This window comes from Streptomyces sp. NPDC029216, from assembly GCF_040648015.1.
In the GTDB taxonomy this organism is placed as follows: domain Bacteria; phylum Actinomycetota; class Actinomycetes; order Streptomycetales; family Streptomycetaceae; genus Streptomyces.
In genome coordinates this window covers 57,066-113,733 of sequence record NZ_JBEZWL010000005.1, presented here as the reverse complement: position 1 = coordinate 113,733, position 56,668 = coordinate 57,066, and the positions used below count along the sequence as shown (strand labels likewise).

General features: G+C 73.5%; 53 protein-coding genes and 1 pseudogene (2 of these 54 only partly in view). 42 read left to right on the top strand and 12 right to left on the bottom strand.

Translation table 11 applies throughout. From position 1 onward, the window contains the following. From AB0F18_RS03750 to AB0F18_RS03740, 3 genes are all read left to right on the top strand, one after another. A protein-coding gene (locus AB0F18_RS03750) for an AfsR/SARP family transcriptional regulator (RefSeq protein ID WP_042811903.1) crosses the window boundary here: on the top strand, positions 1-599 show its 3' portion. The gene continues 223 nt to the left of window position 1, outside the view; 599 of the gene's 822 nt are visible here — the last part of the coding sequence; the start codon falls outside the window, past its left edge; it ends in the stop codon at positions 597-599. 153 nt (positions 600-752) lie between these two features. Then, positions 753-1,016 carry a phosphopantetheine-binding protein gene (locus tag AB0F18_RS03745; protein WP_362054674.1) on the top strand — a complete coding sequence of 88 codons (264 nt, stop codon included), beginning with the start codon at positions 753-755 and terminating at the stop codon, positions 1,014-1,016. A gap of 75 nt (positions 1,017-1,091) precedes the next feature. Then, positions 1,092-2,051, top strand: coding sequence for an SRPBCC family protein (locus AB0F18_RS03740; RefSeq protein WP_362054671.1), 960 nt, complete (start codon positions 1,092-1,094; stop codon positions 2,049-2,051). 83 nt (positions 2,052-2,134) lie between these two features. Here the strand turns inward: AB0F18_RS03740 and AB0F18_RS03735 are convergent, their stop codons facing one another. Continuing rightward, positions 2,135-2,749: a ScbR family autoregulator-binding transcription factor gene (locus tag AB0F18_RS03735; protein ID WP_362054668.1), complete on the bottom strand. Its 615-nt coding sequence runs from the start codon at positions 2,747-2,749 to the stop codon at positions 2,135-2,137. 231 nt (positions 2,750-2,980) lie between these two features. Here AB0F18_RS03735 and AB0F18_RS03730 point away from each other — a divergent pair, with 231 nt between their 5' ends. The 27 genes from AB0F18_RS03730 (at position 2,981) to metK (ending at position 31,238) form a co-directional block, all read left to right on the top strand. Beyond that, positions 2,981-3,751: a response regulator transcription factor gene (locus tag AB0F18_RS03730; RefSeq protein WP_362054666.1), complete on the top strand. Its 771-nt coding sequence runs from the start codon at positions 2,981-2,983 to the stop codon at positions 3,749-3,751. A 37-nt stretch (positions 3,752-3,788) separates the two neighbouring features. Next, the gene (locus tag AB0F18_RS03725) at positions 3,789-4,634 is read left to right on the top strand and encodes a hypothetical protein (protein ID WP_362054663.1); all 846 of its coding nucleotides are present in this window, start codon (positions 3,789-3,791) and stop codon (positions 4,632-4,634) included. A 237-nt stretch (positions 4,635-4,871) separates the two neighbouring features. After that, positions 4,872-6,338, top strand: coding sequence for an FAD-dependent monooxygenase (locus tag AB0F18_RS03720; protein WP_362054660.1), 1,467 nt, complete (start codon positions 4,872-4,874; stop codon positions 6,336-6,338). 82 nt (positions 6,339-6,420) lie between these two features. After that, complete coding sequence (locus AB0F18_RS03715; protein WP_362054657.1) at positions 6,421-7,107, top strand: TetR/AcrR family transcriptional regulator C-terminal domain-containing protein; 687 nt, start codon at positions 6,421-6,423, stop codon at positions 7,105-7,107. 38 nt (positions 7,108-7,145) lie between these two features. Beyond that, complete coding sequence (locus AB0F18_RS03710) at positions 7,146-7,475, top strand: TcmI family type II polyketide cyclase (protein ID WP_362054654.1); 330 nt, start codon at positions 7,146-7,148, stop codon at positions 7,473-7,475. Between the two features lie 34 nt (positions 7,476-7,509). Next, positions 7,510-8,781, top strand: a complete 1,272-nt coding sequence (locus AB0F18_RS03705) for a beta-ketoacyl-[acyl-carrier-protein] synthase family protein (RefSeq protein WP_362054748.1) — start codon at positions 7,510-7,512, stop codon at positions 8,779-8,781. Beyond that, the gene (locus tag AB0F18_RS03700) at positions 8,778-9,995 is read left to right on the top strand and encodes a ketosynthase chain-length factor (protein WP_362054651.1); all 1,218 of its coding nucleotides are present in this window, start codon (positions 8,778-8,780) and stop codon (positions 9,993-9,995) included. Before AB0F18_RS03705 ends, AB0F18_RS03700 begins: the two co-directional genes overlap by 4 nt. A 176-nt stretch (positions 9,996-10,171) precedes the next feature. Then, positions 10,172-10,441, top strand: coding sequence for an acyl carrier protein (locus AB0F18_RS03695; RefSeq protein ID WP_362054648.1), 270 nt, complete (start codon positions 10,172-10,174; stop codon positions 10,439-10,441). Positions 10,442-10,534: 93 nt separating this feature from the next. Then, the gene (locus AB0F18_RS03690) at positions 10,535-12,898 is read left to right on the top strand and encodes an SDR family oxidoreductase (RefSeq protein ID WP_362054645.1); all 2,364 of its coding nucleotides are present in this window, start codon (positions 10,535-10,537) and stop codon (positions 12,896-12,898) included. A 223-nt stretch (positions 12,899-13,121) separates the two neighbouring features. Beyond that, a complete protein-coding gene (locus AB0F18_RS03685) occupies positions 13,122-14,471 on the top strand; it encodes an MFS transporter (RefSeq protein ID WP_362054642.1) in 1,350 nt (449 codons plus the stop codon). Between the two features lie 67 nt (positions 14,472-14,538). Further along, positions 14,539-14,901, top strand: coding sequence for an acyl carrier protein (locus AB0F18_RS03680; RefSeq protein ID WP_362054639.1), 363 nt, complete (start codon positions 14,539-14,541; stop codon positions 14,899-14,901). Continuing rightward, positions 14,898-15,725, top strand: coding sequence for a 4'-phosphopantetheinyl transferase superfamily protein (locus AB0F18_RS03675; RefSeq protein ID WP_362054636.1), 828 nt, complete (start codon positions 14,898-14,900; stop codon positions 15,723-15,725). The genes AB0F18_RS03680 and AB0F18_RS03675 overlap by 4 nt, the downstream gene beginning before the upstream one ends. 23 nt (positions 15,726-15,748) lie before the next feature. Further along, entirely contained in the window at positions 15,749-16,699 is a 951-nt protein-coding gene (locus AB0F18_RS03670) for an ACP S-malonyltransferase (RefSeq protein WP_362054633.1), read from the top strand. A gap of 99 nt (positions 16,700-16,798) precedes the next feature. Further along, the gene (locus AB0F18_RS03665) at positions 16,799-17,026 is read left to right on the top strand and encodes an acyl-CoA carboxylase subunit epsilon (RefSeq protein WP_362054630.1); all 228 of its coding nucleotides are present in this window, start codon (positions 16,799-16,801) and stop codon (positions 17,024-17,026) included. Between the two features lie 245 nt (positions 17,027-17,271). Further along, positions 17,272-17,769: a nuclear transport factor 2 family protein gene (locus AB0F18_RS03660; protein ID WP_362054627.1), complete on the top strand. Its 498-nt coding sequence runs from the start codon at positions 17,272-17,274 to the stop codon at positions 17,767-17,769. Positions 17,770-17,776: 7 nt separating this feature from the next. Next, positions 17,777-17,998 carry a hypothetical protein gene (locus AB0F18_RS03655; RefSeq protein WP_362054624.1) on the top strand — a complete coding sequence of 74 codons (222 nt, stop codon included), beginning with the start codon at positions 17,777-17,779 and terminating at the stop codon, positions 17,996-17,998. A gap of 51 nt (positions 17,999-18,049) precedes the next feature. Beyond that, the gene (locus tag AB0F18_RS03650; RefSeq protein WP_362054621.1) at positions 18,050-18,988 is read left to right on the top strand and encodes an alpha/beta hydrolase; all 939 of its coding nucleotides are present in this window, start codon (positions 18,050-18,052) and stop codon (positions 18,986-18,988) included. Between the two features lie 164 nt (positions 18,989-19,152). Next, positions 19,153-19,842, top strand: a complete 690-nt coding sequence (locus AB0F18_RS03645) for a phosphoribosylanthranilate isomerase (protein ID WP_362054618.1) — start codon at positions 19,153-19,155, stop codon at positions 19,840-19,842. A gap of 98 nt (positions 19,843-19,940) precedes the next feature. Then, positions 19,941-20,606 carry a uracil phosphoribosyltransferase gene (upp, locus tag AB0F18_RS03640; RefSeq protein WP_362054615.1) on the top strand — a complete coding sequence of 222 codons (666 nt, stop codon included), beginning with the start codon at positions 19,941-19,943 and terminating at the stop codon, positions 20,604-20,606. Next, the gene (locus tag AB0F18_RS03635; protein ID WP_362054612.1) at positions 20,606-21,523 is read left to right on the top strand and encodes an EamA family transporter; all 918 of its coding nucleotides are present in this window, start codon (positions 20,606-20,608) and stop codon (positions 21,521-21,523) included. Before upp ends, AB0F18_RS03635 begins: the two co-directional genes overlap by 1 nt. 141 nt (positions 21,524-21,664) lie before the next feature. Further along, entirely contained in the window at positions 21,665-21,898 is a 234-nt protein-coding gene (locus tag AB0F18_RS03630) for a tautomerase family protein (RefSeq protein ID WP_362054609.1), read from the top strand. A gap of 10 nt (positions 21,899-21,908) precedes the next feature. Next, positions 21,909-22,853: a pseudouridine-5'-phosphate glycosidase gene (locus AB0F18_RS03625; protein ID WP_362054606.1), complete on the top strand. Its 945-nt coding sequence runs from the start codon at positions 21,909-21,911 to the stop codon at positions 22,851-22,853. 61 nt (positions 22,854-22,914) lie between these two features. After that, the gene (locus AB0F18_RS03620; protein ID WP_362054603.1) at positions 22,915-23,997 is read left to right on the top strand and encodes an alkene reductase; all 1,083 of its coding nucleotides are present in this window, start codon (positions 22,915-22,917) and stop codon (positions 23,995-23,997) included. Between the two features lie 11 nt (positions 23,998-24,008). Continuing rightward, on the top strand, positions 24,009-24,950 hold the full coding sequence (locus tag AB0F18_RS03615; protein ID WP_362054745.1) for a ribose-phosphate diphosphokinase: 942 nt from the start codon (positions 24,009-24,011) through the stop codon (positions 24,948-24,950). A 102-nt stretch (positions 24,951-25,052) separates the two neighbouring features. Beyond that, entirely contained in the window at positions 25,053-28,901 is a 3,849-nt protein-coding gene (locus tag AB0F18_RS03610; protein ID WP_362054600.1) for an amino acid adenylation domain-containing protein, read from the top strand. A 228-nt stretch (positions 28,902-29,129) separates the two neighbouring features. Continuing rightward, positions 29,130-29,918, top strand: coding sequence for an AfsR/SARP family transcriptional regulator (locus AB0F18_RS03605; protein ID WP_362054597.1), 789 nt, complete (start codon positions 29,130-29,132; stop codon positions 29,916-29,918). Positions 29,919-30,029: 111 nt separating this feature from the next. Beyond that, entirely contained in the window at positions 30,030-31,238 is a 1,209-nt protein-coding gene (gene metK, locus AB0F18_RS03600) for a methionine adenosyltransferase (protein ID WP_362054594.1), read from the top strand. Positions 31,239-31,250: 12 nt separating this feature from the next. Here the strand turns inward: metK and AB0F18_RS03595 are convergent. The 5 genes and pseudogenes from AB0F18_RS03595 to AB0F18_RS03575 form a co-directional block, all read right to left on the bottom strand. After that, positions 31,251-31,379, bottom strand: a pseudogene (locus AB0F18_RS03595) (IS5/IS1182 family transposase); the annotation flags it as partial. A 26-nt stretch (positions 31,380-31,405) separates the two neighbouring features. After that, complete coding sequence (locus AB0F18_RS03590) at positions 31,406-32,005, bottom strand: dihydrofolate reductase family protein (protein WP_362054591.1); 600 nt, start codon at positions 32,003-32,005, stop codon at positions 31,406-31,408. A 63-nt stretch (positions 32,006-32,068) separates the two neighbouring features. Further along, a complete protein-coding gene (locus AB0F18_RS03585; protein WP_362054588.1) occupies positions 32,069-32,917 on the bottom strand; it encodes an oxidoreductase in 849 nt (282 codons plus the stop codon). Further along, entirely contained in the window at positions 32,914-33,867 is a 954-nt protein-coding gene (locus AB0F18_RS03580; protein ID WP_362054585.1) for an aromatase/cyclase, read from the bottom strand. The genes AB0F18_RS03585 and AB0F18_RS03580 overlap by 4 nt, the downstream gene beginning before the upstream one ends. 63 nt (positions 33,868-33,930) lie before the next feature. Beyond that, positions 33,931-34,734 (bottom strand): SDR family NAD(P)-dependent oxidoreductase, encoded by an 804-nt coding sequence (locus AB0F18_RS03575; RefSeq protein WP_362054582.1) that lies wholly within the window; start codon positions 34,732-34,734, stop codon positions 33,931-33,933. A gap of 174 nt (positions 34,735-34,908) precedes the next feature. Here AB0F18_RS03575 and AB0F18_RS03570 point away from each other — a divergent pair, with 174 nt between their 5' ends. The 4 genes from AB0F18_RS03570 to AB0F18_RS03555 are packed head-to-tail and all read left to right on the top strand — an operon-like array spanning position 34,909 to position 39,522. Further along, a complete protein-coding gene (locus AB0F18_RS03570) occupies positions 34,909-36,087 on the top strand; it encodes a DegT/DnrJ/EryC1/StrS family aminotransferase (RefSeq protein ID WP_362054579.1) in 1,179 nt (392 codons plus the stop codon). Further along, positions 36,084-37,355, top strand: coding sequence for a beta-ketoacyl-[acyl-carrier-protein] synthase family protein (locus AB0F18_RS03565; RefSeq protein ID WP_362054576.1), 1,272 nt, complete (start codon positions 36,084-36,086; stop codon positions 37,353-37,355). Before AB0F18_RS03570 ends, AB0F18_RS03565 begins: the two co-directional genes overlap by 4 nt. Next, positions 37,352-38,611, top strand: coding sequence for a ketosynthase chain-length factor (locus AB0F18_RS03560; RefSeq protein ID WP_362054573.1), 1,260 nt, complete (start codon positions 37,352-37,354; stop codon positions 38,609-38,611). Before AB0F18_RS03565 ends, AB0F18_RS03560 begins: the two co-directional genes overlap by 4 nt. Beyond that, complete coding sequence (locus AB0F18_RS03555) at positions 38,608-39,522, top strand: MBL fold metallo-hydrolase (RefSeq protein ID WP_362054570.1); 915 nt, start codon at positions 38,608-38,610, stop codon at positions 39,520-39,522. The genes AB0F18_RS03560 and AB0F18_RS03555 overlap by 4 nt, the downstream gene beginning before the upstream one ends. 6 nt (positions 39,523-39,528) lie before the next feature. On the opposite strand, the gene AB0F18_RS03550 is transcribed toward AB0F18_RS03555, so the two are convergent. After that, the gene (locus AB0F18_RS03550; RefSeq protein WP_362054567.1) at positions 39,529-40,434 is read right to left on the bottom strand and encodes a DUF2867 domain-containing protein; all 906 of its coding nucleotides are present in this window, start codon (positions 40,432-40,434) and stop codon (positions 39,529-39,531) included. 57 nt (positions 40,435-40,491) lie between these two features. On the opposite strand from AB0F18_RS03550, the gene AB0F18_RS03545 reads away from it, so the two are divergent. Then, on the top strand, positions 40,492-41,106 hold the full coding sequence (locus AB0F18_RS03545; protein WP_362054564.1) for a TetR/AcrR family transcriptional regulator: 615 nt from the start codon (positions 40,492-40,494) through the stop codon (positions 41,104-41,106). A 23-nt stretch (positions 41,107-41,129) separates the two neighbouring features. On the opposite strand, the gene argG is transcribed toward AB0F18_RS03545, so the two are convergent. Further along, positions 41,130-42,584 (bottom strand): argininosuccinate synthase, encoded by a 1,455-nt coding sequence (argG, locus tag AB0F18_RS03540; RefSeq protein ID WP_362054561.1) that lies wholly within the window; start codon positions 42,582-42,584, stop codon positions 41,130-41,132. 74 nt (positions 42,585-42,658) lie between these two features. After that, entirely contained in the window at positions 42,659-44,011 is a 1,353-nt protein-coding gene (gene ccrA / locus AB0F18_RS03535) for a crotonyl-CoA carboxylase/reductase (protein WP_362054558.1), read from the bottom strand. A 183-nt stretch (positions 44,012-44,194) separates the two neighbouring features. On the opposite strand from ccrA, the gene AB0F18_RS03530 reads away from it, so the two are divergent. The 7 genes from AB0F18_RS03530 (at position 44,195) to AB0F18_RS03500 (ending at position 52,406) form a co-directional block, all read left to right on the top strand. Further along, positions 44,195-45,838 carry a class I adenylate-forming enzyme family protein gene (locus AB0F18_RS03530; RefSeq protein WP_362054555.1) on the top strand — a complete coding sequence of 548 codons (1,644 nt, stop codon included), beginning with the start codon at positions 44,195-44,197 and terminating at the stop codon, positions 45,836-45,838. Between the two features lie 132 nt (positions 45,839-45,970). Beyond that, positions 45,971-46,939: an aromatase/cyclase gene (locus tag AB0F18_RS03525; RefSeq protein WP_362054552.1), complete on the top strand. Its 969-nt coding sequence runs from the start codon at positions 45,971-45,973 to the stop codon at positions 46,937-46,939. After that, positions 46,936-48,693 carry a condensation domain-containing protein gene (locus tag AB0F18_RS03520; protein ID WP_362054549.1) on the top strand — a complete coding sequence of 586 codons (1,758 nt, stop codon included), beginning with the start codon at positions 46,936-46,938 and terminating at the stop codon, positions 48,691-48,693. Before AB0F18_RS03525 ends, AB0F18_RS03520 begins: the two co-directional genes overlap by 4 nt. 98 nt (positions 48,694-48,791) lie before the next feature. After that, on the top strand, positions 48,792-50,414 hold the full coding sequence (locus tag AB0F18_RS03515) for a class I adenylate-forming enzyme family protein (RefSeq protein WP_362054546.1): 1,623 nt from the start codon (positions 48,792-48,794) through the stop codon (positions 50,412-50,414). A 40-nt stretch (positions 50,415-50,454) separates the two neighbouring features. Continuing rightward, positions 50,455-50,757 carry an antibiotic biosynthesis monooxygenase family protein gene (locus AB0F18_RS03510; protein WP_362054543.1) on the top strand — a complete coding sequence of 101 codons (303 nt, stop codon included), beginning with the start codon at positions 50,455-50,457 and terminating at the stop codon, positions 50,755-50,757. Between the two features lie 157 nt (positions 50,758-50,914). Then, entirely contained in the window at positions 50,915-52,132 is a 1,218-nt protein-coding gene (locus AB0F18_RS03505) for a hypothetical protein (protein WP_362054540.1), read from the top strand. A 91-nt stretch (positions 52,133-52,223) separates the two neighbouring features. After that, positions 52,224-52,406 (top strand): DUF5302 domain-containing protein, encoded by a 183-nt coding sequence (locus tag AB0F18_RS03500; RefSeq protein WP_362054537.1) that lies wholly within the window; start codon positions 52,224-52,226, stop codon positions 52,404-52,406. Positions 52,407-52,466: 60 nt separating this feature from the next. Here AB0F18_RS03500 and AB0F18_RS03495 read toward each other — a convergent pair whose 3' ends face one another. The 3 genes from AB0F18_RS03495 to AB0F18_RS03485 form a co-directional block, all read right to left on the bottom strand. Next, positions 52,467-53,261 (bottom strand): alpha/beta fold hydrolase, encoded by a 795-nt coding sequence (locus AB0F18_RS03495; RefSeq protein WP_362054534.1) that lies wholly within the window; start codon positions 53,259-53,261, stop codon positions 52,467-52,469. A gap of 97 nt (positions 53,262-53,358) precedes the next feature. Beyond that, positions 53,359-54,210, bottom strand: coding sequence for a metallophosphoesterase (locus AB0F18_RS03490; protein ID WP_362054531.1), 852 nt, complete (start codon positions 54,208-54,210; stop codon positions 53,359-53,361). Further along, positions 54,207-56,668, bottom strand: partial view of an acyltransferase domain-containing protein gene (locus AB0F18_RS03485; RefSeq protein ID WP_362054528.1) — the 3' portion only. The gene runs 1,669 nt beyond the window's last position; only the last 2,462 of its 4,131 coding nucleotides appear in the window; its start codon lies off the right edge, out of view; the stop codon is at positions 54,207-54,209. The genes AB0F18_RS03490 and AB0F18_RS03485 overlap by 4 nt, the downstream gene beginning before the upstream one ends.

Sequence of the window (56,668 nt, the reverse complement as noted above, 5' to 3'; positions counted from 1 at the left end):
CGGCGATGGGGCCGGGCGCGCCGGGCACGGCCAAGGACGTGCTCGCGACGCGGCACGGGGGCTACCTGCTCCAGATCCCGCAGGAGTCCGTGGACGTCCACACCTACGAGGCCCTCGCGGCCGCCGGCCAGAACGCCTTCGACGAGGGCGACGACGAGCGCGCCGCGGACCTGCTGCGCAAGGCGCTCGACCTGTGGCAGGGCCCCGCCCTGGTCGACGTACGGGTCGGGCCGATCCTGGAGATCGAGGTGCTGCGGCTCGCGGAGAGCCGGCTCGTCACCACCGAGCGGCGCATCGACGTCGACCTCCGGCTGGGCCGGCACACCGAACTCCTCGCGGAGCTCACCGAGCTGATGGCCCGCAACCCGCAGCACGAGGGCCTGCACTCGCAGGCCATGGTGGCCCTCTACCGCTCGGGCCGGCAGGCGACCGCCCTGGACGTCTACCGCCGGCTCCGTGCCCGGCTGATCGGCGAACTGGGGGTGGAGCCCTCGCAGCAGCTCCAGCGCCTGCACCAGGCGATGCTGCGGGTGGACCCCGCACTGGACGTGGTCGCGGGACCGCGCCGCAGCTCCACCTTCGATCTGTACGCCGCCTAGGTATATCAGGGGGCGGCCGCCCGGCCGCGCGGTGTGGTGGCGGGGCTCCAGCACGGCTGGGCCCCGGCATGAGCGGCCCTCCAGAACCGTCGGCGAGGCTCCTGGCGACCCGGTATGCGTCGCCACGCCGGCGGACGAGGAGAGAGGCAGACAATGGACCGGCTGGAACTCATCGACCTGGCCCGCATCCTGCGGATCTGGGGCGGCGAGGAGGAGTACGTCGAGCTGACCGAGGACGTCCAGGACCTGTACTGGGACGAGCTCGGCTACGACTCGCTCTCCGTCCTGCAGACCACCGGCTCCATCGAGCGGAAGTTCGACATCCTCCTGGACGGTGAGCTCCTCGAACTGGCCGACACCCCCCGGCGCTTCCTCGAACTGGTCAACGGCGTACTGGGCAGCCGGGCCGCGGTCTGAGACTCCAGCGGCGGTCCACTCGGACTATGGCGGATCGCGACAGCATCTGTGCCAAGCGCTGAGAGAGGTGTCCCGATGTCAGTCGAGCGAGTGCACCGGCTGTCGTACGCGGTCGACGCGGCCGCGCCTGCCGGAGCCCTGTACACCCTGGTGGCCGATACCACCCCGTGGCCGCTGTTCCTGCCGGACACCGTCCACACGGAGCGGCTGGAGTTCGACGGCGCCGTGGAGCGCTACTCCCACTGGGCGGGCGTCGACGGGGAGCTGGGGCGGTCGCTGTGGCGGCGGGCCCTGGACGCGGGGCGGCGGCGCGTCGACTTCCGCGAGGAGCGTCCCGCCGGCCCCCTGAGGGGGGCGTGCGGCAGCTGGCGCGTGGAGGAGCTGGCTCCGGGCTGGTCGCGGCTGGTCCTGGAGCAGGAGCTGACCGTCGAGGAGGTGCCCGGGGCGGAGCGGATCCTCGCCGGGGCCGGGGCGCGGGGGCGGGCGGTGGCCGACGGGCTGCGGGCCGTCGCCGAACGCTGGCGGGGGCTCGACGCACTGCTGGTGTCCTGCGAGGAGTCCGTGCGGATCCAGGGGCCGCCCGAGGCCGTCCACGCGTTCCTGTACGAGGTGGGCTCCTGGGCCGGCCGGGTGGCGCACGTCGCCGGCGCGGAGGTCGTGGAGGACCGGCCCGGGGTGCAGCGCGCCCGGCTGGTCAACCTGGCCGAGGACGGCTCCCGGTACCCGACGGACGAGGTGCGGGTGTGCTTCCCGGCGGCCGGGCGCATCGTCTTCAAGCGGACCCGGCCGCACCCCCTGCTGGCCGCGCACGCCGGGGAGTGGTCCGTGGAGCCGGACCCGGCCGGGGTGACCGTGGTGGGCCGGCACGACGTGCTGCTCGACGAGGGCGCGGTGGAGCGGGTCCTGGGGCCCGGCGCGGACCTCGCGCGGGCGCGCCGGTACGTGCGCGAGGTGCTCGGGCGGGAGAGCCGGGCCGTGCTGGGGCCGGCGCAGGAGTACGCGGGGGAGCCCGTGCGCACCCTGCGGTCGGTGTGAGGCCGCGCCCGGGGCTCCCGCGGGGGATTCCGGGCGGGTCCGTGGCCCGCCGCTGCCGTGGGCGGCGGCGGGCCACGGGCGTGTCAGCTGCCGCGCCCGGCCGTGTCGAGGCCGCGCAGGATGGCGGGCGCGGCCAGACAGGGCATGACCACCCGCCAGAACCCGGCCAGCGTCCGGGGGGCGAGCCACTGGGGGTCGTCGCGGCCGAGGGCCTCGAAGCCGAGGGTGGCCGCCACCACCGTCGTCGCCACGTTGCGGTGGTTGAGGCCGGGCAGCAGGGCGCCCTCCTCCGCCGCCTCCACGAGCAGCCGGTACACGTACTCGTGCCACTCCGCGGGCAGGGCGAAGGACGACGGGTAGCCGGGCTCCCGGTTGAGCTGGAAGCCGGCCCGGGCCACCACGTCGGACAGGAGCACCCGGGCGAGTTCCTGGGAGCTGTCGGCCAGAGCCTGGAGGGCCGACGTCCGGTTCGTGTACACCTCCCGGGCCGCCGCCCGCAGGGCCCGGGCTCCGGCGGCCTCCACGGCCTCCGCCACGGCCGCCTTGTTCTCGAAGTGGAAGTGGAGCGCGCCCGGGCTCACTCCGGCGCCGACGCTGATCATGCTCAGCGTCGCCTCTGCGTACCCGCGCTGTCCGAACACCGTGGCCGCTGACTTGAGCAGTGCTTGACGGGTTCGGACGGCGCGTTCTTGTTTCATCACGCATAGCTCCTGTATCAGTTTCCTTCTATTATTAAACCGCCCCGTTGGTATGGGAAGAGCGCGCCGACGGCCCTCTATGGCCTGTTCAACGGCGATTCGTGCCCCGCTGTGGCCTGATTCGATCCATTTATCGCTAACCTTGCAGCGTTTTACAGGCTTTGACAAACCGACGGAGCGGTTTGTATCTTCGTTGACGTTGGCTCAACTGAGCTTGAGGGAGGGGGGCAGATGAACCAGCGGACCTTCGCTGTACTGGAACCTCACACCACCGCCGCGGGGGTGAGCGGTGGGTTCCTGCCGACCGAGGGCCTGAGGTCGCCGCAGCACGCGCCGGCCCAGTCGGCCCTGTGGCGGATCCTCATCGTGGAGAGCAGCACGATGGAGGCCGAGACCCTGGCGCGCGGCCTGCGCCGGCACGGACACGAGGTGGACATCGTCGGCACCGGGAGCGAGGCGCTGCGCGGCTACGCCGACGCCGACCTCGTCCTCCTCGACCTGGAACTCCCCGACCTGGACGGGCTGGAGGTCTGCCGGGGCATCCGCGCGGCCCACGAGATCCCCGTCATCGCGGTCACCGCCCGCGGCAGCGAACTGGACCGGGTCCTGGGCCTGCAGGCCGGCGCGGACGACTACCTGGTCAAGCCGTACGGATTCCGCGAGCTGATGGCCCGGATGGAAGCCGTGATGCGCCGCGCGCGGCCGTCCCGCCCCGCCGCGGCCACCATCACCTGCGGACCGCTGCGCATCGACGCGGGCACGCGGGAGGTGACCCTGCACGGGGAGCAAGTCGAGACCACCCGCAAGGAGTTCGACATGCTCTACCTCCTCGCCTCGCACCCCGACACGGTCATCCCGCGCAAGATGCTGATGCAGCAGGTCTGGGGCGACTCCTGGTCCCGCCGGACCGTCGACACGCACGTGAGCACGCTCCGCAACAAGATCGGCGCCAACTGGATCATCACGATCCGCGGCGTCGGCTTCCGGTTCGGCCAGGGCTGAACCCGTCCACACCGATCCGAGCCGAGGGGGGAAGACCATGGCAGTGACGGCGCTGTGCCAGGGGGAGGGCTGCCGCCGCCAGGCCGCCGACGGACGCTCCCGCCGGCGCACGGCCGACGGCGGACGGCTGTGCCGGACCTGCCGGGAGCGCCTCGACGCCGCCCTGGCGGAGCTCGCGCACCTCTACGAGGAGTGCGGCAGGATGCTCGCCGGCGCGACCCCCGGCAGCCTGCGCGAGCGGACCACCGGCGGCGACCTGCCCGGCCTGCCCTTCAACGGGGCCGCGGCGGACGTACGGGCCAGGATGGTCTCCGTACTGGGCTCCTGGAGCGGACTGGTCGCGCAGGAGCGGGGCTTCGCCTCCCCGCCGCGCACCGTCGCCGCCCTCACCGCCTTCCTGCGCCGCAACGGCGACTGGCTCGCCGCCCACCCCGCGGCCGCCGAGGCCACCGAGGAGATGGCCCGCCTCGTGCGGGCCGGACGCCGGGCGGCCTTCCCGGACCCGGCCCGCAGCATCCGTCTCGGCGCCTGCCCCGAGTCCGGCTGCGCCGGCTCCCTCACCGTCGCCGTCCGCGGCGAGGCCCGGGACGCCGGACGGGACGCCGGCCGGGCGATCGTGTGCGACGCCGACGCGGCCCACCGCTGGACCAGCGACCAGTGGAGCGAGCTCAGCCGCTCCATGGACGCCGAGGACCGGACCGCGGCCACCGAACGCTGGCTCACCGCCGCCGACATCGCCCGCCTGTGGCACACGCCGACCGGCACCGTCTACCGGCTGGCCAGCGAGCAGCGGTGGCGCCGGCGCAACCGCGCGGGCCGCACCTACTACAACGAGACCGACGTCCGGGCCTGCTTCGAACGGCGGGCCGCCGCGCGCACCTGAAACGATCTTCTCCCGCACGACCTTCCACAGCGGTCCGCACTCGATCCGGTAGGAGCCGGATCGAGGCGTCTGACCGCTGCTTGACATTCCCTTGGCCGGTCCGCGAGGCAGCGGACCGGCCCTTGTGGAACCTGACCGAGTCCTGAATCCAGCGCCATTGAACGGCCGCTCGCGTCCGAAGAACCTTGTAGTCAAGATCCGGTGCACTGTCTCCGGAGGCGAATTCAAGGAGACGTGATGGACGCCCCTGTGATCGTCGTCGGCGCGGGTCCCGCGGGCTTGATGCTCGCCGGCGAACTGCGGCTGGCGGGAGTCGCCGTCGTCGTCCTGGAACGCCTGGAGAGGCGTACGGGAGAATCGCGCGGCCTCGGTTTCACCACGCGCACGCTGGAGACCTTCGACCAGCGCGGCATCCTCGCGCGCTTCGGCGAGATCGAGCGCAGCACGTTGGGCCACTTCGGCGGGCTGCCCCTCGACTTCGGCGTGCTCGACGGCGCCTGCCAGGCGGCGAAGACCGTGCCCCAGTCGGTCACCGAAACCCATCTGGAGGAGTGGGCCACGGGCCTGGGCGCCGACATCCGGCGTGGCCACGAGGTCCTCTCCGTCCACGACGACGGCGAGGGCGTCGACGTCGGGGTCCGCGGCCCGGACGGCACCCACACCCTGCGCGCCTCCTGGCTGGTGGGCTGCGACGGCGGGCGCAGCACCGTCCGCAAGGCCGCCGGCTTCGACTTCCCCGGCACCGCCGCCACCATGGAGATGTTCCTCGCCGACATCAAGGGCATCGAACTCAAACCCCGCATGATCGGCGAGACCCTCCCCGGCGGCATGGTCATGGTGGGCCCGCTGCCCGGCGGCACCACCCGCATCGTGGTCTGCGAGCGCGGCACGCCGCCGCAGCGGCGCGAGGCCCCGCCCTCCTTCGACGAGGTCGCCGCCGCCTGGCAGCGGCTGACCGGCGAGGACATCTCGGCCGCCGAACCGGTGTGGGTGAGCGCCTTCGGCGACGCCGCCCGGCAGGTCACCGAGTACCGGCGCGGCCGCGTCCTGCTCGCGGGCGACGCCGCGCACATCCACCTGCCCGCCGGCGGCCAGGGCATGAACACCGGCATCCAGGACGCGTTCAACCTCGGCTGGAAACTCGCCTCCGTGGTGCAGGAGCGGGCCCCGCTGAGCCTGCTCGACACCTACCACACCGAACGGCACGCGGTCGGCCGGCGGCTCCTGATGAACACCCGCGCCCAGGGCCTGCTGTTCCTCAGCGGCGCCGAGGTGCAGCCGCTGCGGGACTCGCTCAAGGAACTCATGGTGTACGAGGACGTGGCCCGCCACCTCGCCGCCATGGTCACCGGCCTGGAGATCTCCTACGAGGTCGGCAAGGGCTCCCACCCGCTGCTCGGCCGGCGCATGCCGCACCTGGAACTGACCGGCGCCGACGGCCCCGTCTCCAGCACCGAACTGCTGCGCCCCGCCCGCGGGGTGCTCCTCGACCTGGCGGACAACCCGCGGCTGCGCCAGCGCGCCGCCGCCTGGGCGGAACGGGTCGACACCGTCACCGCCCGGCCGCGCGGGGCCTCCGCCGCCGACGTACCGCACGACACCACCGCCCTGCTGATCCGGCCCGACGGATACGTGGCATGGGCCGCGCCCGGCAGCCACCACGACCTGCCGATGGCGCTCGACCGCTGGTTCGGGACCCCCTGACGACCGGGACCCGCGCGACCGGCACCCCCTGAGGCCGACGCACCCGACGGCCGGACGAGCACGTCAACCGGAGGAACCACACATGGCAACGCCGCAAGCAACGATCGAGCGCGCCCCCGCGGGGCCCGGAGCCGGCCAGGCCGCCCCGGCCGGCCCCGACGGGGAGCGCCGCGACATCGTCCGGGCGGCCCGGACCGTCCTCGCCCGCGAGGGCTGGAGACACTGCACCGCCGAGGCCACCGCCGCCGAGGCCGGGGTCGAACCGGCCGCCGTCGGCCGGCACTTCCCCGACCACGAGCAGCTACTGCTGGGCGTCCTCCTGGACAGCTCCGCCTCCGTCGCCGCCTCCCTGGCCTCCGTCGCCGAGGGCTACCTCGCGGAGATCCACGACCTCCGCGAGGACCTGATCGCGCTGGGCCGGGCCTGGCTGGCGCCGCTGGAGGCCTTCCGCGAGCACTTCGCGATCGTCCGGCACATCAGCGCCGAGGTCACCCACCTGCCCGCCGACGCCATCGACAAGTGGCAGGCCACCGGCCCCCGCCAGGCCCGCCGCGAACTGGCCCGCCGCCTCCAGCAGGTCGCCGCCAGGGGCCTGCTCGACATCGCCGACGCCGACCAGGCGGCGGAGCGCTTCATCCTGCTGGTCCCCTCGTCCGTCGTCCAGCGCTCCTTCCACGGCGCGCTGCCGCTCGGACGCCTGGAGGAGGACGCGCTCATCGCCGACGGAGTCGACGACTTCATCCGCCTGTACGGGCCGACCTCCCGCTGACCCGCTGACCCCGCCGATCCCCGGAGAGAGTAGAAACAATGCACAGCAACCTGATCGTGGCGCGGATGGACGTCCGTTCGAGCGCCGAGGTGGCCAAGATCTTCGCCGAGTTCGACCGCACGGACATGCCGCAGCGCATGGGCACGCTGCGGCGGCGGCTGTTCTCGTACAACGGGCTCTACTTCCACCTCCAGGACTTCGCCGAGGACGACGGCGGCGAGCGCATCGAGCAGTCCCGCAACGACCCGCGGTTCATGCGCATCAGCTACGACCTCCAGCCCTTCATACAGCCGTACGACCCGGAGACCTGGCGCTCCCCGGCCGACGCGATGGCCACCCGCTTCTACGACTGGGCGGCGACGGAGTGATGTCCGCGACCGAAGACGTGACGGGAGGACACCGATCGTGGCCCGCCGGGTAGTCATCACAGGCATCGGGGTGCTGGCGCCGGGAGGCATCGGCGTCGGCGAGTTCTGGGACCTGCTGAGCTCGGGGCGCACGGCCACGCGGGAGATCACCCACTTCGACGCCTCCCCCTTCCGCTCCCGGGTGGCGGCCGAGGCCGACTTCCTGCCGGAGCTCCACGGCCTGACCGACGGCGAGATCCGCCGCATGGACCGCGCCGCCCAGTTCGGCGTGGTCGCGGCGCGCGAGGCGGTGGCCGACAGCGGCCTCGACCTCGCCGGACTCGACCCGTACCGCACCGGCGTCAGCATGGGTACCGGGGTGGGGGCCGTCTCCAGCCTCGACAAGGCCTACCGCGCGGCCAGCGACCACGGCCGCCTCGCGGCGGTCGACCACACGCGCGCCCCGGACGACCTGTACGACCACTTCGTCCCCGGCTCCTTCGCCACCGAAGTGGCCTGGGCCGTCGGCGCCGAAGGTCCGGCCACGGTGGTCTCCACCGGCTGCACCTCCGGGATCGACTCGGTCGCGCACGCCGTCGACCTGATCCGCGAGGGCAGCGCCGACGTCATGGTCACCGGCGCCACCGACGCCCCGATCACGCCCCTCACCCTGGCGTGCTTCGACGCGATCAAGGCCACGACCTCCCTCAACGACGACCCGCAGCGGGCCTCCCGGCCCTTCGACGCCACCCGCCGCGGCTTCGTCCTCGGCGAGGGCGCCGCCGTGTTCGTCCTGGAGGAGCTGGAGAGCGCCCGCCGCCGGGGCGCCACCGTCTACGCGGAGGTCGCCGGCTACGCCTCCCGCTCCAGCGCCTTCCACATGACGGGGCTGCGCCCCGACGGCCGCGAACTGGCCGAGGCCATCACCGTGGCCCTCGACGAGGCCCACCTGAACCCCTCCGACCTCGACTACGTCAACGCGCACGGCTCCGGCACCCGGCAGAACGACGCCCACGAGACGGCCGCCTACAAGCTGGCCCTCGGCCCGCACGCCCACCGCACGCCGGTGAGCTCGGTCAAGTCGATGATCGGACACTCGCTGGGCTCCGTCGGGTCCATCGAGATCGCCGCGTCCGTCCTCGCGATGCGCCACCACGTCGTGCCGCCGACCGCGAACCTGCGCATGCGCGACCCCCAGTGCGACCTCGACTACGTTCCGATCGTCGCGCGGGAGCACCGCACCGATGCCGTCCTCACCGTCGGCAGCGGGTTCGGCGGCTTCCAGAGCGCGATGGTGCTGGCCCGGCCCGACAGGAGGACCGTATGAGCGCCAGGACCCTGGTCACCGGCATCGGCGTGGCCGCCCCCAGCGGCCTCGGGGTGGACGACTTCTGGGCGGCGACCCGCGTCGGCAAGAACGCCATCGGGCCCGTCACCCGCTTCGACACCTCCTCCTACCCCTCGCGCCTGGCCGGGGAGATCCACGGCTTCGACCCCGGGGAACACCTGCCGGGCCGGCTCGTACCGCAGACCGACCGGGTCACGCAGCTCGCCCTCGTCGCCACCGACTGCGCCTTCGAGGACGCGGGACTGGCCCCCGGGGACCTCCACCCCTGCGACATGGGCGTGGTCACCGCGGCCGGCTCAGGAGGCTTCGAGTTCGGCGAGAACGAGCTGCGCAAGCTCTGGGGCCAGGGCCCCAAGCACGTCAGCGCGTACCAGTCGTTCGCCTGGTTCTACGCCGTCAACACCGGCCAGATCGCCGTGCGCAACGACCTGCGCGGGCCCACCGGCGTCCTCGTCGGTGACCAGGCCGGCGGCCTGGACGCCCTCGCCCAGGCCCGGCGCCGGCTCCGCAAGGGCAGCCGGCTGATCGCCACCGGCGGCTTCGACGCCTCGATCTGCTCGCTCGGGTGGGCCGCGCACCTCGCCGGCGGCGACATGTCGACCAGCGACGAGCCCGACCGCGCCTACCTGCCCTTCGACGAGGCCGCCTCCGGCTACGTACCGGGAGAGGGCGGTGCGCTGATCATCCTGGAGGACGAGGAGAGCGCGGCCGACCGCGGGGCGCGCAACGTCTACGCCGAGTTCGCCGGGTACGGGGCCACCCTCGACCCCCGGCCCGGCAGCGGCCGGGAGCCCGGCCTGCGCCGGGCCGTCGAGACGGCGCTCGCCGACGCCGGATGCCACCCGGCCGAGGTCGACGTGGTCTTCGCCGACGGCGCGGGCGTCCCGCGGCTCGACCGGGAGGAGGCCGAGGCCATCACCGCGGTCTTCGGACCGCTCGGCGTACCGGTCACCGCGCCCAAGACCATGACCGGGCGGATCGCCGCGGGCGCGGCGCCCATCGACGTGGTCTCGGCGGTGCTCGCCATGCGCGAGGGACTGATCCCCCCGACCATCAACGTGGAGCTCTCGCCCGCGCACGACATCGACCTGGTGTCCCTGCGGCCGCGGACGGCGTCGGTGCGCACCGCGCTCGTCCTCGCACGCGGCCGCGGCGGATTCAACTCCGCGGTGGTGCTGCGCGCACTCGACTGAGCGGTCCCGCCGACGCTCCGCCCGGCGGTCCGCCGAGCGGACCCGTCCAGTGGCTCCGCCCCACCCGCGTCCGCCTCCGCCTCCTTCCCCCGGCGGAGGCGGACGCCGCCCATGCCCCCGCACCGAACTCCCGCAACCGGAAAGACCGGTGCGGAACACCGATGAAGGGACCCGACGTGTCCAAGCAGGAATTCACCATCGACGACCTCAAGCGCATCCTCCTGGAGGGCGCCGGCGCCGACGAGGAGGTCGACCTCGACGGCGACATCCTCGACACCGACTTCGAGTCGCTCGGCTACGAGTCGCTGGCGCTCCTGGAGACCGGCAGCCGTATCGAGCGCGAGTTCGACATCACGCTCGACGACGACATCTTCGCCGACCACAGCACGCCGCGCTCCCTGGTCGAGGCCATCAACGCGAGCCTCAAGGTCACCGTCAACGCCTGACCGGTCGGAGCCCGGCCCCTCGCCGGGGCCGTGGCTCCGACCCCGCCACCACCTTTCCGCCCCCACCCCGCCCCACAGAAAGGGAGTACGCCCATGGCCATCGATCAGGACCTCACCGAGACCCAGGTGATCGTGGTCGGCGCGGGCCCCGTCGGACTGCTGCTCGCCGGAGAACTCCGGCTGGCGGGCACGGACGTGGTGGTGCTCGACACGCTCACCGCCCCGACCTCCGAATCGCGGGCGTCCACCCTGCACGCCCGCACCATGGAGATCCTCGACAGCCGCGGCCTGCTCGACGCGATCGGCGACGTACCGCGCGAGAGCGCCGGACACTTCGGGGGCATCCCCCTCGACCTCGGCCTGCCCGGCCCCTACCCGGGGCAGTGGAAGGTCGCCCAGACCCGGCTGGAGGAAGTCCTCGGGGAGTGGGCGGCCGACCTCGGAGCGGACATCCGGCGCGGCCACGAGCTGACCGGACTGACCGTGACGCAGGACGGGGTGCTCGCCGACGTACGCACCGAGGACGGCGGGCAGCGGTCCTTCCGGGCCGCGTACGCCGTCGGCTGCGACGGCGAGAACAGCGCCGTGCGCCGGCTCGGCGGCTTCGGCTTCCCCGGCACCGACGCCGAACGCGAACTGCTGCGCGCGGACGTGGCGGGCATCGACATCCCCAACCGCCGCTTCGAGCGCAAGGCCGGCGGGCTCGTCGTCGCCGCCCGCCGGCCCGACGGCGTCACCCGGGTGATGGTGCACGAGTTCGGGGCGCGGCCCCGGCCCGGACAGCCCTCCTTCGAGGAGGTCGCCGACACCTGGAAGCGCATCACCGGCGAGGACATCGGCGGCGGCACCCCGCTGTGGGTGAACTCGTTCGGCGATGCCTCCCGGCAGGCCGACACGTACCGGCGCGGCAGGCTGCTGCTCGCCGGGGACGCCGCGCACCAGCAGATGCCCATCGGCGGCCAGGCCCTCAACCTCGGCCTCCAGGACGCCTTCAACCTCGGCTGGAAGCTGGGCGCCCGGATCGCCGGGCACGGCGACGACGCACTGCTCGACACCTACCACGAGGAGCGGCACGCGGTCGGGCAGGGCGTGCAGAGCAACATCCGGACCCAGGCGCTGCTGCTGCTCGGGGGCCCCGAGGTGGACGCGGTACGGGAGGTGTTCGCCGAGCTGAGCGCCGGCGAGAACGTACGCACGCACCTGGCCGGGCTGATCTCGGGGCTCTCCGTACGCCACGAGGTGGGCGAGGACGCCGCCGTCTCCGAGCTGCTGGGCCTGCGGGCGCCGGCCTGGGAGGTCACGACCGCCGACGGGAGCACCACGGTGCTCGGCCTGCTGAGGCCGGGGCGGGGGCTGCTGCTCCTGCCGCCGGGCGAGGAGGCGCGGCGGGCCGAGCTCGCCGAGGCGGCCGGGGCCTGGGGCGACCGGGTCCGCGTCGTGGCCGCCATGTCCGTGGGCGGCGGGGCCGGCGGGGCCGACGAGCCGAGGGGCGCGGTGCTCGTGCGGCCCGACGGGTACGTGGTCTGGGCCGACGGGCCGGGGGCGGGGGCGCTCACCGAGGCGCTCACGCGGTGGTTCGGGGCCGAGCGGCCGGACGCCGCCCCCGTGGTGCCGGAGCCCGCCGTCGCCGCTGCGGCACCGGCCCGCGTCTCCGTGGCACCGGCCGCGCTCGCCGGGGTCCGGCGGGGCGTCGGCGCGGAACGGCTCACCGGCCGGACCGCGCTGGTCACCGGGTCGAGCCGGGGCATGGGCCGGGCCGCCGCGATGCGGCTCGCGCAGGAGGGCGCGCTCGTCGCCGTCCACTACCACCAGGACGAGACGGCCGCGCGCGAGGTCGTGACCTCCGTCGAGAAGGACGGCGGGCGGGCGTTCGCGGTGCGGACCGAGCTCGGCGTCGAGGGTGACGTGGAGCACCTGTTCTCGGCGCTGGAGGAGGACCTGCTGGAGCGGACCGGCTCCTCGGACCTGCACATCCTGGTGAACAACGCCGGGGTGATGGGCGGGGTCGCGGCGGACCAGGTCACGCCTGAGCAGTTCGACCGGATCTTCGCGGTCAACGCGAAGGCGCCGTTCTTCCTGATCCAGCGGGCGCTGCGGAACATGCCGGACGGCGGGCGGATCATCAACATCTCGTCGGGACTGACGCGGTTCGCGAATCCGGACGAGATCGCGTACGCGATGAGCAAGGGCGCGCTGGAACAGCTCGCGCTGCACTTCGCGAAGGCGCTCGGGCCGCGCGGGATCACCATCAACTCGGTCGCGCCGGGGATCACGCGGAACGGGAACCCGGTGTTCGACATTCCCGAGGCCGTTGAGCAGATGGCGGGGCTGTCGGCGTTCAACCGGGTGGGTGAGCCGGAGGACGTCGCCGATGTGGTGGCGTTCCTCGCCACCGACGAGGCGCGGTGGATCACCGGGTCGTTCGTGGACGCCACGGGCGGCACCTTGCTCGGCTGAGCCGTTCCGGTTCCTCCCCCAGCTACCGCTGGGAGGTACCCCCAGGGGCTCCGCCCCAGACCCCGCGCCTCAAACGCCGGCGAGGCCGGATTTCGCGGCGTTGGGGCTTTGAGTTCCGTCGGCGTGTGTATCCCACGCGCCACGCCGGCGGTGGGCGGGCCGGCCGGGGATCCCTCCCCGGGCGGTCCGCCCCCTTCTTCGAAACGCGAGCGTGTAGTCCTCGATGAGCATTTCCTCCGGCGCCCGGGTCGGGGCCCGTTGGGCTCTGGTGTCCGTGCTCGCCGCGAACATGTTGGTGGACGCCCTGGAGGTGTCCGCGACCCTGGTGGCGCTGCCGGCCGTCGGCAGCGGGCTGGGGGCTTCCGTCACCCGCGTGCAGTGGATCGTCACCGGCTTCGCCGCCGGGTTCGGCGGGGCGCTGCTGCTCGGCGGGCGGCTGGTGGAGTGGTTCGGGCGGCGGCGGGTCTTCCTCGCCGCGCTGCTCGTCTTCGCCGCCGCGTCGCTGGCCGGGGCGCTCGCCGACAGTGCGGGCCCGCTGATCGCCACCCGTGTGGTGAAAGGTTTCTGTGTCGCGCTGACCGCGCCCACCGGGCTCGCCATCATCGTCTCCGCCGTCCCCGAGGGGGACGCGCGGCGGCGGGCCGTGTCCGTGTACTCGCTGTTCGGGGCCGCCGGGTTCTGTACGGGGTTGCTGACGTCCGGGCTGCTCACCGAGGCCGGGTGGCGGTGGACCCTGGCCTTTCCGGCGCCCGTCGCGCTGCTGCTGTTCGCCGCGGGGCTGCGGCTGGTCCCCCGGGAGCCGGCCGGGCCCGGGGGCGGGCCGCGGTGGCACGCGGTGGCGGCCGGGGGAGCGCTGACCGGGGCGGTGCTGCTGCTCGTCCAGGCGCTGGCCGGCGGGCAGTGGGGCGCGGCGGCCGCGGCGGCCGTGCTGGGTCTCGTATGCGTACGGGCCGAACGGGCCTCCCCGCGGCCGCTCGTGGACACCGCGCTGCTGCGGCACGCCCCGCTCGTGCGCTCGGCGCTGGGGGCGGCCGCCCTCAACGGCTCCTACGTGAGTTTCCTGCTGGTGGCCGCGCTCGATCTGCGGCGCGGCGGGTGGACCTCCTGGGAGACGGCCCTCGGGTTCCTGCCCGCCAGTGCGCCGCTGGCCCTGACCGCCCTGCACTCGGGGCGGATCGCCGCCCGGCTGGGGCCGGCGCGGGCCGTCGCCGCCGGGGCGCTCGCCGCACCGCTCGGATACGCGCTCTACCCGCGCTCCGGCGGGGGCGGGGTGCGGTATGCCGAACTGGTTCCGTCCATGTCCCTCGTCGGACTCGCCTTCGTCTTCGCCTTCACCGCCCTGCACCTCCAGGCGACCGGATCCCTCGCCCCCGCCCTCCAGCCGGCGGCCGGCGGGCTCTACCAGACCTGCGTGCAGCTCGGCGCCGCGCTGACCCCCGCGCTGACGTCCGCGCTGTACGCGACCGCCGGCCGGGGCGCAGCGCTCTGGCTGGTCACCGCCGTCGGTCTGGCCGGCGCAGGCGCCGGCCTCGCCGGCCTCCTCGCACCTCGTTCGACCGACCCTTCCCGATAGCCGCCGGATCCCTCTCCCACCCGGCGGTGCCGTCCACGACCCGGAAAGCATCATGACCACACTTCACATGTCACAGACATACGAAACAGCCACAGGCCTGGTGCACATGACCAGGCCCGACATGGCAGTCCTGGCCACCGCCGGGCTGCGCGAGCGCACGCGGATCCTGGAGCAGTACGTGCGCGAGGAGCTCGGCCGGATCCTCGGCATCGAACCGCACCTCGTCGACACGACGGGCCGCCCCATGGGCTGCCTCGGCATCGGCTCGATCTCCGGTATCGAACTCCAGTACCGGATGGAGGCCACGCTCGGCGTCGACGTGAACCTCCAGCGGCTGCTGCTCGCCAACAGCGCCCAGGAGCTCATCGACTGCCTCGCCGGCCAGCTCGGCCCCGAGGCCCACCTGCACGGGACAGCGGTGCCGGCATGACGACTACCACCCTGCTGCCGGCCGCCCGTCCGGTGGTGAACCACCAGGGCCTCGACCGGCCGGACTTCACCCTCTCCGCCGACCGGGTCGACCTCTGGCTGATCCGCCGCCCCACCGGGGCGGACGCCGACGCCCTCGCGGTCGGCGAACTCGACGAGGGCGAGCGCAAGCGCGCCGACGCCTTCATCCGCAAGTCGGACGGCATGCTCTACGCCGCCGCACACGTCGCGGTGCGCCGGCTGCTCGGACGTTACACGGCGACCCTGCCCCAGGACGTCCGCTTCATGCGCGAGCCCTGCCCCGGCTGCGGCGAGGCGCACGGCCGCCCGGCGCTGGCGCCCCCGCCGCCGCCCCTGCACTACTCCCTCTCGCACAGCGGGGGCGTGGCCATGGTCGGCGTCGGAACGGTCCCGCTCGGCGTTGACGTGGAGAAACTCCCCGGAGCCGAGACGGTGGACATCTGCTCCAAGGCGCTGCACCCCGACGAGCAGGCCGAGATCGCCGAGGCCGGGTCCGGCGACGCGCGCAGGCACCTGTTCGGCCAGATCTGGACGCGAAAGGAAGCGTTTCTCAAGGGGCTTGGGACAGGGTTGAGCCGCTCACCCGCCGAGGACTACCTGGGCACAGATCTGGACCGGCACCCCGACGGCTGGACCATGGTCGGCGTTCCGGCCGACACCACCCACGCCGCCGCCGTGGCGGTCAAGGGCCAGGCCCCCAAGGTCGTCAACGTCAGGTGGGTGCCCGACACCTGGCTGGCCGCAGGCAACACCGTGTGCGGCTCCGCCGCCCCCGGACCGAGCGACACGGTCCTCGCCAGTTGAACCGCAAGTAAGGACGTGACCGGATGACCCGCACCGCCTTCGTCTTCCCGGGCCAGGGCTCCGAATGCGCCGGTATGGGCAAGGAGTTGCTCGCCCTGCGGCCCGACCTCGCCGACACCTTCTACCGCACCGCCGACGACCTCCTCGGGTTCCCGCTGTCCCGGCTGTGCGTCGAAGGGTCCCCGCGCGACCTGGAGGACCCGACGGTGGCGCAGCCGGCCGCCTTCCTGACCAGCATGGCCGTACTGGAGGTCCTGCGCGGCCGGGGCCTGGAGCCGGACGCGGTGGCCGGCCACAGCCTGGGCGAGTACGCGGCGCTGGTGGCCGCGGGCTCCCTGGAGTGGACCGAGGCGCTGTGGCTCGTCCGGCTGCGCAGCGAGCTGGTGGCCACCGTCGGGGACCGGGTCGGCAGCGCGACGGCCGCGGTCATCGGCCTGAGCCGCCCGGACCTGACGCGCCTGTGCGCCGAGAGCCGGGCGGCCACGGGCCAGGTCGTGGAGGTGGCGGGGGACAACGAGCCCCGGCAGACGGTGGTGTCCGGGCAGGCCGAGGCCGTGGCCCGGGTGGCCGACGAGGCCCGGGCGGCCGGGGCGCGGGTGGAATGGCTGCGCACCGGTGGCCCGTTCCACTCCAGCCTGCTCGGCGAGGCCGAGGCGGAGTTCACCGAGACGCTGATCGCGACCGAGTTCCGCGACCCGTCCGTGCCGCTGGTCTCCGGTGTGACCGGCGGGTGGGTGACGACGGCCGCCGAGGCCGTCGTCGCCCTGCGCGGCCAGCTCACCAGCCCGGTGCGCTGGACCGCGGCGGTGGAGACGCTCGCCGCCTCCGGAGCGGACCGGTTCGTGGAGGTGGGCCCCGGCCGGGTGCTCGGCGGGCTGGTCCGCCGCATCCTGCCGGGGGCCCGCGTCCACAGCACGCACACGCGTGAACGGCTCGCGGAAGCCGTGGAAGAGCTGAGCGCCAGCGCGGTCTGACCGGCGGCCCACGGACACGAGGACGCCCGCGGCCCCGCCCGCACGCACGGAACCCGCAGCGTGAACGCCGGCGGGAGGTCACGAGACGAGGAGCAGTCCATGGACAGGCAGCAGGAGACCGGCCGGCTCATCCACGTGGTCAAGGGGCGTCCCGACGCCGAGGAACTGGCGGCGCTGACCGCCGTGGTCCTGGCCCGGGCGGCCGCGTACGAGGGCCAGCACGGCGGCACGGCCGGCGGCGGACCCACCCTGGCGGGCTGGCGCTGCCCGCGACAGCCCCGTGCCTTCCACGGCGCCCGCACCTGGCGGGAGCCCCGCTCCGCCTAACGCTCCGCGGGAAGCGTGCGGGGGAGCCGCGGGCCGGCCGGTCGGGCCGCGCGGCTCCCCGGCATGCCTGGACTTCCGTCCGGGCGGCCCCCGGGCCGGGCCGGCCGGACGCGCTCGACGGGTTCGGCGGCCTCGCCGACAGCGCCGGCCGACGGGACGCCCGACCACGTCATCGCCTCGGTCAAGGAGTTCACGGGCGGACGCTCCTGACCGCCGATTCCGTGAGTCCGCCCACAGGAGAGGCCATGCCATCGACCTTTGACGACATCGCGGACCTGCGCGACCAGATACGGGTGCTGCGCGACCGCACCGAGCTGCGTGAGCTGTTCGACCAGTACGTCACCGCCCTGGACACCTTCGACGGAACGGGTCCGGACGAGGCCCGGTTCGCCGTGCTCTTCACGGAGGACGCCACCTTCGCCTTCCCGATCGGCGTGTGCACGGGGGTCGAGGCCTTCGCCGCCTTCCAGCGCGAGGCCCGGGACCGGTGGGCGCGCACGCACCACGTCAGCGCCAACCACACCATCACCCTCGACGGGGACCGGGCCGTCATCCGCGCCCAGCAGCTGACCACCCACGTCCACCACGCCGGGGCGGGCCCCGCGGCCCACTTCGACGTCGGCGGGCACACCGAGGCCCACGCCGTGCGCACCGAAGCCGGCTGGCGGCTGAGCCACGTCTCCTTCCGCGTCGTGTGGGACTCCGGGGTCCGGCTGCCCGAGCTCGCGGGAGTCCGGCTGTGAGCACCGGATGAACGCCGTGCAGATCGCCGGCTACTGGGTGCCCGCGCGGGAACCCGTACGCGAGCCCGTACGCGAGCCCGCCCGCGGGGCGCGGCCGTACCCGGCGCCTCCCCTGACCGCGCTGCTGCGCCGCAGGGCCGCCTGGGGGCTGGCCGTCACCCGGGGCCGGGCCGCGCGCTCCGCCCCGGCCCGGCCGGACCGGCGCACCCGGCCCGCCCGACCGACCTGACCCCGCCGGGGAATCCCGGCCGGGGTACCGACCCAGCCCTGGAGACCCCTCATGGACCTCGCCCCGTCCCCCGCCGCGCCCCCGGTGCGGTCCGTCGTCCTCGACGCGGACGGGGTCCCGCTGTCCGGGCTGCTCGCCCTGCCCGCCGCGCCCGTACCCCGGGCCGTGGTGGTGGCGCTGCACGGGGCGGGGATGAGCGCGGGCTACTTCGACAGCCGGGTGCGGCCCGGGTTCTCCCTGCTGGAGCTCGGCGCCTCGCTGGGCTTCGCCGTACTGGCCCTGGACCGCCCCGGGTACGGGGCCTCCGCGGCCGTCCTGCCCCGGGGGCTGGACCTCGCCGGGCAGACGGCCGCCCTGCTCGCCGCTCTGGAGGGGTACGCCGCCGGCCACGAGCTCGGCGCGGGCGTCTTCCTCGTGGCCCACTCCAACGGCGGCCGTCTCGCGCTGTCCGCGGCGGCCGCGGCCCGGGGCCGGTGCGCGCCGCTCGGCGTGGACCTGTGCGGCACCGGCCGCCACTTCGCGGTGGAGCCCGGGCAGCTGCCCGGGGCGGACTTCCCCGGGCAGTGGCGCCGGCACTGGGGGGCGCTGCGCTTCTACCCGCCGGAGGCCTTCCGGGCCTGCGCGGACGTGGTGCGCCCGGTCCCGGCCGAGGAGGCCCGGGAGACCCCGCTGTGGCCGGGGATGTACCCCGCCGTGGCGGCCGGAGTACGGGCTCCCGTGCGCTTCACCTTCGCCGAACAGGAGCTGTGGTGGAGGCGCGACCGCGAGGCGATGGAGGAACTTCGGACTCCGCTGAAGGGGGCCTCCACAGAGGTGGTGATTCAGCCGCATGCTGGACACAACGTCAGTCTGGGCTGGGCCTCCCGCGGCTATCACCTGCGGGTCATGGCCTTCCTGGAGGAATGTCTACTCGCCCGCGAGACCGGGATCCATCGGGTCCCGGCCACAACTGACCGGGAAATGAAGAAGGTTGACCGGGATCTGACATAGATCCCGTTGACCAACAGATCGGTACCTACGAGGCTTTTCGTGAGCATCCCGTGACGTGTAACGAAATCCGTCATACCGGGACACGTCCACTCGGCCTCTCGCACGTCTGACTTGATTCATCAGCATTTTTTTGATTCATCAGATCATCCCGATAAGGAACACACATGAGTGACGTGAAGGACCTGGTGCAGGTCGCCGGCATCATCGACGCCGAAGAGGCCAAGCTTCTGGCCGAGGAGGGCGTCGACTGGTTCGGCTTCCCGCTCCGCCTCCCGTCGGGCAAGGACGACATCTCCGAGGCAGCCGCCACGGAGATCATCGCCGGCCTGAAGGCTCCGCAGGAGGGCGTCCTCATCAGCTACATGACGGACGCCGACGAGATCAGCGCGTTCACCACGCAGCTCGGTGTCAAGGCCGTCCAGCTCCACGGCGACGTCGAGCCGGAGCAGCTGCGCAAGCTCAAGGCCAACCGCCCCGACCTCTACGTGCTCAAGAGCCTGGTCGTGAAGGAGGACAACGCCGAGGAGCTCCTCCAGCTCGTCGACGAGGTCGCCGACGTGGTGGACATGTTCATCACCGACACCTTCAACCCGGCCACCGGTGCCAAGGGCGCCACCGGTCTCACCCACGACTGGAACGTCAGCGCCGAGCTCGTGCGCCGTTCCCCCAAGCCGCTCATGATGGCCGGCGGCCTGAGCCCGGAGAACGTCGCCGACGCGATCCGCTTCGTCAAGCCCGCCGCCGTCGACGCGCACAGCCTCCTCGAGGGCGACGACCGCCGCAAGGACCGCGCCAAGGTCGCGAAGTTCGTGGCCGAGTCGCGGAAGGCCTTCGCCGAGATCGCCAGCGCCTGATCTCGGCACCTGACCCACACGGTTGCGGTTCCCGGGGCCGACACGGCCCCGGGCCCGGCCGCAGCACGTCTCCACGACCGACGAGAAGCAGGTTTCTCATGGCGACCGGCCACCACAATGTCCACCCGCTGCCGCAGACCAACCAGCTCCGCGCCATGCACACGATCATCCGCGACCGCAGAGCCTCCCGCGCGGACTTCGTGTTCTACTCCCGGCGCATCATCCGTCTCCTGCTCGAATCGGCGCTCGACCAGCTGCCGTTCGACCAGCACGAGGCCATCACGCCGGTCGGAGAGACGTACGAGGGACTGAGACTCGGTCCCCAGCTGTGTGCCGTGCCCGTGGTCCGGGCCGGCGACTCGATGCTCGACGAGCTGCGCCAGGTCATCCCCGACATCACCGTCGGCAAGCTGCTCATCCAGCGGGACAAGACCACCAAGCTCCCGCACCTCTACTACAAGAACTTCCCCGAGGACATCGCCGACCGGCACGTCCTCCTCCTGGAGCCGATGCTCGCCACCGGCGGCAGCGCCAACGCGGCCATCGAGGTGCTCCTCGACTCCGGCGTGCGCGAGGAGAACATCGTCTTCGTGAACTTCCTCGCCTCCCCCGAGGGCATCGAGGCCGTCCACGCCAAGCACCCGACCGTCAAGATCGTCACCTCGTCGATCGAACAGCGCCTCAACGAGAACGCGTTCATGATCCCGGGCATCGGCGACTTCGGCGACCGCTACTTCGGCACGACCGACTCGGCCGTGGCCTGATGAAGAGCAGCCGTACCCTTGTCGACTCCGCGCTGACGGCACTCGCGCCGGCGATCTGGGGGTCCACGTACCTGGTCACCACGGAGCTGCTTCCTGCGGGCAGGCCCCTGCTCGCCTCGCTGCTCCGTGCCCTGCCCGCCGGCCTGATCCTGGTGCTCATCGGGCGGACGCTGCCGAAGGGCATCTGGTGGTGGCGCGCCCTGGTGCTCGGCGTGCTGAACATCGGCGCCTTCTTCTACCTGCTCTTCGTGGCCGCCTACCACCTGCCGGGCGGGGTCGCGGCGCTGGTGATGTCCATCCAGCCGATGATCGTGCTCCTGCTGGGCGCGGTCCTGCTGAAGGACAAGATCAAGCCGATCCACCTGATCTCCTGCGCCCTCGGCGCGGGCGGTGTGGCCCTGCTGGTCCTCCAGCCGAACGCCGGGCTCAACGCCACCGGTGTCATCGCCGGCCTGCTGGGCGCGCTCAGCATGGCCTCCGGCATCGTGCTGACCAAGCGCTGGGGACGTCCCGAAGGCGTGGGCCTGCTGCCCTTCACGGGCTGGCAGCTCACCGTCGGCGGCCTGGTGCTGCTCCCGATCGCGCTGATCGGTGAGGGCCTGCCGAGCGAGATCACCGGCAAGAACCTGCTGGGCTTCGCCTACCTCGGCATCATCGGGGCCCTGTTCGCCTACGCGATCTGGTTCCGCGGTGTGGCCCGGCTGCCCGCGCTGGCCGTCTCGTTCCTGAGCTTCGCCTCGCCCCTGGCGGCCACCGTGCTCGGCTACCTCGTCCTCGACCAGTCGCTCTCGCCGATCCAGATCGTCGGAGCCCTGACCGTGGTCGCGTCCGTGATCCTGGCCCAGCCGCGCAAGGGCAAGCCCAAGCCCGAGCCCGAGCCGGTCCGACCGAGCTCGCGGGCGTCCGTCCAGGCGTAACGACGGACACCCGCCCGAGACTCCCCGCCCGCTCCCGCCCCCGAGGCGGGCGGGGAGCGGTGGTGGCACACCGCGGCCTCCCCCGTCCGCGGTGTGCCACCAACCCCCCCTGCACGAACGAATCGTGAGAGGACCTCAGCCGTGCCCCACATCCACATCAGGCACTACCCCAGGGACTTCACGGCCGAGCAGCTCCGGGCGGTCGACGAGGCGGTCACCGCCGCCGTGACGAAGACCTTCGCCACCGGCGAGGACACCGTCTCGATCTCCCTGGAGCCGATCCGTCCGGAGGACTGGGAGGAGCAGGTCCTCTCCGAGATAGCGGCCCGCCGGGAGCTGCTGGTCAAGCGGCCCGGCTACTGGAACGAGAGTTGAGAGAGACCCGATGAGCGCAAGCAGCGGCATCCCCGTCGTCTACACCGAGGAGGTCCGTGAGGCCCTCCACGAAGGCAAGGCCGTCGTCGCCCTGGAGAGCAACGTCATCACGCACGGCCTGCCCTACCCGGACAACGCGGCCACCGCCCGCAAGGTGGAGGACGCGGTACGGGCCGGCGGAGCCGTTCCGGCGACGATCTGCATCGAGGCCGGGGAGATCCGCGTCGGCATGTCGGACGCCGACATCGAGCGCTTCGCCTCCCTGCCGGGCATCCCCAAGGTCTCCAGCCGGGACCTGCCCGTCATCCTGGCGCAGGGCGGCCTCGGCGCCACCACCGTGGCCTCCTCCGTGGTCGCGGCCGAGCTCGCGGGGATCCCCTTCTTCTCCTCCGCCGGCATCGGCGGCGTGCACCGCGGCGCCCAGGAGACCTGGGACGTGTCCTCGGACCTGATCCAGTTCACCCGGTCCAAGGTCGCCGTGGTCTGCGCCGGCGCCAAGATGATCCTCGACCTCGGGCTGACCCTGGAGTACCTGGAGACGCAGTGCGTCCCCGTCGTCGCCTACCGCTCGGACGACTTCCCCGCGTTCTACTGCCGTACGAGCGGCCACAAGGCGCCCCACCGCCTGGACGACGAGCAGCAGATCGCCCGCGCCATCGAGGCCCACTGGGCGCTCGGCAACAACAGCTCCTTCCTGATCACCACCCCGGTCCGGGAGGAGGACGCCATCGACTCCGCCGAGGTGGACACGGCCATCCGTGCCGCCGTCGCCGAGGCCACCCGCGACGGGGTCTCCGGCCAGGCCATCACCAAGTACCTGATGCGCGCCGTCGACGCGGCCACCGACGGCCGCTCGGCCAAGGCCAACATGGCCGTCCTCGCCTCCTGCGCCGAGGCGGCGGGACGGCTGGCCGTCGCGCACTCCGCCCACCTCGCGGAGCGCGCCGGGCGCTGACCCGCGCCCCTTCGAACCACCACCGCACCACGCGTTGACCTGAGTCTGGAGAGAGACACACATGTCCGAGAAGCTGCTCGCGCCGGTCACCCTGGGGAAGCTGGCCCTGCGCAACCGGGTCGTCATGGCACCCATGTCCCGCAACCGGGCCACCGCCGAGGGCCTCGCCACCGACCTGATGGCCACCTACTACGGTCAGCGCGCGTCCGCCGGCCTGATCATCACCGAGGGCGTCCAGCCGTCCGTCACCGGTCAGGGCTTCGGCAACAGCCCCGGTCTGCACACCGAGGAGCAGGCCGCCTGCTGGAAGCCGGTCACCGACGCCGTGCACGCCAACGGCGGTCTGATCGTCGCGCAGCTCATGCACTGCGGCCGCATCGGCCACCCCTCGCTCTACCCGAGCGGCCACCAGTCCGTGGCCCCGTCCGCCGTCGCCGCGGCCGGCCAGGCCTACGGCCCCGAGGGCCCGCTGGACTACCCGGAGCCGCGCGCCCTGACGGTCGAGGAGATCGCCGAGGTCGTCAAGGAGCACGCGGACGCCGCCGAGCTCGCCGTCGAGGCCGGCTTCGACGGCGTGGAGATCCACGCGGGCAACGGCTTCCTGCTCCACCAGTTCCTGGCGGAGAACACCAACCAGCGCACCGACCAGTACGGCGGCTCGGTCGAGAACCGCATCCGCTTCGCGATCGAGGTGATCGAGGCGGTCTGCGAGCGCATCGGCGCCGACCGCGTCGGCGTGCGCATCTCGCCGTCGAACCCGTACAACGACATCGTCGAGGGCGACACCCGCGCCCTGTACGAGGCCCTCGTCGCGGCCCTGCCGCCCGTCGCCTTCCTGCACATCCTGGAGGGCGGCAACCGCGACCACATCGCGGCCCTGCGCGCGCAGTGGACCGGCACCATCGTCCTGTGCCCGCACCCGGAGAACGGCGTCGTGGTCAACGCCGAGGTCGCCGAGGCGGCCCTGGAGGCCGGCGTGGCCTGCGCCGTCGCCTTCGGTGCCTCCTTCATCGCCAACCCGGACCTGCCGGAGCGCATCCGCACCGGCGCCGCGCTGGCCGAGGCCGACCAGAGCAAGTTCTACGGCGGCGACCACACCGGCTACACCGACTACCCGACGCTCGACGGGGCCACCGCCGCGTGAGCAACGGAGAGATGCTGCTCTTCTCGGGGCGTGCTCACCCCGAGCTGGCCGAGGCGATCGCGGCGGAACTGGGCACCGAGCTGGTCCCGACGAAGGCGATCGACTTCGCCAACGGCGAGATCTACATCCGCTACCACGCCTCCGTGCGCGGCGCGGACTGCTTCGTCGTCCAGAGCCACACGGCCCCCATCAACAAGTCGATCATGGAGCAGCTCATCATGATCGACGCGCTGAAGCGGGCCTCCGCGCGCAGCGTCACCGTGATCCTGCCCTTCTACGGATACGCGCGACAGGACCGCAAGCACAGCGGCCGGGAACCCATCTCGGCCCGTCTGGTGGCGGACCTGCTCAAGACCGCGGGTGCGGACCGGATCCTGACGGTCGACCTGCACGCCGACCAGATCCAGGGGTTCTTCGACGGTCCGGTGGACCACCTGTTCGCCATGCCGGTCCTCGCGGACTACATCGGATCCAAGGTGGACCGCGAGGCCCTGACCGTGGTTTCGCCCGACGCCGGCCGCGTGCGCGTGGCCGACGGCTGGTGCGACCGCCTCGGCGCGCCGCTGGCCATCGTCCACAAGCGGCGCGACAAGGACGTGGCCCACCAGGTCACCGCCCACGAGGTGGTCGGCGAGGTGCGCGACCGCGTCTGCGTCCTGGTCGACGACATGATCGACACCGGCGGCACGATATGCGCCGCCGCCGACGCCCTCTTCGCGCAGGGGGCGCGGGACGTCATCGTGGCGGCCACGCACGGGGTCCTCTCCGGCCCCGCAGCGGACCGCCTGAAGAACTCGCAGGTGAGCGAGTTCGTCTTCACGGACACCCTGCCGGTGCCCGGGGGCCTCGGACTGGACAAGGTCACCGTCCTGTCCATCGCCCCGCTCATCGCGGGCGCTTCGCGCGCGGTGTTCGAGAACGGATCAGTAACCCGGCTCCTGCAGAGCCGGTGATCGCCCGGACGGACGGGCCCGACGGGGGCCCGTCCGTCCGTAGGGGGAGGCGGCCGCACGCATCGAGCCGCTCCACATCGGAACGTCATAAGGAAGCGGGAAATGACTCTTCAGGAGACCAGCGTGCTCGAGCCCACCCTGCAGGGGACCACGACGCTGCCCGGCCTGCTCGCAGAGCGCGTGGCCGAGCACCCCGATGCAATCGCCGTCGCCTACCGGGACGAAAAGCTCACCTTCCGTGAGCTGGCGTCCAGAAGCTCGGCCCTGGCGGACTACCTGAGGCACCTCGGTGTCTCCGCGGACGACTGCGTCGGCCTGTTCGTCGAGCCGTCCATCGACCTCATGGTCGGCGCCTGGGGCATCCTGGGCGCCGGTGCCGCCTACCTGCCGCTGTCCCCGGAGTACCCCGAGGACCGGCTCCGCTACATGATCGAGAACAGCGAGACGAAGATCATCCTGGCGCAGCAGCGCCTGGTGTCCCGGCTGCGCGAACTCGCCCCGCAGGACGTCACCATCGTGACCCTGCGCGAGTCCGAGGCCTTCGTCCGCCCCGAGGGCCAGGAGGCCGCGGCCGGCGGCGACGCCCGCCCGGACACCCTCGCCTACGTCATCTACACCTCCGGCAGCACGGGCAAGCCGAAGGGTGTGATGATCGAGCACCGCAGCATCGTCAACCAGCTGCGGTGGCTGCGCGAGACCTACGCGATCGACCGCAGCAAGGTCATCCTGCAGAAGACCCCGATGAGCTTCGACGCCGCCCAGTGGGAGATCCTCTCCCCGGCCAACGGCGCGACCGTGGTCATGGGCGCCCCCGGCGTCTACGCCGACCCCGAGGGCCTCATCGAGACCATCGTCAAGCACAACGTGACCACCCTCCAGTGCGTCCCGACGCTGCTCCAGGGTCTGATCGACACCGAGAAGTTCCCCGAGTGCGTCTCGCTCCAGCAGATCTTCAGCGGTGGTGAGGCCCTCTCCCGCCTGCTGGCGATCCAGACCACGCAGGAGATGCCGGGCCGGGCGCTCATCAACGTCTACGGGCCGACCGAGACGACCATCAACTCGTCCTCCTTCCCGGTCGACCCGGCCGGCCTGGACGAGGGACCGCAGTCCATCTCCATCGGCTCCCCGGTGCACGGCACCACGTACCACATCCTCGACAAGGAGACCCTTAAGCCGGTCGGCGTCGGCGAGATCGGCGAGCTGTACATCGGCGGCATCCAGCTGGCGCGCGGCTACCTGCACCGCGACGACCTGACCGCCGAGCGCTTCCTGGAGATCGAGCTGGAGGAGGGTGCCGAGCCCGTCCGCCTGTACAAGACGGGCGACCTCGGCCAGTGGAACGCGGACGGCACCGTGCAGTTCGCCGGCCGCGCCGACAACCAGGTCAAGCTGCGCGGCTACCGCGTCGAGCTCGACGAGATATCCCTGGCGATCGAGAACCACGACTGGGTCCGCAACGCCGCCGTCATCGTCAAGAACGACGGCCGCACCGGCTTCCAGAACCTGATCGCCTGCATCGAGCTGAGCGAGAAGGAAGCCGCCCTGATGGACCAGGGCAACCACGGCTCCCACCACGCGTCGAAGAAGAGCAAGCTCCAGGTCAAGGCGCAGCTGTCCAACCCGGGCCTGCGCGACGACGCCGAGCTGGCCGCCCGCCCGGCCTTCGACCTGGAGGGCTCCGAGCCCACCCCCGAGCAGCGCGCCCGGGTCTTCGCCCGCAAGACGTACCGCTTCTACGAGGGCGGCGCCGTCACCCAGGCCGACCTGCTCGGCCTGCTCGGCGCCAAGGTCACCGCGGGCTACTCCCGCAAGGCCGCCGACCTGGCCCCGTCCGAACTGGGCCAGATCCTGCGCTGGTTCGGCCAGTACATCAGCGAGGAGCGGCTCCTGCCGAAGTACGGCTACGCCTCCCCGGGCGCGCTGTACGCGACGCAGATGTACTTCGAGCTGGAGGGCGTCGGCGGTCTGCAGCCGGGCTACTACTACTACCAGCCGGTCCGCCACCAGCTCGTGCTGATCAGCGAGCGCGAGGCCACCGGCAAGCCCACCGCGCAGATCCACTTCATCGGCAAGAAGAGCGGCATCGAGCCGGTCTACAAGAACAACATCGTCGAGGTCCTGGAGATCGAGACCGGCCACATGGTCGGCCTCTTCGAGCAGATCCTGCCGGCCTACGGCCTCGACATCCACGACCGCGCCTACGAGCCGGCCGTCAAGGACCTGCTCGACGTCGCCGACGAGGACTACTACCTGGGCACCTTCGAGCTGGTCCCGCACGCGGGCCCGCGCGACGACCAGGCCGAGGTCTACGTCCAGACGCACGGCGGCAAGATCGCCGGTCTGCCCGAGGGCCAGTACCGCTACGAGAACGGCGAGCTGACCCGCTTCTCGGACGACATCGTCCTCAAGAAGCACGTCATCGCGATCAACCAGTCGGTGTACCAGGCCGCCAGCTTCGGCATCAGCGTCTACAGCCGCGCCGAGCAGGAGTGGCTGAAGTACATCACCCTCGGCAAGAAGCTCCAGCACCTGATGATGAACGGGCTGAACCTGGGCTTCATGTCCTCCGGCTACAGCTCCAAGACCGGCAACCCGCTGCCGGCCTCGCGCCGCATGGACGCGGTCCTCGGCGCCAACGGCGTCGAGAGCGGTCCGATGTACTTCTTCGTCGGCGGCCGCATCAGCGACGAGCAGATCGCCCACGAGGGCATGCGCGAGGACAGCGTCCACATGCGCGGTCCGGCCGAGCTCATCCGCGACGACCTCGTCAGCTTCCTGCCGGACTACATGATCCCCAACCGGGTCGTGGTCTTCGAGCGGCTGCCGCTGTCCGCCAACGGCAAGATCGACGTCAAGGCGCTCGCCGCCTCCGACCAGGTCAACGCCGAGCTCGTGGAGCGCCCCTTCGTCGCCCCGCGCACGGAGACCGAGAAGGAGATCGCGGCGGTCTGGGAGAAGGCCCTGCGCCGCGAGAACGCCTCCGTGCAGGACGACTTCTTCGAGTCGGGCGGCAACTCGCTCATCGCCGTCGGCCTGGTCCGCGAGCTCAACGCGCGCCTGGGCGTCTCCCTGCCGCTGCAGAGCGTCCTGGAGTCCCCGACCATCGAGAAGCTGGCCCGCCGCCTGGAGCGCGAGGTCGCCCAGGAGTCCTCGCGCCTGGTGCGCCTGCACGCCGAGACCGGCAAGGCCAAGCCCGTGATCTGCTGGCCGGGTCTGGGCGGCTACCCGATGAACCTGCGCAGCCTGGCCGGCGAGATCGGCCTCGGCCGCTCGTTCTACGGTGTCCAGTCGCACGGCATCAACGAGGGCGAGACCCCGTACGAGACCATCACCGAGATGGCCAAGAAGGACATCGAGGCCATCAAGGAGATCCAGCCGGCGGGCCCCTACACCCTGTGGGGCTACTCCTTCGGCGCCCGCGTGGCGTTCGAGACCGCCTACCAGCTGGAGCAGGCGGGCGAGAAGGTGGAGAACCTCTTCCTGATCGCCCCGGGCTCGCCGAAGGTGCGCGCCGAGAACGGCAAGGTGTGGGGCCGTGAGGCGTCCTTCGCCAACCGCGGCTACACCACGATCCTCTTCTCGGTCTTCACCGGCACCATCTCCGGCCCGGACCTCGACCGGTGCCTGGAGGTCGCCACGGACGAGGCGTCCTTCGCCGAGTTCATCAGCGAGCTCAAGGGAATCGACGTCGACCTCGCGAAGCGGATCATCTCGGTCGTGGGCCAGACCTACGAATTCGAGTACTCGTTCCGCGAGCTGGCCGAGCGCACCCTCCAGGCGCCGATCAGCATCTTCAAGGCCGTGGGCGACGACTACTCGTTCCTGGAGAACAGCAGCGGTTACTCGGCCGAGCCGCCGACGGTCATCGACCTCGACGCCGACCACTACAGCCTGCTGCGCGAGGACATCGGCGAGCTGGTCAAGCACATCCGCTACCTGCTCGGCGAGTAAGGGCGAAAGCGGCTGAAAGATGACGGCCGCCCCGCCGGAGAAATTCCGGCGGGGCGGCCGTCCTTTCGTGTTTCCGAGGTTTTCCGACGGCTTTCTGACGCAGATTTACCGCGTTCTGACATACCGGCCGTTGACCTTCACATGCGCACCCAAGAGACTTCAATTAATTCCGGCCGTCCGCCCGCCCGCCCTCCCTTGCGCCGTTTCGCTGATGAGGAGTCATCTTCCATGCGCTTCAATCTCATCGGCCCGTTCGAGATCGTCACCGACGACGGCAGGACCTACCAGCCCGGCACCCCCAAGGTCTGCCAGACGCTCGCGCTGCTGCTCACCCGGCCCGGCGAGATCGTCACCGCCGAGGCCCTCATCCGGGAGCTGTGGGGCGAGAACCCCCCGCGCAGCGCCGTCACCACCCTCCAGACGTACGTCTACCACGCGCGCCGGATGTTCACCCAGGAGGAGCTGGCGCCCGCCGGCCGCTGCCTGATCGTCACCAGCCCCTCCGGCTACGTGATGAGCGTCGAGGACTCCGAGGTCGACGTACGGATCTTCGAGCGGCTCGTCACCCGGGCCCGCTGGGAACTGGCCGAGGAGGAGCCGCAGCGGGCGCTGCGCACGGTCGGCCAGGCGCTCGACCTGTGGCGCGGGCCCGCCCTGTCGAACTTCCCCGCCGGCGACGTGCTCGCCGGGCACATCGTGCACCTGGAGGAGCTGCGCATCAGGGCCTACGAGACCCGCATCGAGGCGCAGGAGGCGCTGGGCCGCCACCGGGAGTCGATACCCGAGCTGCGCAAGCTCATCAACGACTACCCGCTCAACGAGTGGTTCCACAGCCGGCTCATCGGCGCGCTCGGCGCCGCCGGACGGCGGGCGGAGGCCCTGCAGGCCTACCAGAAGGTGCGCCTGCTGCTCGCCGAGGAACTGGGCCTGGAGCCCTCCGCGGAGCTCAAGAGGCTCCACGGGGGGCTGCTGAGCCCGGCGCGCGGCGAGCGGGTCGCGGCGACCGCCGCGGTCTGAGCCGCGGCCGGGCGTCCGCCGCGTTCGAGTGCGGCTCCAGGGCGGTCGGAGACCGTCGCGGTTCCGGCCGTGCACAGGGCCGTGCACCGGGCCTACACAGGAGGAAGCCGCATGTCCCGTCGTCTGTTCACCTCGGAGTCCGTGACCGAGGGCCACCCCGACAAGATCGCCGACCAGATCAGCGACACCGTCCTCGACGCGCTGCTGCGCCAGGACCCCACCTCGCGCGTGGCCGTCGAGACCCTGATCACCACCGGCCTGGTGCACATCGCGGGGGAGGTGACGACGAAGGCGTACGCCCCGATCGCCCAGCTCGTCCGCGAGAAGATCCTGGCGATCGGCTACGACTCCTCGAACAAGGGCTTCGACGGAGCCTCCTGCGGGGTCTCCGTGTCCATCGGCGCCCAGTCACCGGACATCGCGCAGGGCGTGGACACCGCGTACGAGTCCCGGGTCGAGGGCGAGGAGGACGAGCTCGACCGGCAGGGCGCCGGCGACCAGGGCCTGATGTTCGGCTACGCCTGCGACGAGACCCCCGAGCTGATGCCGCTGCCGATCCACCTCGCGCACCGGCTGTCCCGGCGCCTGTCCGAGGTGCGCAAGAGCGCGATCGTTCCCTACCTGCGGCCCGACGGCAAGACGCAGGTCACCATCGAGTACGACGGGGACAAGCCGGTCCGGCTCGACACGGTCGTGGTCTCCACGCAGCACGCCGCCGACATCGCACTGGAGGTGCGGCTCACCCCGGACATCCGGGAGTTCGTCGTCGAGCACGTGCTCGGGCAGCTGGCCGCCGAGGGCATCAAGCTGGACACCGAGGGGTACCGGCTGCTGGTCAACCCGACCGGGCGCTTCGAGATCGGCGGCCCGATGGGTGACGCAGGCCTGACCGGCCGCAAGATCATCATCGACACCTACGGCGGTATGGCCCGCCACGGTGGCGGTGCCTTCTCGGGCAAGGACCCGTCGAAGGTGGACCGCTCGGCGGCGTACGCGATGCGCTGGGTCGCCAAGAACGTCGTCGCCGCCGGCCTCGCGGCCCGCTGCGAGGTGCAGGTCGCGTACGCGATCGGCAAGGCCGAGCCCGTCGGCCTCTTCGTGGAGACCTTCGGCACCGGCACCCTGCCCGACGAGCGGATCCAGGAGGCGGTCTCCAGCGTCTTCGACCTCCGCCCGGCCGCCATCATCCGCGACCTGGACCTGCTGCGCCCGATCTACGCGCAGACCGCCGCCTACGGCCACTTCGGCCGCGAGCTCCCCGACTTCACCTGGGAGCGCACGGACCGCGCCGACGCCCTGCGCGCGGCGGCCGGGCTCTAAGGGAGCCTAAGGCTCGAAGGCGGGCGGCCGACCGCCGAGGGCTCCGCGCCGTCGGCGGTTGTCCACCTGCTCGCGGCGCTCGGGGATCGTGACGGCGATGCCCCGGCGCCGCAGCAGGCGGCGGATTGCCCGGCTCGAGTACAGGTCGCCGTCGTCCGCGGGGCGCGTCACGCAGCGGAGGGCCGGTCATAGGTGAGGAAGAGGACGCCACTCGGCAGGACGGTGTGGGCGGTCAGCTCCCACTGCCGGACGTCGAAGCCGGTTTTACGGCCGAGCAGCGGGATGCCGGTGCCGGTGGTGATCGGGGACAGCTTGACGATCATCCGGTCGATCTCGGGGTACAGCAGGCCCGCCAGTTCGCCGCCGCCGCAGAGCCAGATGTCCTTGCCGTCCTTCTGCTTGAGCTCGCGGACCTTCTCGACCGGATCGGTGCCGACCAGCTCGACGGCGGCGCTGGGGACGGAGGTGAGGCTGCGGGAGAACACCACGTGCTTGAGGTGCGGGTAGGCGTCGTCGATTCCGGCCTTGACCCCGATCTCGTATGTGTGGCGGCCTTCGAGCACGGTGTCGAAGTGGGTTCCCTCGGCGGTGATGGACAGGGCGGTACGGGCCGGACCGGGGAGCGTCTCCGGGTACTCGGTGACCAGCTGCTCCAGGTAGTCCGGGCCGATCGGCCAGAAGCCGTCCGGGCCGGTGGGGTCGCCGCCGTCGGGGGCGGCGATGTGGCCGTCCAGGGTAGCGGCGATGAAGTACACGAGCTTGCGCACGAGTGATCTCCCAGATGGCTGACATGTGGTCAGACGACCTTATGATCATGAGCGGGTCAGGCCCTAGGCCGGCGGGAAGTCCGTCGTCCGGGCCAGGGGGTCCCAGGCCTCCCAGACGGTCAGCCGCTCGCGCAGTACGGCCGGGGCCCGGTCGGCCGCGCTGGTCCCCAGCAGCACCCGCAGCGGGGGCTCCTCGGCTTCGAGGAGCCTCAGCAGTGCCACCCCGGCCCGGCGCGGATCGCCGGGCTGGAGGTGGGCGAAGGCTCCCGACAGGCCGTGCCGGCGCTGGGCGAGCACGGAGTCGTACGCGGTCTTGGGCGTGGCCCGCACCATGGAGGACGCGCTCCAGTCGGTCCGGAACTCGCCGGCCTCGATCAGGGTGACCTTGATCCCGAAGCCGGCGACCTCCTGGGCCAGGGTCTCGCCCATGGCCTCCAGGGCCCATTTGCTCGCGCAGTACATGCCCAGGTTCGGGTACGTGGTGACGCCCGCGACGCTGGACATCTGCAGGAGGTGCCCGCCGCCCTGGCGGCGCATCAGCGGCAGCACGGCCTGCGTGGTCCACAGCGCGCCGAACCAGTTCACCTCGAACTGGTCGCGCACCTGGCGCTCGGAGACCTCCTCCACCGCGCCGGCCAGCCCGTACCCCGCGTTGTTGAGCAGGACGTCGATCCGCCCGGCCCGCTCCCCGGCCTCGGCCACGGTGGCGAACACCGCCGAGCGGTCGGTGACGTCCAGGGTCATCGGGAGCACCCGGTCGCCGAAGCGCTCGACGAGTCCGGCGAGCGCTTCGACGCGGCGGGCCGTGGCGACCACGGTGTCGCCGGCCTCCAGGACGACCTCGGCGACGGCCCGCCCCAGGCCCCGGGAGGCGCCGGTGACGAACCAGACCCGAGGCGTCCCGTCCGTCATCGACGGGCCCGCTGCTCGGCGAAGGCCTTGGCGTGGTTGAGGGTGGCGGTGCTGTTGGTGCTGAGCGCGGTGCGCACGTACGCCTTGGCGTCCTCGACCGTGGCCTCGGGGCCCAGGACGCGGGTGATGTTCTCGGTGTTGATCGTCACCGTGTGCTGGGAGGAGGCGGACAGGCCGCCCTCGCCGTCCTCGGCGAACGTCCAGTAGCCGGTGTGCAGGCTCATCAGCGCCGGCAGCGTCGTCTGCTTGTAGGCGATCCGCTCGTTCGGGAAGGTCACCCGGTAGGACTTGGTGGTGTGGACGGAGCCGTCCTTGGCCCGGGTGTCCATCTCCAGCTCCTGGAGGCCGGGGGTGTCCTCGGTCAGCCGGACGACCGCCACGTGCGGCAGCCGCTCGGGCCACAGGTCCGCCTCGTTGACGAAGTCGTAGACGTCCTTCGCGGAGCCCTCGACGCGGACCGTGTCCTCGAAGGAGAACGTCAGGTCCTCGGTGGCGTGGGCGTGCTCGACGTTCGTCTTCAGCGCGGCCAGCTCCGAGCGCGAGTTGCGGTCGACCGCCTTGTCGATCCACTCCAGCTTCGCCGGGTCGTCGTCGACGGCCCGGTAGTCGTGCAGCAGGCGCACCCGGGACTCGCCCTCGGAGAGCGGCTCGATGATCCAGGTGCCGCCCATCGCGGCGACCGGGGGAGCCGGGACCTCCTGGCGGAAGGTGATCGTCAGCTTCTCCGGGTCCAGGGTGCGGCGGGAGGTCCAGTTCTTGGCCTCGCCGTTGGCGGTGGCCCAGATCCGGATGCGCTCCTCGTTCCCGCCCTGCGGGGTGTGGTCCACGTAGATGGTCGGGGGGAAGATCCGCGGCCAGTTACGGACCTCGGCGATCAACCGGTACACGGCGGCGGCCGGGGCCGAGACCGTGATCTCGTGCTCCACTTCACGCAGGCCGGGCTGCGGCATGGTCTTGCTCCTCGGATTCGGGTCGTTCACGCGTACGTGCGTACGTGGTCGGGCGGTGCGGGCTCAGAAGTTGCCGAGACCGCCGCAGACGTTGAGGGCCTGCGAGGTGATGGAGGCCGCGGTGTCGGAGGCCAGGTAGCCCACGAGTCCGGCGACCTCCTGCGGGGTGGAGTAGCGGCCGAGGGGGATCTTGGCCTGGAACTTCTCCAGCACGGCCTCCTCGGTGGTCTCGTACGCGGCGGCGTAGCCCTGGCGGACCCGCTCGGCCATCGGCGTCTCGACGTAGCCGGGGCAGACGGCGTTGACGGTGATGCCCGTCGGAGCCAGCTCGTTGCCCAGGGCCTTGGTGAAGCCCACCACGCCGTGCTTGGACGCCGAGTACGGGGCGCCCAGGACCACGCCCTGCTTGCCCGCGGTGGAGGCGATGTTGATGATCCGGCCGCGGTTCTTGGCGCGCATGCCGCCGGTGTTCAGCACCTCGCGGGTGACGCGGAAGACGCTGTTGAGGTTGGTCTCGATGACGTCGTACCAGAGCTCGTCGGTGATGTCGGCGGTGACGCCGCCGCCCGAGCGGCCGGCGTTGTTGACCACCACGTCGATGGTGCCGAAGCGCTCGACGGCCGCCTCGACCCAGGCGCGCACGCCCTCGCCGCTGCGCACGTCCACGCTCGCGCCGTCGACCTCCAGGCCCTCGGCGGTGAGCTCCTTGACGGTCCGGGCGACGTTGTCGGCGTCGCGGGCGCCGATGAAGACCCGGTGCCCCTGGGCGGCCAGGGTGCGGGCCGCCTCCAGGCCGATACCGCTGGTCGCTCCGGTGACGATGGCGACGCGCTTGGTGTGGTCCTGATCCTGGGCCTGGTCGGGCATGAGAACTCCTCGGTGAATCGACTGGTGGCGCACGCGGAGGATCCGTCACCGCGATGGAGGGGTACTCGAAGGCGTCTCGGACCGGCTCCCGGACGCGGGGGACCACCGGTCCTCCATCGGGTGTCGAGCGGCGGTCGACAAGATCGGGGAGACACCCGCACGCGAGAGGCGACCATGATCAACTTGTTTCAGCCCCAGGTCGGGGCGGAGGAACTCGACGCGGTCGCCGGGGTGTTCCACGACCGCAGACTCGGCAGCGGACGGCGCACCAAGGCCTTCGAGACGGCCTTCGCCGAACACCTGGGCATCGAACCCGACCACGTCGTGTTCACCAGCTCCGGCACGACCGCCCTGCACCTGGCCGTCGAGACCCTCGGCCTCCAGGAGGGCGACGAGGTCGTGCTGCCCTCCCTGGGCCTGCCCGCCACCGCCGAGGCCGTGGCCGCGCGCGGCGGCCGTCCCGTCTTCTGCGACGTCGACCGCCGCACGCTCAACCCGTCCCTGGAGGACGTCGAGGCCGCCCTCACGGACCGCACCCGCGCGGTCCTCTTCCTGCACTACGGCGGCCGCACCGGCGACATCGTCCGGATCGCCGCACGCTGCCGCGAGCTGGGCATCGCCCTGATCGAGGACGGCGCCTGCTCGGTCGCCTCCCGCGCCGACGGCCGGCCGGCCGGCACCTTCGGCGACCTCGCCGTGTGGAGCTTCGACCCGGGCCGGGTGCTGGTCACCGGCGACGGCGGCATGGTCTACGCGAAGGACCCCGAACGGGCCGCCCGCACCCGCCTCCTCGCGCGGCGCGGCCTGGTGCGCGCCAGCGGCTTCGGCCACGCCGCCCTGCCGGGCGAGCCGGACCTGCCCGAGTACGGGCGCGGCATCACCGGCAACGACCTGACCGCCGCGATCGGCTCCGTACAGCTGCGCCGGCTCCCCGAGATGGTGGCCCGGCGCCGCGAGATCGCCGCCCGCTACGACCGGGAGCTGGCCGGGACCGACGGGCTGCTGACGCCCCCGCCGCTGCCCGAGGGCCACGAGTCCACGGACTGCCTGTACTGGGTGCAGCTGGAGCCCGCCATCAAGGACGGCGTCGTGGCCGACCTGCTGGCCGACGAGATCTACACGACCTCCCACCACGCGCCCCTGCACCGGTTCGGGGCCGACCGCGACGAGGAGCACCCCGCGGCCCCGCTGCCCTCCTGCGACTGGGCGGTCGACCGCACCGTGCGCCTGCCCCTGCACCCGGGGCTCAGCGACGCGGACGTGACCACCGTCATCGACTCGCTGCGCAGGTCGGTGCGTTCGCGCCTCGCCGACAGTACCGACGAAGGACTCACCGTGAAGGACACCCCATGAACCGACGCGTCGTCATCACCGGGATCGGCGTGGTCGCACCCGGGGGAGTGGGCACCAAGGAGTACTGGGCCCGGCTCACCTCCGGGCGGACCGCGACCCGTGCCATCAGCCTCTTCGACGCCTCCGGCTTCCGCTCGCGGATCGCCGCCGAGGCCGACTTCGACCCGCTCGCCCACGGGTTCGCCCCCGAGGAGGCCGCCCGCCTCGACCGGGCCGCACAGTTCGCGCTGGTCAGCGCCGACGAGGCGATCCGCGACAGCGGGCTCGACACCGCGGCCCTGGACCCGACGCGCACGGGCGTCACCCTGGGCAGCGCCGTGGGCTGCACCACCGGCCTGGACACCGAGTACAACGCGGTGAGCCGGGGAGGCTCCACCTGGCAGGTGGACCACACCCTCGCCGTGCCCCACCTGTTCGACTACTTCGTGCCCAGCTCGATGGCGGCCGAGGTGGCCTGGCGCGTCGGCGCCCAGGGACCGGTCTCCATGGTCTCCACCGGCTGCACCTCGGGCCTCGACTCCATCGGCCACGCCGTGGAGCTGATCCGCGAGGGCAGCGCCGACGTGATGGTCACCGGCGCCACCGAGGCCCCGATCTCGCCGATCACCGTGGCCTGCTTCGACGCCATCAAGGCCACCTCCCCCAGCAACGACCACCCCGAGACCGCCTCCCGCCCCTTCGACGCCACCCGCAACGGGTTCGTCCTCGGGGAGGGCTCGGCGATCCTCGTCCTGGAGGAGCTGGAGAGCGCCCGCCGGCGCGGCGCCCACGTCTACGCCGAGATCGCCGGGTTCGCCAGCCGGGGCAACGCCTACCACATGACCGGACTGAAGGCCGAGGGCCGCGAGATGGCCGAGGCCATCACCGTCGCCCTCGACGAGGCCCGCCTGCCCGCCACCGCCGTCGACTACGTCAACGCCCACGGCTCCGGCACCAAGCAGAACGACCGGCACGAGACCGCCGCCTTCAAGCGCAGCCTCGGCCAGCACGCCTACGAGGTCCCGGTCAGCTCCATCAAGTCGATGATCGGGCACTCGCTGGGCGCGATCGGCTCCCTGGAGGTGGCCGCCAGCGCCCTGGCCATCGAGCACAACACGGTCCCGCCGACCGCGAACCTGCACCACCCCGACCCGGGCTGCGACCTGGACTACATCCCGCTGACCGCCCGCGAGCACCGTACCGACACCGTCCTCAGCGTGGGCAGCGGCTTCGGCGGCTTCCAGAGCGCCATGATCCTCACCCGCCCGCGCCTGGGAGCCGCCGCATGAGCACGCAGACCGCAGTCGCCCCCGTGATGTCCTCGGCGGCCGCCTCCGCAGCCCCCGTGATCACCGGGATCGGCGTCGCCGCCCCCAACGGCCTGGGCACCGCGGCGTGGTGGAGCGCGGTCCTGCGCGGCGAGAGCGGCATCCGCCCGGTCAGCCGCTTCGACGCCGCGCAGTACCCGGCCAAGCTGGCCGGCGAGGTCCGGGGCTTCGACCCCGCCGAGCACCTGCCCGGCCGGCTGCTCCCGCAGACCGACCAGGTGACCCGGCTCGCCCTCACCGCCGCCGACGAGGCCCTCGCCGACGCCGGGGTGGACCCGGCCGAGCTGCCCGACTACGCGGCCGGCGTGATCACCGCCAGCTCGGCGGGCGGCTACGAGTTCGGCCAGCGCGAGCTCCAGGCCCTGTGGAGCAAGGGCGGCCAGTACGTCAGCGCGTACCAGTCCTTCGCCTGGTTCTACGCCGTCAACAGCGGCCAGATCTCCATCAAGAACGGGATGCGCGGCCCCAACAGCGTGCTCGTCAGCGAGCAGGCCGGCGGGCTCGACGCGGTGGCCCAGGCCCGCCGCCAGCTCCGCAAGGGCATCCGGCTGGTCGTCACGGGCGGTATGGACTCCTCCCTCTGCCCCTGGGGCTGGGCCGCCCACCTCGCCTCCGGGGAGCTCAGCACCGTCGAGGACCCCGAGCGCGCCTACCTGCCCTTCTCCGAGAAGGCCGGCGGGCACGTGGTCGGCGAGGGCGGGGCGCTGCTCGTCCTGGAGGACGCGGCCGCCGCCCGCGAGCGCGGCGCCCGCCCCTACGGGGAGGTCGCCGGCTACGCCGCCACCTTCGACCCGCCGCCCGGCTCGGGCGGCGCACCCCGGCTGCGCGACGCCGCCGCGCTGGCCCTGCGCGAGGCCGGGCTGGCCCCCGCCGACGTGGACGTGGTCTTCGCCGACGCGGCCGGGCGGCGCGAGGCCGACCGGGCCGAGGCAGCGGCCCTCACCGAACTGTTCGGGGAGTACGGGGTCCCGGTGACCGCGCCCAAGACCATGACGGGCCGGCTCGCCGCGGGCGGCGCCTCCCTCGACCTGGCCGCCGCCCTGCTCTCGCTGCGCCACGGGGTGATCCCGCCGACCGTCCACGCCGGCCCGCCCGCCGCGGACTGCCCCCTCGACCTGGTCACCGAGGTGCGCCGGCCCGGCCGGCTGCGCACGGCGCTGGTCCTGGCCCGGGGCCGGGGCGGCTTCAACGCGGCCATGGTGGTCCGGGGACGATGAGCGGCAGCGGCGGTGGGCCCCGGATGGCCGAGGTGGCCGAGCACGTCTACGCGTACCTCCAGCCGGACGGCGGCTGGTGCCTCAACAACGCCGGGCTCATCGTCTCGCCCGGCCGGTCCGTGCTGATCGACACGGCCGCCACCGAGGCCCGGACACGGGCCCTGAAGGAGGCGGTCGCCCGGACCACCCCCGAGGCCCCGCGCTTCGTGGTGAACACCCATGCGCACGGCGACCACACGTTCGGCAACCGGTTCTTCGCCGACCGGGCCCTGGTCGTCGCGCACGAGGGGGCGCGGGACGAGATGGCCCTCGCCGGACTGCACCTGACCGGCCTGTGGCCCGAGGTCCCCTGGGGCGAGGTCCGCGTGGAGCTGCCGGGGCTGACCTTCCGCGACCGGCTCCCCCTGCGGCTGGGGGAGGTCCGGGCCGAGCTGATCCACCCGGGGACCGCCCACACCGCCGGAGACACGGTGGTCTGGCTGCCGCAGCAGCGGGTCCTGTTCACCGGGGACGTCGTGATGTCCGGGGCCACGCCGTTCTGCCTGACCGGTTCGGTCTCCGGCTCGCTCGCCGCCGTCGAGGAGCTGCGCGCCCTCGGCCCGCGGACCGTCGTCCCGGGTCACGGGCCGGTCGGCGGCCCCGAGCTGCTCGACGCCACCGCCGGCTACCTGCGCCTCGTCCAGCGGCTGGCCGCCGAGGGGGCCGCGGCGGGGCTGACCCCGCTGGAGGCCGCGCAGGAGGCCGACCTCGGCCCGTACGCGGAGCTCCTCGACAGCGAGCGGCTCGTGCCGAACCTGCACCGCGCCTACGCCGAGGCGGCGGGCGCGGCGCCGGGGCACCCCCTCGACGTCGACGGGATGTTCCGCGAGATGGTCGAGTTCCACGGCGGCCTCCCCGCCTGCGCCGCCTGACGCCGGCTATACGAGAACAGGGCCGTTGCGTTCGCCGGAGGGGCGGGTGGCGAACGCCAGGCGGCGGTGGGCCCGCCACAGCATCAGCCGGGCCATGTACGGGTGCACGTGGCGGACGAGCGTGAAGTACAGCCGGCCGCGGGTGTTGTGGATCCGTACGGCGGTGGACAGCGTCACGGAGTCCTCGTCGAGCAGGACCGAGGAGCGGAAGTCCAGGTGGGAGGCGTCCTTGCCGACCAGCAGCTCCTGGGTGGCCTGACCGCGCACGGGGAAGGGCAGGACGTGCCGCCAGGCGTCCGGGTCGCGGTCCATGCCCGGCTTCAGCGGCATCCGCCAGGCGTCGGCGAAGTCGGGCCGCCCGACGGCCTCGTGCAGCAGGCGGGCGCCGGCGGGGACGGATACGGCGGCGGGCCGCGCCCAGAAGAGGCGGTTGAAGAACAGGGCACGGGGCGAGCGGCGGGCCGGCGGGTGCGGCAGTGAGCCGAGGGCGGCCCGCTCGGCGTTGTCGAACGCCTCCTCGACCATCGTGTCGTGGACGGGCTGGATCGCCAGCTTCCACAGGGCGAAGGCCCGGGCGCCCATGGTCACTTCCAGCACGTGGGAGATCCGGCAGCGGCCGGGGCCGAGGGGTTCGACGTCGAAACGGTGGAAGCCCGTACCGATTCCGTCGTCGGTGGTGTCGAAGCGGACGGACCGCCCCGGTTCGTAGGCGGTGACCCGGTAGCGGACCCGGCCGTGGCCACCGTCGGCGCCGGGGCCCAGCGGGCGGTCGAGGACCATCGCGGGCCAGACGGGGGTGGGGAAGAGCGGGTCGTCCGGCGAGGAGAGCCGGTCCAGGAGGGCGCCGACGGTCTCGGCCGGAGCCTGGACGATCCTGTGGTGGGCATTGCGTACCGTGCGCATACCGCGCATCACCGGGCCTCCATACGGGAGCGTATGTTCCACCACCGTACGCTAGCGTATGGACCCATGCACGAGCACCGGGACCCCCAGAACCCCGAGGGGCGCCGAAGCCCCCGCAAGCGCCTCACCGCCGAGGACTGGGCGGACGCGGCCCTGGCCGCGCTGGCCGAACGCGGCCTCGCCGGGGTCGCCGTCGAACCCCTCGCCGCCCGCCTGGGCACCACCAAGGGCAGCTTCTACTGGCACTTCGCCAACCGGGACGCGCTCGTCTCGGCGGCCCTCGCCCGCTGGGAGGAACTGGCCACCGAGCGGGTCATCACGGCCATGGAGGCCGCCGAACCCGACGCCGCCGCACGTCTGGGCGCGCTGCTGCGCGCGGCGACCGTCTCGGCCGCCGAGAACCCCCTGGAGGTGCGGCTGCTCGCCGCGAGCGACCACCCCGAGGTGGCGGCGGCGCTCGCCCGCGTCAGCGAGCGCCGTATCGGCTACCTCGCGCATCTCTTCGAACTGCTCGGCTTCCCGCCGGCCGAGGCCCGCCGGCGCGGAGTCCTCGCCTACACCAGCTACGTGGGCCACGCCCAACTGGCCCACGCGGCCCCGGACTCCGTACCCGCCGACCCCGCCTACCTCGCCACGGTCACCGACGCGCTCCTCAAGGGCTCGGCCGCTGACCCTCGGTGAGGAGCGGGGGTGACGAAGATCCGCTAGTCGGTGCCGGACTCCATCGCGGCGCGGTCCAGCAGCGCCTCGTCGGCCGAGACCTCGCCGCGCGAGGCGATGGCCTCGGCGCCGCCCTCGGGCATCTCCGGCATGGTGCCGATCAGCCCGGTCGCGGCCGCCTGGGCCGCGCCGACGGCGGGGCTGCCGCTGCCGATCAGGCCGAGGACGGCGTACTGCTCCAGCTTGGCGCGGGAGTCGGCGATGTCGAGGTTGCGCATGGTCAGCTGGCCGATGCGGTCCACCGGGCCGAAGGCCGAGTCCTCGGTGCGCTCCATGGACAGCTTGTCCGGGTGGTAGCTGAACGCCGGACCCTGGGTGTCGAGGATCGAGTAGTCCTCGCCGCGCCGCAGCCGCAGGGTCACCTCGCCGGTGACGGCCGCGCCGACCCAGCGCTGGAGGGACTCGCGGACCATCAGGGCCTGCGGGTCCAGCCAGCGGCCCTCGTACATCAGCCGGCCGAGGCGGCGGCCCTCGTTGTGGTACTGGGCGAGGGTGTCCTCGTTGTGGATGGCGTTGACCAGGCGCTCGTACGCGGCGTGCAGCAGGGCCATGCCGGGCGCCTCGTAGATGCCGCGGCTCTTCGCCTCGATGATCCGGTTCTCGATCTGGTCGGACATGCCCATGCCGTGGCGGCCGCCGATGGCGTTGGCCTCCATGACCAGGTCGACGGGAGAGCCGAACTGCTTGCCGTTGATCGTGACGGGGCGGCCCTGCTCGAAGCCGATGGTCACGTCCTCGGCGGCGATCTCGACCGAGGGGTCCCAGAACCGGACGCCCATGATCGGCTCGACGGTCTCGACGCCGGTGTCCAGGTGCTCCAGGGTCTTGGCCTCGTGGGTGGCGCCCCAGATGTTGGCGTCGGTGGAGTACGCCTTCTCCGTGCTGTCCCGGTAGGGGAGGCCGTGGGCCAGCAGCCACTCCGACATCTCCTTGCGGCCGCCGAGCTCGGTCACGAAGTCCGCGTCCAGCCAGGGCTTGTAGATCCGCAGGTGCGGGTTGGCGAGCAGGCCGTAGCGGTAGAACCGCTCGATGTCGTTGCCCTTGAAGGTCGAGCCGTCGCCCCAGATCTGGACGTCGTCCTCCAGCATCGCGCGGACCAGCAGGGTGCCGGTCACGGCGCGGCCGAGCGGGGTGGTGTTGAAGTAGGCGCGCCCGCCGGAGCGGATGTGGAACGCGCCGCAGGTCAGTGCGGCCAGGCCCTCCTCGACCAGCGCCGCGCGGCAGTCGACCAGGCGCGCGATCTCGGCGCCGTAGGCCTGGGCGCGCCCGGGCACCGAGGCGATGTCGGGCTCGTCGTACTGGCCGATGTCGGCGGTGTAGGTGCACGGGACGGCGCCCTTGTCGCGCATCCACGCGACCGCGACGGAGGTGTCGAGTCCGCCGGAGAAGGCGATGCCGACGCGCTCGCCGACGGGAAGGGAGGTGAGGACCTTAGACATGGGATGAGTATGCAGAACGATGCATGTTCATGCAAGTGGAAGAGTGTCTTCCTGCATTAACGGCGTTAACGCCGTTAATGCCGTTGGTGATCGACGAGGCGGAAGCGGTTGATCGCCTCCAGGTGCTTCGCGCGCAGCTCGTGGTCCCGTACCCCCAGGCCCTCCCCGGGGGCCAGCGCGAGGACGCCGACCTTGCCCTGGTGCAGGTTGCGGTGCACGTCGTACGCGGCCTGGCCGGTCTGCTCCAGCGGGTAGACCTTCGACAGCGTGGGGTGGATCCTCCCCTTGGCGACGAGCCGGTTCGCCTCCCAGGCCTCGCGGTAGTTCGCGAAGTGCGAGCCGATGATCCGCTTCAGCGACATCCACAGGTAGCGGTTGTCGTACTCGTGCCGGAAACCCGAGGTCGAGGCGCAGGTGACGATCGTGCCTCCCTTGCGGGCCACGTAGACGCTCGCGCCGAAGGTCTCGCGGCCCGGGTGCTCGAAGACGATGTCCACGTCCTCGCCGCCGGTCAGCTCCCGGATGCGCCCGCCGAAGCGCTTCCACTCGCGCGGGTCCGGGGTCTGCCCGTCCTTCCAGAACCGGTACCCCTCGGCACTGCGGTCGATGACCGCCTCCGCGCCCATCGCACGGCAGATCTCCGCCTTCTCCGGGGAGGACACCACGCAGACCGGGTTCGCGCCGCCGGCCAGCGCCAGCTGCGTCGCGTACGAGCCGAGGCCGCCGCTCGCGCCCCAGACCAGGACGTTGTCGCCCTGCTTCATCCCGGCGCCGTTGCGGGAGACCAGCTGGCGGTAGGCGGTCGAGTTCACCAGGCCCGGGGAGGCGGCCTCCTCCCAGGTCAGGTGCTCGGGCTTGGGCATCAGCTGGTTCGACTTCACCAGGGCCAGCTCCGCCAGGCCGCCGAAGTTCGTCTCGAAGCCCCAGATCCGCTGCTCCGGGTCGAGCATCGTGTCGCCGTGCCCCTCCGCGGACTCCAGCTCCACCGACAGGCAGTGCGCGACCACCCGGTCCCCCGCCTTCCACCGGTTCACCCCGGGGCCCGTGCGCAGCACCACGCCCGCCAGGTCCGAGCCCAGCACGTGGTACGGGAGGTCGTGGCGGCGGGTGAGCTCCGACAGGCGGCCGTAGCGCTCCAGGAACCCGAACGTCGGCAGCGGCTCGAAGATCGAGCTCCACACGGTGTTGTAGTTGATCGCGCTCGCCATCACCGCGACCAGCGCCTCGCCCGGCCCCGGCTCCGGCGTCGGCACCTCCTGCAGGTGCAGGGACTTGCGCGGGTCCTTCTCTCCCGAGGGGATCCCCGCGAACATGTCCGTCTCGTCGCGGCGGACCACGTTGCCCCGGTACGACTCCGGCAGCGGCAGCGCCGCGAAGTCGGCCGGTACCGCGTTCTCGGAGAGCAGCGCCTGCAGGATCTCGTCCATGCGGGCAGGGTGCGGCGGGGGCGTCGAGACCCACTGGAGAAGGACTCGACGGTGGCGGGATCGAGCCCCTTTCGAAGCGCCCTCAACCGGGGGTGCGGACCGTGAGCCGTCGGGATCAGGGATCAGGGATCAGGGATCAGCGAGCAGGGACACAGGGATCAGCCCGATTCAGGAGGACGCGCCGTGCCGATCTACCGCCTCAGCCGCCCGCAACCGACCCGCAGGGAACTGCCGCTGGACGGACTGCTGCGCCGGGCCGCCCAACGCGACCCCGCCGCCTGCGCGCTCCGCACCCCCCACGGCATCCGCACCTTCGCCGAACTCGACGCGCGGGCCGACCGCTTCGCCGCCTACCTGGAGCACGCCCTGGGCCGCCGCGGGGCCCGCGTCGGGGTCGCCAACACCCTCGACGAGGACTTCGCCGCCGCCTACTACGGCACCGTCCGCAGCGGCAACACCGTCGTCCTCCTCAACCCCCTGATCCGGGCGGCCGGCCTGCGCCGCGTGTGCGAGGTGGCCGACGTCGAGATCGCCTTCCTGCCCACCGCCGCCGCCGAGCAGCTCGTCAAGACCGCCGACCGGCTGCCGCTGCTGCGCGAGATCGTCGTCACCGACGCCCCCGACGGGATCGTGCCCGCCGACGCCCTGCCGCTGGCCGTCGCCCTGGACCGGGCCCCGGCGTCGTCCGGCCCGGACCCGGACGCCCCCGTCGACCTGAACGCCGTGGCGTGCGTGCAGTTCACCACCGGCACCACGGGCCGGCCCAAGGGCGTCCTGCTGACCCACCGCAACCTCGTCGCCAACGCCGCGCAGACCGCCGCCGCGCACCGGCTCGACTCCGGCTCGGTGGCCTTGAACAACCTGCCGCTCTACCAGCCGATGCACCTCAACTCCGCCGTCCTCGCGGGCGCCTGCCAGGTCCTGTGCGCCTGCCCCCGCCCCGCCGCCGCCCTCCGCATGGCCGCCCGCACCGGCGCCACCCACCTCTACACGCTGCCCGCCCGGCTGCACCAGCTCGCCGCCGACCTGCGCCACGCCGAACTCCCCGGCGCCGGGGAACTGCCCGGCTTCCCCCTCCCCGCCGGCCCGGCCCTCGACCGGCTCACCGCCGTCCTCTCCGGCGGCAGCGCCCTGGCCCCCGCCGACGCCCGCCTGCTCTCCGAGCGGCTCGGCGTGCCCGTCCTCCAGGGCTACGGCCTGGTCGAACTCGCCCCGCTCACCCACTCCCAGCGCCCCGGCGACACCGCCGGCACCGGCTCCGTCGGCGCCCCCGTCCCCGGCACCGCCTGCCGCATCGTCCACCCCGGCACCGGCGTCCCCCTCGGCCCCGGCGAGACGGGCGAGGTGCAGGTGAGCGGACCCCAGCTGATGGCCGGCTACCTCGGCGAGAGCGGGCCCGCCGCCGGGGAGGACGGCTGGTTCTCCACCAAGGACGTCGGCCGCATCGGCCCGGACGGGGAGCTGTACCTCGTCGACCGCCTCGACGACGTCTTCACGTACGACGGCGAACTCGTCTCGCCCACCGCCGTCGAATCCGTCCTCGCCGCCGACCCCCGCGTCGCGGACTGCGTCGTCGTCGGCTGGCCCGACCCGATCCACGGAGCCGTCGTCTGGCTCGGGCTCGTCCTGTGCGACCCGACCGCGCCCGGGCTGCTCGACGTACTCGACTCCATCGTCGAGACGGCCAACGACCAGCTCGGCCCGCACGAGCAGATCCGGCGGGTCGAGGTCCTCGGCTCCGTGCCCCGCACCCCCGCCGGCAAGCCCGAGCGGCGCTCCCTGCGCCGCGGGCTGCGGCAGCGGGCGGCGGCCGAAGCCTCCCTCTGAGGCCGGGGCCTCCCTCTGCAAGACCTCGCGAGAGCCCGTGGACGGCCCGTACAGCCGGGGTCCAGGAGCTTTCGAGCGTACCTCCGCCGACTCGCGCGAAGTTGGTGAGCCGAGGTAGAGAGGTGTGAGCCGATGTCAGGTGAGCGTGTGCAGCACACGTCGTACTCGGTGGACGTGGCCGCCCCCGCGGGCGTGGTCTACGCGCTGCTCGCGGACACGACCCAGTGGCCGCTGTTCGTCCCGCCCAGCATCCACGTGGAGCGGCTGGACTTCGACGGGACCAGTGACCGCTTCGGGATGTGGGCGACCGCGAACGGGACCGTCACGTCCTGGGTGTCCCGGCGCTCCCTGGACCCCACGCGGCGGACCATCGACTTCCACCAGGAGGTCCCCGCGCCCCCCGCCACCGCCATGAGCGGCCGCTGGGAGGTCACCGAACGGGGCAGCGGGCACTCGCGCCTGACGCTGCACCACCGGTTCGCGGCGGCCGCCGGCGACCCGGCCGGCGCCCGGTGGCTCGCCGAGGCCACCGACGGCAACAGCCACGCCGAACTGGAGCAGCTGAAGCGGACCGCCGAACAGTGGACCGCCCTGGACGGCCTCCTGCTGTCCTTCGAGGACTCCGTGCGCGTCGAGGGACCCCCGGAACTCGTCTACGACTTCCTGTACCGGGCCGGGGACTGGCCCCTCCACCTGCCCGAGGTCACCCGCGCACACGTGACCGAGGACCGTACGGGCGTCCAGCTGCTGGCCATGGACAGCCTCGCCGCCGACGGCACCGCCGACACCAGCGAATCCGTACGCGTCTGCTTCCCGCACGCCGGCCGGATCGTCCACAAGCAGACCCGCACCCCCCGGCTGATCGCCGCGCACACCGGCGAATGGTCGGTCGACCCCGACGAGACCGGGGTCACCGCCATCGCCTCTCACCAGGTCCTGCTGCGCGCGGAGGACATCGAGCCGGTCCTCGGCCCCGGCGCCGACCTCGCCCAGGCCCGCGACCACGTACGCCGCAGCATCGGCGGCGCCTCCACCCGCGTCCTGCACCTCGCCCGGCGGCACGCCGAGACCGCCGTGCCCACCCTGAGCGCGAGGCGGTGACCGGCCGCCACGGCGACGGCCCGCGCCCGGCCACGGCGTCCCGGTCCCTCGCCGCACCCCGGCCGCGGGTCCACCCCGCCGCCCCCCTCCAGATCGACGTCCTGCTCGACAGCCTCACCCACCCCGGCCGGGGCCTGCACACCGGGCAGCTGCACTGGCGCCTGCACGGGCCGTTCGACACCGAGCGGTTCACCCGGGCCTGGCAGACCGTCACCGACCGGGAAGCGGTCCTGCGCACCGCGCTCGCCCCGGCCGGGCCCGGCACCCGCCTGCCGGGCTTCGCCGTCCACCGGGACGCCGGCCCGCTGATCGTCCGCCACCGCGCGGGCGGCGCCGACTGGGAGGCCCTGCTCGCCGCCGAACGGATGCGCGAGTTCGACCTGACCCGGCCCGACCCGCTGCGCATCGCCCTCCTGGAGGAGCCCGGCGGCTCGACCCGGGTCCTGCTCACCTACCACCGCGCCCTGCTCGACCCGGCGAGCGCCGGCCACCTCGTCGACTCCTTCCGCCGCGTCCACGCCGCCGACGGCCGCCACCGCGGCGGCGAACGCCGGCCCGACCTGAGCGACCACCTCCAGTGGATCGGCTCCCGCGACCCGGCCGCCGCCCGCGCGTTCTGGGCGTACGCCGCCCCGCCCGCGGGCTCCGCCACCCTCCCGGCCGGCGACCGCGGCCGCCCCACGCACCAGCGCGGACACGGCCGGACCCGGCAGCGGCTCACCCCGCCCGAGGCCGCCCGGCTGCGCGCCTGGGCCGCCGCCCGCGGCGCCGCCGAGAGCACCGCCCTCCACGCCGCGTGGGCGCTCCTGCTCTACCGCGCGCACGGCGGCCCGGACGCGCTCCCGCACACCGTCCCGGTGGCCTTCGCCGCCGCCGTGTCCGGACGGGCCATCCCCCTCGACGGCGCCGACCGGCTGCCGGGCCCGCTGCTGGGCGCGCTCCCGGTGGCCGTGGAGGTCCGCCCCGACGCCCCCCTGTCCGCGCTGCTCGCCGCCCTCACGGACCGGGCCGTCGACCTCGCCGCGTACGAGTGGGTCTCGGCCGGGCAGGTCCACCGCTGGTCGGGCCGCGACCCGTACGAGCCGCTCACCGAATCCGTGCTCGACTTCCGGCCCCCCGAAGGCCCGCCCCCCGTCACCGGCACCGGCCCGCCGGAGGCCGCCGAGGCGTACACCGGCGCCCCGCTCGCGCTGACGGCCCGCCACGACCGCGACGGCGGCCTGGTCCTGACCGCCGTCCACGACCGGACCCGGATCGCGGACGGCGACGCCGCCGAGATCCTCTGGCAGACCACCCGCCTGCTGCGCGGCCTCCCCGACACGGCCGGCCCCGGGGCCACCGTCACCGAGGCGCTGCGGCTGCTCGACGGCGCCCCCCTGCCCCTGGCCGCCCCGCGCCCCGACCCGGCACCCCGCACCCTGCGCGCGGCCGCCGCCCCCGGGGCCGGACTGGTCTGCCTGCTGCGGCCGCCCGGCGCCCCCGAGGACTGCTACGACGGCCTCGCGCGCGGCCGGCGCGGACCGCGGGCCCTGCTGTCCACGGCCCCGCGGGCCACGGCCGCCCTGACCGCGCTGGCCCCCGCGCTGGCCGCCGGGGAGCCCGTCGTCCTCGGCGGCCACCCGGGCGCGGAGGCCCTCGCGCACGAGGTCGCCGGACGGGTCGCCGCGTACGGCTGGAGCCGGCCGCCGGTCGCGGTCGCCGCCGACGACCGCGAACTCTCCCGCGCCCTGACCGCCGCCGGACGCAAGGCCTAGCCGGATTCAAGCGCTCTTCGAAGACCTTTCAAGCACCGGAGCGGACGGTGGGAGGGCCCTGCCGCCCGCCGGGACGCAGCGCAGAGGGGAGCAGAGCCGTGCCGACACCCGACCATCAGGAACTGCCGCACCTGCCGCACCTGCCGCTGGACGGACTGCTGCGCCGCGCGGCCCTGCGGGCCCCCGGGGCCCCGGCGCTGCGCGTGGGGGCGCAGACGCTCACCTTCGGCGAGCTCGACGCCCGCGCCGACCGGATCGCCGCCTTCCTGGAGTGCTCGGTCGGCCGGCGCGGGGCCCGCGTCGCCGTCGTGAACACCCTCGACGCGGAGTTCGCCGCCGCCTACTACGCCACCGTCCGCAGCGGCAACACCGTCGTCATCCTCAACCCGCTGCTCTCACCGGCCCGGATGGCCAAGGTGCTGGCCGCGTCCGGCGCCGAGCTCGCCTTCGCCCCCCGCGCCGCCGCCGAGACGCTCTGCTCCCTGGCCGACAAGCCCGAGAGCCTGTCCCTGGTGCTGGTCACCGGCGCCGAGGACGGCGGCCCGGTCCCCGGCGCCGCCGTCCCGCTGGACCTCGTACTCGACGCCGTCGCACCCGCCGCCGGGCCCGCCGCCCCGCGCCCGGCCGTCGCCGTGGACCTCGACGCCGAGGCGTGCGTCCAGTTCACGACGGGCACCACCGCGAGCCCCAAGGGCGTACGGCTGACGCACCGCAGCCTCGTCGCCAACGCCGTCCAGACCGCCCTCGCCCATCGCCTCGGCGAGGACTCCACGACCCTCAACCACCTCCCGCTGTACCAGCCGATGCACCTCAACTCGGCGGTCTACGCGGGCGCCTGCCAGGTGCTGTGCCCCGACCCCGACCCGCTCGCCTCCTTCGCCCTCGCCGAACGGACCGGCGCCACCCACTACTACGGGCTGCCCGCCCGCCTGCACCGGCTCGCCGCCGACGAGCAGCTGAGCGCCGCCGGCCTGCCCGCCGGCCCCCGGCTGTCCGTCGTCCTGTCGGGCGGCAGCGCCCTCAACCCGGCCGCGGCCCGGATCCTCGCCGAGCGGCTCGGCGTACCCGTCGTCCAGGGCTACGGCATGACCGAACTCTCCCCGCTCACCCACTGCCAGAGCCCCGACGCCACGACCGGCACCGGCTCCGTCGGCCGCCCCGTGCCCGGCACCGCCTGCCGCGTCGTCCACCCCGACACCGGCGTCCCGCTGGCCCCCGGGGAGAGCGGCGAGGTGCAGGTGCGCGGCCCGCAGCTGATGGCCGGCTACCTCGGCCGCGACGAGCCGGCCGCCGGACCCGACGGCTGGTTCTCCACCGGGGACGTCGGCCGGATCGGCCCGGACGGGGAGCTGTTCCTCGTCGACCGGCTCGGCGACGTCTTCCTCCACGACGGGGAACTCGTCTCGCCCAGCGCCGTCGAGCGGGTCCTCGGCTCCGACCCCCGGGTCGCCGAATGCGCGGTCGTCGGCTGGCCCGACGCCGTCCACGGCGCCGTCACCTGGGCCGGCATCGTCCTGCGCGACCGGGACCCGGCCGGGGCCGACCCCGCGCACGTGCTGGAGGAGATCGCCGAACGCGCCAACGAGCGCCTCGCGCCCTTCGAGCGCATCCGCCGCGTCGAAGCCATCGACGCCGTCCCGCGCACACCCGTCGGCAAGCCCGTACGGGGCGTGCTGCGCCGCAGCATCCGCACCCGCGCGGCCGCCGAGGCGACCGTCTGACACCCGCCCCCCGACCCCTGTACGAAATGGAGCGCCCGTCATGGTGACCTACGTCAACAAGCTGAACGTCCACGGCGACCTCGTACGCTTCCTCGACGCCAAGGACCGCCTCACCCGCTTCGTGAGCGCCCAGCCCGGCTGCGTCAGCCACCAGACCCTGAGGCTGGTCGGCACCGCCAACTTCTTCGTGGAACTCTCCGTCTGGGAGGACGCCGCCGCGCACCGCGCCGCCGTCACCACCGAGGACTTCCGCGAACTGGCCCGGGAGCTCTCCGGCCTCGCCACCCGCGAGCAGGGCCTGTACGAGACGCTCCCCGAGCAGGCCCCCGCCACCGCCGCCTGACCGGGACCGCTCTGCGCTCCGACGGCGTCGGCCACCTCCCGCAGCGCCCGAATGCCCCCGCGCGCCCGGTGCCGTGGCGCCCGGCGGGGTGTCATGCTGCTGCCCCGGCCACGGCCCCGGACGGGCGGCCCGGACGCGACCGACGACGAGGAGCGACATGACCTCCGAGCCGCTGACCGAGGACGCCGGCCGGGGCACGGCCCGCAGGGACCGCAGGTACCGGCTCGTCCGGGCCGCCCAGTGGTTCGCCGGCATCGAAGCCGACCCGTACGCCCTGGTCCTGCGCGCCGGCGCCGCAGAGGCCGACGCCGCCGAGGAGGCCGTCCGCGCCCTCGGCCCGCTCCACCACAGCACCCTGCTGGACACCTGGGTCACCGCCGACCGGGCCGTCGCCCAGGAGATCACCACGCACCCCGCCTTCGACGCCCCCGCCGCCGACGCCCCCGGCGGGGACCCTCCCCCCTTCCGCAGCGCCGTCCTCACCCTCGACCGCGCCTCCGCCGCGCCGCTCGCCGCGCTCACCGCCTTCGGCGGGCCCCTGCTGTGGGCGGACGACGCCGACTGCGTGGAGAAGCGGACGGCCACGTGGTCCCGTACGGTCCTGGCCGCGCTCGGCGACCGCTTCGACCTCGCCGAGGACTTCGCCCGCCGCCTGACCGGCCCCGTGCTCGCCGAACAGCTCGGCCTGCCCGAGGCCGCGCACGAGCGGTTCTCCCGCCTGCTGCCCCACTGCCGTTACGTCCTTGACGGCCTGCTGTGCCCCCAGCCCCACGCCACCGCGCGGGCCGCCGAGGCGGCGGAGACCGCCCTCGCCGGCCTCCTCACCGAGGCCCTGCACACGTCCACCGCCGACACCGTGCGCGCCTCGCAGGTCATGGCCCTCAGTGCGGCCGAACCCACCGCCGTCCTCCTGTCCAACGCCGTCCGCCTGCTGCTCGACGAACCCGGCGGCTGGCGGCGGCTCGCCGAGGACCCCGCCCGCGCCGGGGAGGCCGTCGAGCACACCCTGCGCACGGCACCCCCCGTACGCCTGGAGTCCCGCGCCGTGCGCTCCGCCGTCACCCTCGCCGGCACCGACCTCCCCGAGGGCGCCCGCGTCACCCTCCTCGTCGCCGCCGTCAACCGCGACCCGCAGGCCGCGCCGGACGCCCCGCCGTTCGGGCTCTGCGCCGACCTGCACTTCGCGCTGTCCGCGCACCTGATCAGGGCCGTCGCCCGCGCCGCGCTGCGCACCCTCGCCGAAACCCTCCCGGGCCTGCGCGCCGACGGCGACCCCGTGACCCGCCTGCGCTCGCCCGTCCTGCGGGCCCCGGCGCGCCAGCCCGTCGCCGGGAACACCCCCTTTCCGAACCCCCCGCAGGAATTGCGTCATTGATACAAAAATGGGTCGCCATGGGGCGGCTCGGATGCCACACTCAAGGGGCTCCAGCAGTACGTTTGTTTTTTCCTGGCCCAGGAGGCAACCCATGACCGATACGCCGGAAAACCACGCCGACGAGGCCGAGGGCAAGGAAAAGTTCCGTGAGGCCCTGGAGCGCAAGGCCCGCAACGCCCGCTCGCAGCAGGCCCACCACGAGGGCCGACTGAAGATCAAGGGCTCCAGCGGCCCCAACGGCCAGAGCCGGACCTTCCGCCGCAAGTCCGGCTGACCCCGCATTCCGAGCCCCGCATTCCGAGCCCCGAATTCCGGGCCCCGCATCACCCCGGGATCATCCGGCGGAATGCAGGACCCGCTCATCGGTGCTCACGAACGCGGCCAGGTCCTCGGCCAGGGCCGTGTTCACCTCGGCCCGCTGTGCGTTGAGGTAGAAGTGGCCGCCCGGGAAGGTACGGAGGCGGAAGGCGCCGTCCGTGGCACGGGCCCAGGCGGCGGCCTCCTCGGCCGTCACCTGCGGGTCGGCGTCCCCGGTGAGCACGCTGACGGGGCAGCGCAGCCGTGCGCCCGGCCGGGGCGTGTACGTCTCCACCGCCGTGTAGTCGCCGCGCAGCACCGGCAGCGCCATCGCGGCGATGTCCGGGTCGGCGAGCAGGGCGGCGTTGCCGCGGTCCAGACGCACGGCCTCCTCGACGATCCCCGCGTCGTCCCGCAGGTGGACCGTCTCGTGGCGGACCGTGCCCGGCCCGCGGCGCCCCGACAGGACCAGGCCGAGGACCCGCTCCCCGTCCGCCCCGGCCTCCAGCCGCCGCGCGGTCTCGTAGGCGAGCGTCGAGCCCATGCTGTGGCCGAAGAAGACCAGCGGGCCCTCGACGCAGGAGGACAGGACCCGCGTGATCTCGTCCGCGAGGGCGTGCAGGTCCGTACGGACGGGCTCGGCCCGGCGGTCCTGGCGGCCCGGGTACTGGAGCGACAGCACCCGCACCCCGGGCGACATCGCCTCGGAGAGCGGGCGGAAGCTGCTCGCGGCCCCGCCCGCGTAGGGGAAGCAGACGAGGGTGGGCCCGCCCTCCGGAGCCGGGTGGTACTGCCTGAGCCACAGGTCGTGCAGATCCTGGGGGTCCGCCATGGGGAAGGATCCGTTTCTCTCGGCCGTCGGGCGGCTCGCGCCGCACCTCTCGGCCCCTACGCCACCAGCCCCCGCTCGAAAGCCGCCGGGAAGCCGCTCAGGCCCCGTCCTCGTGCGGCCGGAGCACGTCCCGCAGCACCCCGCGCGGCAGGCCGCGCTGCCGGCGCTCGCGCGGGTAGCCGATGGACACCTCGTCGAAGCGGACCCCGTCGTAGTACGTCGTCCGGGGGATGTGCAGGTGCCCGTACACCACCGCCGCCGCCCGGTAGCGCACGTGCCAGTCCGCCGTGAGGGTCGTCCCGCACCACTGCGCGAACTGCGGGTAGTGCAGCACGTCCGTGGGCTCCCGGACCGTGGGGTAGTGGTTGACCAGGACGGTCGGCAGCGACGGGTCCACCGCGTCCAGGCGGGCCGCCGTCGCCGCCACCCGGGCCCGGCACCAGCTGTCGGCGTCCGGGTACGGGTCGTTGTGCAGCAGGAACTCGTCCGTGCACACCACCCCCGACTCGTGGGCGGCGGCCAGGGACTGTTCCTTCGTCAGCCCCGGCGCCCGGAACGAGTAGTCGTAGTGCGTGAACAGCGGGGCGACGGCCACCGGGCCGCCCTCGCCCTCCCACACCGCGTACGGGTCCTCCGGCGTGAGCACGCCCAGACTCCGGCACATCTCCACGAGGTACCGGTAACGGGCCTCCCCGCGCAGGGAGACCTCGTCGTCCTTCGGCGTCCACAGGTCGTGGTTGCCCGGCGTCCACACCACCCGCTCGAAACGGTCCCGCAGCAGGCCCAGCGCCCACTCGATCTCGGACACCGTCTCGCTGACGTCCCCCGCCACCAGCAGCCAGTCCCGCGGGGACCCCGGCACGATCTGCTCCTCGACCAGCCGCCGGTTCTCCGCGTGGACCACGTGCAGATCGGACACGGCGAGCAGCCGCCCGGCCGCCGCCGTCACAGGGCCACCTTCCGCAGCCAGCCGTCCACGGTGGCCGCCACCGCGCCCGCGTCCGCGCCCAGCAGCGAGTAGTGGTCGCCGGACACCTCCGCCACGTGGTCGGCGTACTCCCAGCCGCCCGTCCCCGAGCCCGCCGTCGCGGACGCCCGCACCAGCAGCGTCGGCGCCGCCGCCGGCTCCGGCGTCCAGTCGGCGAACACCCGCAGGTGGCCGCCCATCGCGAGGAACCGCCCGTCGTCGGGCACCCCCGGCGGTCCGTCCGGGCCGAGCAGACGCTCCGTCAGCACCGCCAGCCCCTGCCGGCCCTCCGCCCGTGCGTACGTGTCGAGCAGCACCACCGCCGCCGCCTCCCGGCCGATCTCCAGTAGTTCCCGGGCCACGGCGTGCGCGATCCAGCCGCCCGACGAGTGCCCCAGCAGCACGGGCCGCTCCGGCCCCGCCGCCTCGGCCACGGCCTCGGCCTGCGACCGTACCAGCGCCTGCCGACTGCGCGGCAGCACCCCCTCGCCCGCGAAACCGGGGTGCTCCAGCACCGTCAGGCCCCGGACGCCGTCCAGCGCGGCGGCCAGCGCCAGGTACTCGTGCGGCCCGCAGGCCGCGCCCAGCGACGGGAACGCGAACACCCGCCCCGCGCCCTCCCGGTGCGCGGCCAGCTCCACCGGGGCCGGCCAGTGCTCCACCCCGCCGCGCGACGCGTAGCCGGGCAGCAGCTCGGCCGCCGCCATCAGCAGCGCCGCGCCCTCGGCGGTACGGCCCTGCGCGTGCGCTCCGCGCAGCAGCCCGGCGAAGGTCCCGCCCGTCGCCGCCGCCGTTCCCCCGCGCGGCGCAAGCCCGTCGCCGTCCCGCCTGTTGGCCGCCCGGCGCGGCCGTACGGGGACCAGGGTGCGCAGCAGCGCCGGTACGGGCCGGCCCGCGTCCCGCAGCGGGGAGGCGTCGGCGCGGGCGGAGACCAGCGTCAGGCTCCGGGCGAGCGCGTGCCCGAGCGGCCCCGCCCCCGCCGCCCCGGCCAGCGGCACCAGGCCCGCCGGGACGCCCTCGGGGTCCGCGCCCCAGCCCAGTACGGCCGCCGGCAGCCCGGCCGCGCGGCGGCGGGCGGCCAGCGCGGTGAGGAACGCGCCCAGGACGGCGGTCTCCTCGGCGCAGCCCGAACCGACCGCGCCGCCGACGGTGGTGACGAACGCCAGCGGGGTCGTGTGCCCGTCCAGGGCGAGCGCGGCGTCCACCGCGGCCTCCAGTGACGGCCCGTCCGGCCCGGCCAGGTGGACGATGGCCGCGGCCTCCTCGCCGGGCCCCGCCAGCCGCACGCCGTGCCCCTCGACCAGCTGCCGGGCGGCCTCCTCGGCGCACGGCCCGTCGGAGGCGCCACTCAGCCGCACCGACTCCGGGCCCCATCCGGCCGCGGCGACCCCCGCCGGGGACGGTTCGGCCCGTACCAGCCGGCGGGCGTAGGCGACTCCGTCGCGCAGCGCCAGCTCCGGCTCCTCACCGCCCAGCGCCCGCACCAGGGCCTTGCGGCTCGCATCGCTGTCGTCCACGTCCACCAGCACCAGGCGGCGCGTGCCCTCCTCGGCGAGCCACGCCTGTACGGAGCGCACGAAGCCGCGTACGGCCGCGCCCGCCAGATCGGGGACGTCCTCCCCGGGCAGCACCGCCTCGGCGCCGCTCGTCACGACGGCGAGCGCCGCACCGGCGCACCGCCGGTCGGCGAGCCAGGCGCCGACGAGCCCGCGGACCTCCGCCACGGCGTCCCGCACCTGCGGCCCGGACACCTCCCGCGGCGCGCCGGCCCGCGTCAGCGGGGCCAGGACCAGCTCCGGCGGCTCCCCGGCGGCCAGCAGGGCCGCCAGCCCCGGGTACGCGGGGGCCCCGTCGCAGTCCGGCAGCACCGACGGGCCCCGCCCGCCGTCGCCCGGTACGCCGACCAGCGCCCGGCTCACCCCGGACGCCGCGGCGGGCCCCTCGGCGGCCCGCTCCCACACCAGGTGCAACGGGGTGACGGGCCGTCCGCCCCGCCCGCCCGGGTCCGGCGCGGCCGACAGGGTCACGGTCGCGGCCGCCACCGGCCCGCCCTCGGCGTCGGCGAGCTCCAGCCCCACCACCCCGAACGCCCCGCGCACCGCCCGCACCCGCAGGCAGGAGGCGCCCGTCGCGTACAGGGCCGTACCGCTCCAGGCGAGCGGCGCGAGCGGCTCCGCACCGGCGGCCCGTACGGGGTGCAGCGCTGCCTCCAGCAGGGCCGGGTGCAGCACGAACTCCCCGGCCCGCTCGTACGGGCCCCGCGCCAGCGCGGCCTCGGCGAAGAACTCCTCGCCCCGGCGCCAGGCCCGCTCCAGGGCGGGGTGCTCCCCGTCCACGTCCAGCGGTTCGGCGTCCGGCGGCGGCCACGGCGAGAGCCGGTCGAAGGACGGCGGCCGCCCGGGGGCCAGGACCGCCGTCAGGTGCCGTACCCACGGCTCCT

Coding starts and splice junctions, on each gene's coding strand:
- AB0F18_RS03745 (WP_362054674.1), top strand. CDS start 753: ATGGACCGGCTGGAACTCATCGACCTGGCCCGCATCCTGCGGATCTGG.
- AB0F18_RS03740 (WP_362054671.1), top strand. CDS start 1,092: ATGTCAGTCGAGCGAGTGCACCGGCTGTCGTACGCGGTCGACGCGGCC.
- AB0F18_RS03735 (WP_362054668.1), bottom strand. CDS start 2,749: ATGAAACAAGAACGCGCCGTCCGAACCCGTCAAGCACTGCTCAAGTCA.
- AB0F18_RS03730 (WP_362054666.1), top strand. CDS start 2,981: ATGAACCAGCGGACCTTCGCTGTACTGGAACCTCACACCACCGCCGCG.
- AB0F18_RS03725 (WP_362054663.1), top strand. CDS start 3,789: ATGGCAGTGACGGCGCTGTGCCAGGGGGAGGGCTGCCGCCGCCAGGCC.
- AB0F18_RS03720 (WP_362054660.1), top strand. CDS start 4,872: ATGGACGCCCCTGTGATCGTCGTCGGCGCGGGTCCCGCGGGCTTGATG.
- AB0F18_RS03715 (WP_362054657.1), top strand. CDS start 6,421: ATGGCAACGCCGCAAGCAACGATCGAGCGCGCCCCCGCGGGGCCCGGA.
- AB0F18_RS03710 (WP_362054654.1), top strand. CDS start 7,146: ATGCACAGCAACCTGATCGTGGCGCGGATGGACGTCCGTTCGAGCGCC.
- AB0F18_RS03700 (WP_362054651.1), top strand. CDS start 8,778: ATGAGCGCCAGGACCCTGGTCACCGGCATCGGCGTGGCCGCCCCCAGC.
- AB0F18_RS03690 (WP_362054645.1), top strand. CDS start 10,535: ATGGCCATCGATCAGGACCTCACCGAGACCCAGGTGATCGTGGTCGGC.
- AB0F18_RS03685 (WP_362054642.1), top strand. CDS start 13,122: ATGAGCATTTCCTCCGGCGCCCGGGTCGGGGCCCGTTGGGCTCTGGTG.
- AB0F18_RS03680 (WP_362054639.1), top strand. CDS start 14,539: ATGTCACAGACATACGAAACAGCCACAGGCCTGGTGCACATGACCAGG.
- AB0F18_RS03675 (WP_362054636.1), top strand. CDS start 14,898: ATGACGACTACCACCCTGCTGCCGGCCGCCCGTCCGGTGGTGAACCAC.
- AB0F18_RS03670 (WP_362054633.1), top strand. CDS start 15,749: ATGACCCGCACCGCCTTCGTCTTCCCGGGCCAGGGCTCCGAATGCGCC.
- AB0F18_RS03665 (WP_362054630.1), top strand. CDS start 16,799: ATGGACAGGCAGCAGGAGACCGGCCGGCTCATCCACGTGGTCAAGGGG.
- AB0F18_RS03660 (WP_362054627.1), top strand. CDS start 17,272: ATGCCATCGACCTTTGACGACATCGCGGACCTGCGCGACCAGATACGG.
- AB0F18_RS03655 (WP_362054624.1), top strand. CDS start 17,777: ATGAACGCCGTGCAGATCGCCGGCTACTGGGTGCCCGCGCGGGAACCC.
- AB0F18_RS03650 (WP_362054621.1), top strand. CDS start 18,050: ATGGACCTCGCCCCGTCCCCCGCCGCGCCCCCGGTGCGGTCCGTCGTC.
- AB0F18_RS03645 (WP_362054618.1), top strand. CDS start 19,153: ATGAGTGACGTGAAGGACCTGGTGCAGGTCGCCGGCATCATCGACGCC.
- upp (WP_362054615.1), top strand. CDS start 19,941: ATGGCGACCGGCCACCACAATGTCCACCCGCTGCCGCAGACCAACCAG.
- AB0F18_RS03635 (WP_362054612.1), top strand. CDS start 20,606: ATGAAGAGCAGCCGTACCCTTGTCGACTCCGCGCTGACGGCACTCGCG.
- AB0F18_RS03625 (WP_362054606.1), top strand. CDS start 21,909: ATGAGCGCAAGCAGCGGCATCCCCGTCGTCTACACCGAGGAGGTCCGT.
- AB0F18_RS03620 (WP_362054603.1), top strand. CDS start 22,915: ATGTCCGAGAAGCTGCTCGCGCCGGTCACCCTGGGGAAGCTGGCCCTG.
- AB0F18_RS03615 (WP_362054745.1), top strand. CDS start 24,009: ATGCTGCTCTTCTCGGGGCGTGCTCACCCCGAGCTGGCCGAGGCGATC.
- AB0F18_RS03610 (WP_362054600.1), top strand. CDS start 25,053: ATGACTCTTCAGGAGACCAGCGTGCTCGAGCCCACCCTGCAGGGGACC.
- AB0F18_RS03605 (WP_362054597.1), top strand. CDS start 29,130: ATGCGCTTCAATCTCATCGGCCCGTTCGAGATCGTCACCGACGACGGC.
- metK (WP_362054594.1), top strand. CDS start 30,030: ATGTCCCGTCGTCTGTTCACCTCGGAGTCCGTGACCGAGGGCCACCCC.
- AB0F18_RS03585 (WP_362054588.1), bottom strand. CDS start 32,917: ATGACGGACGGGACGCCTCGGGTCTGGTTCGTCACCGGCGCCTCCCGG.
- AB0F18_RS03580 (WP_362054585.1), bottom strand. CDS start 33,867: ATGCCGCAGCCCGGCCTGCGTGAAGTGGAGCACGAGATCACGGTCTCG.
- AB0F18_RS03575 (WP_362054582.1), bottom strand. CDS start 34,734: ATGCCCGACCAGGCCCAGGATCAGGACCACACCAAGCGCGTCGCCATC.
- AB0F18_RS03570 (WP_362054579.1), top strand. CDS start 34,909: ATGATCAACTTGTTTCAGCCCCAGGTCGGGGCGGAGGAACTCGACGCG.
- AB0F18_RS03565 (WP_362054576.1), top strand. CDS start 36,084: ATGAACCGACGCGTCGTCATCACCGGGATCGGCGTGGTCGCACCCGGG.
- AB0F18_RS03560 (WP_362054573.1), top strand. CDS start 37,352: ATGAGCACGCAGACCGCAGTCGCCCCCGTGATGTCCTCGGCGGCCGCC.
- AB0F18_RS03555 (WP_362054570.1), top strand. CDS start 38,608: ATGAGCGGCAGCGGCGGTGGGCCCCGGATGGCCGAGGTGGCCGAGCAC.
- AB0F18_RS03550 (WP_362054567.1), bottom strand. CDS start 40,434: ATGCGCGGTATGCGCACGGTACGCAATGCCCACCACAGGATCGTCCAG.
- AB0F18_RS03545 (WP_362054564.1), top strand. CDS start 40,492: ATGCACGAGCACCGGGACCCCCAGAACCCCGAGGGGCGCCGAAGCCCC.
- argG (WP_362054561.1), bottom strand. CDS start 42,584: ATGTCTAAGGTCCTCACCTCCCTTCCCGTCGGCGAGCGCGTCGGCATC.
- ccrA (WP_362054558.1), bottom strand. CDS start 44,011: ATGGACGAGATCCTGCAGGCGCTGCTCTCCGAGAACGCGGTACCGGCC.
- AB0F18_RS03525 (WP_362054552.1), top strand. CDS start 45,971: ATGTCAGGTGAGCGTGTGCAGCACACGTCGTACTCGGTGGACGTGGCC.
- AB0F18_RS03510 (WP_362054543.1), top strand. CDS start 50,455: ATGGTGACCTACGTCAACAAGCTGAACGTCCACGGCGACCTCGTACGC.
- AB0F18_RS03505 (WP_362054540.1), top strand. CDS start 50,915: ATGACCTCCGAGCCGCTGACCGAGGACGCCGGCCGGGGCACGGCCCGC.
- AB0F18_RS03500 (WP_362054537.1), top strand. CDS start 52,224: ATGACCGATACGCCGGAAAACCACGCCGACGAGGCCGAGGGCAAGGAA.
- AB0F18_RS03495 (WP_362054534.1), bottom strand. CDS start 53,261: ATGGCGGACCCCCAGGATCTGCACGACCTGTGGCTCAGGCAGTACCAC.